Genomic DNA, 51292 nt, shown 5'->3' on the forward strand with positions numbered 1-51292 from the left:
GCCTTCTCGTGGTCCTCGATGGCGCGACGCATGGTCTCCTTCGCGTGCTGGGCGTGGGAGACGATGAGATCGCGTGCCGCGGCACGGTTTCCGCGTTCGAACGCCTTGACGATCTTCAGGTGGTCGTGGGGGACCTGCTCGTCCACCCACTGCGCGGTGCGCAGCACGCGGCGCATCAGCTGGGTGACCTCGAGCCGGTTGTACGCCTCGAGCAGCACCGGGTTGCCGCAGCAGCGGAACAGGAATTCGTGGAACGCCGCGTTGGTGTCGGTGAACGCGGCGGCGTCCGTGAACCGGTCGCGTTCGATCGACGCGGTCGATGCCTCGGCCAGGAAGCGGAACTCGGCGAGCTGGGCGTCGGTGAGCCGGCCGATCGTCAGTTCGAGCGCGCCGAGTTCGAGTGCCATGCGGGCGTCGAACTGGGCATCGGACTCCGCGACGGGCGGGTGCTCCTCGCCGATCTCGTAGTTGTCCGCCACGGTGGGGTTCGCGGCTCCGAGCGAGACGGGCAGACCGGTTTCGGCGGAGGCCTTCTCGGCCGCGGCACGCTCGGCGTCGGTGGGCTCGGTGACCTGCACGGCACCTTGGTCGGAACCGGCCGCGGAATTGTTGAACTTCTCGAAGTAGAAGTTGGCGGGGGTGACGCCCTCGTTCCCGAAGTGGGTGCGCACCGCCTCGACCATCGGCGGCGGGCCGCACAGGTACACGTCGACGTCGCCGTCGTTGAGATGCTTCGGCTCGAACAGCGAGGTGACGTACCCCTTGTTCGGTGCTGCCGAGTCGGGATCCGCGACGCAGTAGTCGAAGCTGAAGTTCGGCAGCGACTTCGTGTACCCCTCGAGGGTGTCGAGTTCGACGATGTCGCGGTCGAAGGTGCCACCGTAGATCAGGTGCACGGGCAGGTCGCTGCCCTGTTCCTGCATCGTCGCCAGGATCGCGAGGATCGGGGCCAGACCGGTGCCGCCGGCGAGCAGCAGCGCGGGGCGCTTGCGTTCGCGCAGGAAGAAGCTGCCGAGCGGTCCGGTGAACTCGAGGGTGTCGCCGACCTGCGCGCGATCGCGCAGGTATTCCGACATCAGTCCGCCTTCGGTGATCTTGACCAGGAACGACAGGTGCTCGTCGTTCGGGCCGGTGCTGAACGAGTACGAGCGGCTCTGGTCGGTGCCGGGCACCGTGATGTTCACGTACTGGCCGGGCAGGAACACCAAATCGTCGCGGTTCGGGATCTCGACACTGAAACCGATCGTGCTGTCCGAGAACCGGCGGATGTCGGTGATCGTCGCCGAGTACGTCGTGGCGGCGGTCTTCGCGACGTCGGAGGTCGTCGCGATCTGCAGCACCAGGTCGGATTCCGGTGTCATCTGGCAGGGCAGGCAGTAGCCCTGCTCGGCCTCGTCGTCGGTCAGCGCTTCCTCGATGTAGTCGCCGCCGTCGTAGCTACCGGACTCGCACAGCGCCTTGCAGGTGCCGCACGCGCCGTCCCGGCAGTCGAGGGGAATGTTGATGCGCGCCTTGTACGACGCGTCCGCGACCGTCTCGTTCGGGCCGCACTTGACGAAGCGGGTGACCCCGTCCTCGAAGCTCAGTGCCACTTGAAAGCTCATGGCATGTGCCTTCTTTCGTGAATCGGGGTGATCAGACGACGTAGACGTCCACGATGTGGTGGATGTAGTCGTTCTTCAGGACGATCTTCTTCTTCCGGATCACCGGCTCGGGTCCGGACACGTCGAGGGTGACGAAGCTCGTGCCGAAGTACGTGTCGGTCGTGTTGTAGCGGTAGTACAGCGAGAACCAGTTGTGGCGCAGGTCGATCTCGGTGCCGCGGCGCTCGAGGATCTCGACGTTGGTGATGTTGTGGCCCGTTCGGGGCTCGGGCAGCGACGTCGCCGACGAGCGGTCGGTGCGGATGCGGAACACCCGGTCCTCGAGCCCGCCGCGGTTCGGGTAGTACACGAGCGAGATCTCGCGCTGCGGGTCCTCGGTGAGTTCACCGTTGTCGTCCCACGCGGGCATCCAGTACTCGGCCTGCGGGTGGTAGCACTCGAGCCACTTCTCGAACTCGCGGTCGTCGAGCAACCGTGCTTCCTTGTAGAGGAACTGCTCGATCGCGGTCTGCGTCAATTCTGTTGCAATGGTCATTGTTTCGTTTCCCTCAGCGCTCGTTCGCGGCGGTGGACCGGGCTTCGGCCTCGGCGGCCTTGCGCATCGTCTCGAGCCAGTACCTGTGCTGGATCGGGTAGAGGCCCTCGTCCTCGGTCTTCACGCCGCTCGACAGCACGTTGGTCATGCCCAGGTCCTTCGCGACCTGATCCGGGCCGTTGAGCACATGCGTGGCGCCGCGGCTCATGTCGTTCCACGGTGCTGCGGTCGCGAGGTAGGTCTTCTGGCAGGACCGGAACTCCTCGAGATCGTCCGGGGTCGCCATGCCCGTCGCGTTGAAGAAGTCCTCGTACTGGCGGATCCGGTTGGCGCGGGACTCGGCGGACTCACCCTTGGGGGCGATGCAGTAGATCGTCACCTCGGTCTTGTCCACCGCGATCGGCCGGAAGTGGCGGATCTGCGACGAGAACTGGTCCATCAGATACACGTTCGGGTACAGGCACAGGTTGCGTGACGCGCCGACCATGAATTCGGCCTTCTTCTCCCCGAACTCGGCGGCGAGCTCGTCCTTGCGCGGGTAGAGGGGGCGGTCCTGCGGGTTGCCCCACCACATCCACAGCAGCAGGTGGCCGTTCTCGAACGAGTGGTAGCCGCCGCCCTGCTTACCCCACGTGCCGGCGTCCATCGCCCGGGTCTCGTTGGCCGATTCCCCGGCCGTGCGACGGGCGGTGGTGGCCGCGTAGTTCCAGTGCGTCGCGGACACGTGGTAGCCGTCGGCGCCGTTCTCCGCCTGCAGTTTCCAGTTGCCGTCGTAGGTGTAGGTGGACGCGCCGCGCAGCACCTCGAGTCCCTCGGGGGACTGGTCCACGACCATGTCGATGATCTTGGTGGTGTCGCCGAGGTGGTCCTCGAGGGAGTCGACGTCGGGGTTGAGGCTGCCGAACAGGAATCCGCGGTAGTTGCCGAAGCGGGCGACACGGGTCAGGTCGTGGCTGCCGTCGGTGTTGAACTGTTCCGGGTAGCCGGCGTCGCGGGGGTCCTTGACCTTGAGCAGCTTGCCGTTGTTGCGGAACGTCCAGCCGTGGAACGGGCACGTGAACGTGGTCCGGTTGTCGGTCTTGCGCCGGCACAGCATCGCGCCGCGGTGGCTGCACGCATTGATGAGGCAGTGCAGCTCGCCGTCCTTGTCGCGGGTGATCACGACGGGCTGGCGGCCGATGTAGGTGGTGAAGTAGTCCCCGGCGTTGGGCACCTGGCTCTCGTGCGCGAGGTACACCCAGTTGCCCTCGAAGATGTGCTTCATCTCCATCTCGAAGATCTCTTCGTCGGTGAAGATGTCGCGCCGCACCTGGTAGCGGCCGCTCGCCGCGTCCTCGACGAGGGCGTCGTCGAGGTGGGAACGCACGTGGTCGATGGTGTCGGTCATAGGAACTCCAATGTGGCGTCGTGCCGGGGAGGCGATGCGAAGTCCGGCTCGGTGCCGGTCGGGGCGGACTGTGCCGTGATGCCTCCACGATGCCACCCTGTGTCTCCGGTCACACCGGGTAAATGCCTAGGGGTGCCTAGGACCTGTGGATCGGGGGCCCAAGGACTCTCGCGGCACCGCGGTGTATGTGTGCACCGGAAGACCCGCACCCAGGGCCGGAAGGGTCGACCCTGCCTGCCCCGCGCTCGTGCGGAGGTCCGAAGCCCGCGCGCAGCTGCATCGAGTGTGCAAGAGTGCTGAGAAGTATCACTGATAATGATTGGTGTGGATTTGGGGATGGTTGCGACGACGGCGGCGAGACCCTCGGTCCGCCCCGAGTGGATCATGGTGGCGATCTTCTCGGTCTTCACGGTGAGCAATGCTCCCGCTCCGCTCTATGTCTTGTGGCAACGCGAGATGGGATTCTCCCAGACCACCGTGTCGCTGATCTTCATCAGTTACATCGTCGGGGCGATCGTCTCCTTGCTGCTCGGGGGGCGGGTCGCCGACCGGGTGGGGCATCGATCGGTGCTTCTGCCCGCGCTCGTGCTCGCCGTGGTGGCGTGCGCGTTGTTCGCCCTCGCCCGCACACCGCTCTGGCTGGAATCGGGGCGTTTTCTCATCGGAGTCGCGTCCGGCGCGTTCGGTGCGGCAGGTGGCGCGGCCATCGCGGATCTCTGCGGCCCGGAGGGGCAGACGCGTGCGGCGCTGTACGCGAGCGTCGCGCCCGTGGCCGGGTCTGCGGTGGGTCCGCTGCTCGCGGGTGCGCTCGCCGACTCCGTCTCGGCGCCCACGAGCCTGGTGTTCGTCCTCCTGGCGGTTCCGCTGGTCGTCGTGGCGGTACCGGTTTCGCGAACGAGTGGGCGTCCGGACCTCCCACCCGGAGGTCGGCTGATGGAATGGCCGAAGCTTCCCGCCGGAACCGGATCCGTCGTGGTCATGGCGATGGCAGTGGCAGGCAGCCCCTTCGCGCTCGCGGGGTTGTTCATTTCGCTGGGGCCGGCCATGATCTCCGATCTCCTCGGCAACGACACCCGACTCCTGGCCGGTGCCGTCTCGTTCATGGTCTTCGGGGCGGGGGCGGGGAGTCAGATCCTCGCGAGGCGAATGAGTACCTACCGGGTCGCGCGTGTGGGTTTGGTGATCTCCCTCCTCGCGGCGGTGCTCATCGCCGTCGCCGTCGGCGTGGAGTCGGTTCCCGTGATCGTCGCGGCCGCGCTGGCGGCAGGCCTCGGGCAGAGCCTCGCGCAACTCGCGGGACTGCAACTTGCCCGGGCATGCGCTCCGGCGGGCCGCGGAGCGGAGGTCACGGCACTCGTGTGGCTCGCGGGCTACGGGACGGTTGGTGTGGGGATTCTCGGCATGGGTGTGCTTGCCGACGAGTTCGGCCTTCTTGCAGCGAGTTACGTCTTCTGCACGTTCTTCTTCCTGTGCGTCCTCGCCGCCCTGGTGCTCGTCGTCCGACGTCGGCGAACGGTCGACCGGCTGACGTCCTCGATGTCGTTGACATCACATAATAGATGAATATGATTATGAGCGACATTGCCGGTGGGAAACAGAGGAGCCCGCGATGACCTACATCGTTACCGAGCCCTGCGTCGATATCCTGGACAAGGCCTGCATCGAGGAGTGCCCGGTCGACTGCATCTACGAGGGCGGACGGATGATGTACATCAATCCGGACGAATGCGTGGACTGCGGCGCGTGTGAACCGGTGTGCCCGGTCGAGGCGATCTTCTTCGAAGAAGATGTACCCGAGGAGCATTCGGGCTACATCGCGGCGAACTACGAGTTCTTCGCCGAGATCGGATCACCGGGCGGAGCGTCGAAGATCGGGCGCACCGAATTCGATCCGCCACTGGTGAAAACGCGTCCCGTGCGAGCGTGACCGTGCCTTCCGGGCGGTCGGGGGCGCGATCCGCCGGGGCCCTGGGTGGCGTCGTTGCGCTCACGTTCGCGCTGACCGTGGTCGGTTCCAACATTCCCGGACCGCTGCTGCCGCTGTACGAGGAGCGGCTCGGAATGTCCCCGTTCGCGCTCGCGGCGCTGTTCGTGACCTACTTCGGGGCCTTGATCTCGATGTTCCTCGTGATGAACCGGACGACGCTCGGCCGCCACGTGCAGATCGTCCTGCCGGCGGCCGTGCTCGTCGGCATCCTGGGCGACGTCGCGCTGTGGCTCGGAAGCGACTCGCCTCCGCTGCTGTTTCTGGGCCGGGCGTTCACGGGCATCTGCGTGGGAGCGGCCACGGGTTCCGCGGCGACCCTCGCCGTGACGGCTCGCGGGGACGCCGGCCGGACGCTCGCGGCCACCGGGGCGATCGGCGGCTCCCTGATCGGCCTCATCGCGGCGGCGGTCGTCGCCGAGTTCTTCCGGGATCCCACCGTGCTGGTCTATCGAGTCCACGCTGTTGCCCTCGCTGTGTGCGAGATCCTGCTCCTGGGGGTGCTGTGGTGGAATCGCACTCGAATACGCGACGCCGCAAGCCTCGTGGAATCCGCGGAGCGGAGCCCGGACGAGGATCCCGGGGAAACGGTCTCTCCGCGCGGCAGACTCGCGGCGTACGGCCTCGGTGCGGCAGGGTGGACCGTCGGCGGCATCGCCGTGGGAGTCCTCCCGCCCGCGCTCAGAAGTGGCCTGCAGTCCGATCTGCTTCTCACGGGGGTCCTGGGTGGGATCGTCTTGCTGGTCGTGGCCTGGGTCGCCCCGTACGTCGGACGGGCCGTCGGACGGACACCGTCCGCACCCCAGTCGCTCGTCCTGTTGGGTTCCGGCAGTGTCGTTCTCGCCGCCGGTACCCTCTCCGGACGGTTGCTCCCGGTTCTGGCGGGTTGCCTGCTGTGGGGGATCGGGCAGGGATTCGCGTACGCGAAGGGGCTCACGCTCCTCACGACCGGAGCGACACCGGTCGAGCAGGGCAGGGCTACCTCCTTGTATGCGTGTACGTCCTACGGCTTCGCGGCGTCGGTGATTCTCCTCGCGGGGGCGGTGTCCTCCGGCATCGGATACGCCTGGGGCACCTCGATCGCGGTTCTTCTGTTCGGGGCCTTCTGCGCGGCCGTCTTCGCATTCGGCCGGAAGCATTGGGCCGTCACCCGAACCGACCGTATGCAGGCAACTCTCGTGGCCGAGCGCTGACCGGACCGCGTTCCCGTTTTCTCCTGTGGACATTTCGGATGCGTCACCTTAGTGTGATTCCAATCACGAATAATGATGCACATCATTCGTCCCGAAAGGGGAGTCATGAGTCGAGTCGATCGCGGGTACCGTGTTCGGATCTTTGCCGGAATCGGGGCCGCAGCCCTGGTTCTCGCCGGTTGCGGATCCGGAGCGGGAGGAACGGTTTCGGACGGTGATCTACCGGACCAGGTCAAGGTCGTGTCGGTCACCGACCAGACCGGAACCACCGCATACGTCGGTAGCAGCCAGTTGAAGGGCATCGAGCTCGCCATCGATGAGATCAACGCGCAGGACTACCTCGGAGACACCGAATTCCTCTTGGAGAAGAGGGATTCGGCGAGCGATACCCAAACCGCCGTCAGCCAGACCACGGAGGCGCTGACGGACCGAAGCGTCAGCGCGCTGCTCGGGCCGGTTCTCAGCGCTCACGCGGTCGCGATCGCGCCCCTGGTCGAACGGGCCAAGCTGCCGACCGTCTTCACCCAGTCCGGGAGCGAGGGAGTGGTCATCGGCGACTACACCTACCGGGCGACGGCTCCGATGGAAACCTATTTCGTCAAGGCGCTCGAGCGGTTGCGGGACCAGGGGGTCGGCACGGTGAGTGTGCTGTACAACGCCGGCAACGTCACCCTTGCCGGACTCGGTGAGCACACGATCCCGGACGGGCAGGCCGAGTACGGATACAAGATTCTCTCCAGCACCGCGGTGCAGGCGACCACCCAGGACTTCAGCACCACCGCAACGCGTATCGCCGGCGAGAAACCCGACGCCGTCATCGTCCTGCTGGTCGGTGCGGGCAATTCCACTGCCATGTCCCAGCTCCGGCAGGCCGGGTACACCGGGCCCGTCGTCGGTAATCCGGCCGCAGGCGCCGGAAACCTCGCGCCCGCAGGCGCGGCGGGGGCCGGAATGTACTGGGCCACCGACTTCAGCTTCCACCAGACCGCACCGTCGTCGGCGGCGTTCGTCGAGGCCTACCGGGCGAAGTACAACGGTGAGAACCCGCTCAACTACGCCGCCGAGGGCTACGACGCGACCTGGATGCTGGCGCACGCGGTGAAGAACTCCGGCGGGGCCTCTCGCGAGGACATCCAGCGTGGCCTCGAGCAGGTCGTAGGCGAGGGCTTCGACGGTGCGCTCGGACCGGTGACGTTCGAGGGCAACGACATGCGGGTCGAGGGCGTGCTGGTCGAGTGGACCGGCACCGAGGAAGTTCTGGTCGAGGGTTCCGATGTTGCCGAGTGACGCGGTCGCAACCGTGCGGGTCGAGGGCGTGCACCGAATGCACGCTCATTCCGAGAAAGCCTCAGCGTCAACGAGTTCGAAGGAAACGGCGCCATGTCTCAATTGATGATCGATGCGGCCGTACTCGGGTCCATCTATCTGTTGTTCTGCCTGGGGATGAGCATCTCCTGGGGCACGATCGACATCCTGAACTTCGCCCACGGCGGGATCTTCATGTTCTCCGCGTTCGTGGCGTCACAGATCGTCTCCCATGTCGAACTGGGCCTGGTCGCGATCTGTGTCATCTCTGCGGTGGTCGGCGCGACGGTGTCGGCGGCGATCGATGTTCTGGCCTTCCAGCCCATCCTCCGGAGGGCGAAGAACCAGCGCACAGCCGAACTCCAGATCCTCATCGGCGGTATCGGCATCGGCACGATTCCCGTAGCCATCGTGCAGGTGTACACACTCAGTGAGCCTTTCGGCTTCCTGCACAGCAGTTACGAGACGACGGTGCACACCTTCGGAGGTATGCGGCTGTCGAGTACCGGTCTGGTCGTTCTCGGCTGCGCGCTCGTGCTGACGGTCTCGATCTCGTACTGGCTCAAGAACACCAGTCACGGACTTGCACTTCGTGCAATCGGTGTGGACCCCGAAACCGCCGAGCTCATGGGCGTCAAGCGCCGGCAGCTGTCGTTGCTGACCATGGCGATCTCGGGTGGTCTCGCGGGCCTCGCCGGTGCGCTGCTCACCTTCAACCTCGGCGCGATCACCGCCGAGAGCGGGGAAACGCTGCTGATCAAGGCGTTCGCCATCATCATCCTCGGCGGAGTCGGCAGCACCGGCGGCGCCGCGCTCGGCGCGATGATCCTGGCGTTCTCCGAGGTGCTCGTCCTGCGCTACACCGGTGGCGGGTGGGTCGACGCCGTCGGCTTCGGCCTGATCCTCGCCGTGCTGCTCCTGCGCCCGCAGGGAATCTTCGGAAAGAAGGAGGTGCGACGGGTATGAGCGACTTCTACTTCTCCAACATCGTGCTCATCCAGAGCACGTTCACGGTATTGCTTCTCGCCCTGAGCATTCAGATCCAGTTCCGGATGGGAGTGTTCTCGTTCGCCGGCGCGGCGTTCTACGGAATGGGCTCGTACGGTGTCGCAATCCTCGTGCTGCACTACGATTTCGGAGCACTGTCGGCGCTCGCGGCAATCGTCGTGATCTGTGCCGTCGTCGGCTACCTGCTCTCGCTCGTCGTGCAGCGACTCAGCGGGCTCTACCTGGCCATGGCGACCGTCGCGTTCGTGATGATCGTGACGGTCGTGGCCCACAACGGCGGCACCCTTACCGGCGGTTCCGTCGGATTGTTCGGGGTGCTGACCCCCGTCGAGATCTCCGTCCCGCATCTCGCCGTGGTGTGCGCCGTCGTGGTCGCGGCGATGATCGTCAGCGAACGCGGCGCCATGGGCCGGCGGATCGAAGCGGTCCGCGAAGACCCCGAGCTGGCCTCCGCGATGGGCATCAACGTCGCCCGCTACCGCAAGGTGTCGTTCGTGCTCAGCGGTGTCCTGGGTGCACTCGGCGGGGGACTGAACATCCTCATGATGACCGCAATCGCCCCGGAGAACATCGGGTTCCCGCTGATCGTGCTGGCGCTGACCATCATCATCGTCGGCGGGTCGCGCTCGTGGATCGGTGTCCTCATCGGTGCTCTGATCTTCACCTGGCTGCCCGTCGTGCTCGAACAGGTCGGCACCTACCAGAGCATCGTCTACGGCGTGATCGTCGCGATCGCCGCGATCTTCATGCCCGGCGGCATCACCGGAATCGTCACGGACCTGTACCGCCGCCGGTCGGCCCGCCTGAACGCCGACGCGCTCGAGTCGGAGGAACTGCTCGAGGCCCGCGCCGCGGAGAAGGATGCCGAAGACGCAGCGGAGCTCCAAGCCGAACTGGCGTCCTCCGGCGCACCGACGACCACGTCAGGAGATTCCCGATGACCACGGAACTCACCCGGCCGCAGCCGGACCCGTCGAGCCCCGCCGGGAGCGAGGTGCTGACACTGGACGACCTCGCCGTTCATTTCGGCGGTATCAAAGCGGTCGACGGCATCACCCTCGGTCTCGCGCGCGGAAGGATCTCGGGGATCCTGGGCCCCAACGGATCCGGTAAGAGCACACTGCTCGGCGCGATCACGCGTCTGACCCCGCTCACGCGCGGAACTCTCCGGTTCGAAGGACAGGACTACTCGCGTGTCCGCCCGGAGGCTGTCGCGCGACTCGGAATCGGCCGGACCTTCCAGACCGTCCGGCTGCTCGACGACCTCACGGTCCGTGAGAACGTGCAGCTCGGCCACGATCTGATCGCCGGTTCGCACTCGTGGTGGCGTCGCCCCGACAGCACGGACCGCGACGCGGCCGATTCCGCGGTGGCGACGGCACTCGAGCGGACCGGGCTGGACGGCAAGGAGAATCTCCTTCCGGGACAGTTGTCCTACGGTCTCCAGCGCCGCGTCGAGATCGCCCGGGCGATCGTGATGTCCCCGAAGCTGCTGCTGCTCGACGAACCCACTGCGGGAATGAACCGCTTCGAACGGGAGGAGATCGGCAAGTTGATGGCCGATCTGCGGTCGGAGGGGCTCACCCAGCTCATCGTCGAGCACGACGTGCAGATGATGGTGGACGTCTGCGATCACCTCTTCGCCATGAACTCCGGACGCCTGATCGCGTCGGGCACACCGTCGGATGTCGTTCGTGATCCGGCGGTGCGCGAGGCCTATCTCGGAAAGCAGGACAACGATGATCGAGATTCGTGATCTCCACGTCGACTACGGCAAGGTCAGTGCGGTCCGCGGTGTGTCGGTGACCGCGCACCCGGGTCGCGTCACCCTGGTGCTCGGCGCGAACGGCGCCGGCAAGACCACGACCTTGCGCACGGTCGCCGGATTGAACGCACCCACCTCTGGGGAGATCCTGGTCGACGGTGAGTCCGTCGTGGGGTGGCCGGCGCACCGGATCCTCGCTCGCGGTGTGTCTCTGGTACCGGAGGGCCGCAGGGTCTTCTCGTCGCTGACCGTGGCCGAGAACCTGAAGGTCGGGGGCCTGATCGCGTCGAAGAAGGACCGCGAGGAATCGATGCGACGGGCATTCGGGATGTTTCCCATTCTCGAGGAGCGGCAGGACGGCCCGGCCGGTCTGCTCAGCGGCGGTGAGCAGCAGATGCTCGCGTTCGGTCGCAGCCTCATGTCCCAGCCCTCCTACATCCTGATGGACGAACCGTCCATGGGGCTCGCTCCGGCCGTGGTCGACCGCGTCATGGACAGCGTCCGTGCGATCGCAGATCAAGGCATCGGCGTGCTCATGGTCGAGCAGAACGCCGAGGCCGGGATGAAGATCGCCGACGACGTGGTCGTGGTCAACCGGGGTGAGTCGGTCTATTCGGGGCCTGTGCAGGAGGCCCGCAGGCATTCCTCGGTCGTGTCGGCATTCCTCGGCGAGGCGGCGCTGACCGGGTCCGACAGTGGAATCGAGAGCTGAAAGATCATGAAGAGACGATTGTCGGTCGCAGTGCTCGCGATCGCCGGCCTGTTCGGCACCACCGCGTGCGGTTCCGGCGGCGGTCCGGTTGCGAACGGTGAGATGCCCACCGAGATCAAGATCGTATCCGTCACGGACAAAACGGGATTGACGGCCTTCGGCGGTCAGCCGCAGTTCCGCGGGATCGAGCTGGCGGTCGATCAGATCAACGAACAGAACTACCTCGGTGGGTCGCGGTTCGCGTTGCGAAGCCGCGACGCCGCGAGCGATACGCAGACTGCGGTGAGCCAGGCCGTCGAAGCGACGGCCGACCGTTCCGTCAGCGCCATGATCGGGGGCATCTCGAGTGCGCAGGCGATCGCGATCTCACCGCTCGCGGAGCGGTCGGGGCTGCCGACGATCTACACCCAGTCGGCGAGCAACGGTGTGCTGATCGGCGACTACACGTTCCGGGCGACCCCGCCGCAGACCACCCACGTGGCGACGTCGATGGCACACCTCCAGCAACTCGGCGTCAAGCGGCTGAGCGTGCTGTACAACGCGGGTAATCCGGCTCTCGCCCAGATGGCGGAGAAGAACCTCGTCGAGGGGCAGGCGAAGTACGGCTTCGAGATCGTGTCGGCGACGTCGGTGCAGAACTCCACGCAGGACTTCGCGACGTCCGCGTCGAAAATCGCAGCGGAGCAACCCGATGCGGTCGCCTTCCTCCTTGTGGGTGCCCAGAACGCCACCGCGATGCGCCAGTTGAGGCAGGCCGGATACGCCGGACCGGTTCTGGGCCAGACCGGAGCGGGCACCAACAACCTCGTCCCGGCCGGGGCGGACGGGGCCGGCATGTTCTGGACGACGAACTTCACCGTCGACCAGCCGTTCCCGTCGTCGCAGGCATTCGTCGCCGCCTACCGCGCGAAGTACGGCGAGGACCCGGTCAACTATGCCGCCGAAGGATACGACGCGGCGTGGATGCTGGCGCACGCCGTCAAGGCCGCCGGGGGCGCGTCCCGGGAGGACATCCAGCGCGGTCTCGAAATCGTCCTCGAGAACGGTTTCGAGGGTGCCCAGGGCTCGATCGGTTTCGAAGGCCACGACATGCGCACGCCGGGCGTGCTGATCGAGTGGAACGGCACACGCGAGATCGTGTTGATGGAACCAGCGAAGATCTGACTGCCCTCCTACCGAAAAGGGTCCCCCGAGAAGATTCTCGGGGGACCCTTTCGCTTACGGCGGTGCTTCGGATCAGCGTCCCTGCCAGACCGGCTCGCGCTTCTCCTTGAACGCGAGTGCGCCCTCCTTGGCGTCTTGCGACGAACGCACGGGCTCGTAGATCTCGCGCATCCGATCGAATTCCTCGGCGTTCGACCAGTCCCGCGCCTGCGCGATGATCTCCTTGGTCGCACGCAGTGCGAGCGGGCCGTTCTTTGCGATGGTCCGGGCCAGCTGCAGGGCCTCCTCCAAGGCTGTTCCTTCGGGAACGAGCCGGTTGAGCAGTTTCGCGTCGTAGGCGGTGGCGGCGGACACGAACTCGCCGGTGAGGCACCACTCGACGGCCAGCTGGTGGGGGACGCGGCGGGGCAACCGCAACAGACCACCACCGCCGGCGAGCAGGCCACGCTTGACCTCGGGTAGCCCGAATACCGCGGTCTCGGAGGCCACGATGAGATCGCACGCCAGCACGATCTCGAATCCGCCGGCGACCGCGTGCCCTTCCACCGCGGCGATCAGCGGCTTGGCGGGAGACTTCTCGGTGATACCGGCGAATCCCCTGCCCTCCACCGAGGGCCGTTCGCCCGCCAGGAATGCTTTGAGATCCATTCCCGTGCAGAAGGTCTTGCCGGCGCCGGTGATGACACCGGCGACGAGATCGTCACGTTTGTCGAGCTCGTCGAGCGCGGCGGCGATGGCCACGGCAGTCTCGGTGTTGATCGCATTACGGACTTCGGGACGGTTGATCGTGATGATCTGGACGCCGTCGGACTGTTCGACGTGAACCGGTGTGTTCATCTCTGCTCCTAACGCGGCTGCATGCGGATGGCACCGTCGATCCGGATCGTCTCGCCGTTGATCATGGCGTTGTCGACGATCGACAGTGCGAGCTTGGCGTACTCGTCCGGCTGCCCGAGACGCGACGGATGCGGGGTCTGGGCGGCGAGACCGTCACGGATCTCCTGCGAGAACCGGGACAGGATGGGTGTATCGAAGGTGCCCGGTGCGATGCTGTTGACCCGCACCAGCTTTCGGGCGAGGTCCCGAGCGGCGACGAGGGTCATGCCGACCACGCCGGCCTTGGCGGACGCGTAGGGGATCTGCCCGATCTGGCCTTCCCAGGCCGCCACCGACGCCGTCAGGATCACGACGCCGCGTTCGCCGTCCACGGGCTCGTTGCGCACCATCCGGGCGGCGGCCAGGCGCAGGACGTTGAACGAACCGATCAGATTGATCCGGATCAGATTCTCGTAGAGGTCGAGCGAACCGGGTGCGCCGTCCTTCTCGACGACGCGAACGGTGCCGCCGCGGCCGGCGCAGTGAACGACCGCCCGGATCGGCGCGAGTGCCTCGGCGGCGTCGAGTGCGCGGTCGACCGCATCCGGGTCCGTGACGTCGGCCGGCGCGAACACCGCGAGATCGCCCAGTGACTTCGCGACCACCTCGCCGTCCGAAGTCGGCAGGTCGACGATCACCGTCGGTGTGCCCTGTGCGACGAACCGCTCGACCGTGGCCAGGCCGAGGCCCGAGGCCCCTCCCGTGACGACGGCGGATCCGTGTGTCATGTCCATGTTGGCTCCTGTTCGTTCGGTTATCGGATTCGTTCGAGGACCGTGGCGTTGGCCATTCCGCCCGCCTCGCACATGGTCTGGAGTCCGTAGCGCCCGTCGATCCGCTCCAGATGCGCGAGCAGGGACGTCATCAGACGCGCCCCGGATGCGCCGAGCGGGTGACCGAGGGCGATGGCGCCGCCGACGGGATTGAGCACTTCGTCCGCGACACCCATCTCGCGCTGCCAGGCCAGGGGAACCGACGCGAAGGCCTCGTTGACCTCGAATGCATCGATATCCCGCACCGACAGCCCGGCCCGGTGCAGCACCTTCTCGGTGGCGGGAATGGGACCGGTGAGCATCAGAGTCGGGTCGTCGCCGACCACCGCGGAGGCACGTATCACCGCCCGCGGACGAAGGCCGAGTGCACGGGCCCGCTCCTCCGACATGATCAGCAGGGCGGACGCTCCGTCGGAGATCTGCGAGGAGTTGCCCGCCGTGACCTTCCAGTCGAGATCGGGGAACCGGGTGCGCCACTCGTCGGACGCGAACGCCGGGCGCAGTCCCGCCAGGGCGTCCGCGGTGGTGCCCTCACGGATCGTCTCGTCCGCCGACACGGTCCCGTTCGGGGTCACGATGGGCACGATCTCGGAATCGAACCAGCCCTCGCGCTGCGCGCGGGCGGCGCGCTCGTGCGAGCGCGCGGCGTAGTCGTCCAGTTCGGTGCGGCTCAGCGCCCACTTCCGGGCGACGAGTTCGGCCGCGATCCCTTGCGGCACCAGCCCGGGAAAGCGGTCGCGCACGCCGCTGCCGTGCGGGTCCTTGCCCATCGCGGCGGAGCCCATGGGCACCCGGCTCATGGATTCGACGCCGGCGGCGACGGCGATCTCGTATGCGCCGGAGACGATGCCCTGGACCGCGAAGTCCACGGCCTGCTGACCGGAACCGCACTTGCGCTCGACGGTCACCGAGGGCACGTGTTCGGGGAAGCCGGCTGCCAGCAGTGCCTGACGGCCGGGCGTCGCGGACTGTTCGCCCGACTGGTTGACGCAGCCGACGATCACGTCGTCGATCGATCCGGGATCGAGGTCGTTGCGGGAAACCAGGCCGGAGAGCACGGCGGCGAGCAGGTCGTTGGGGTGCGTCCCGGCGAGGGTACCGGTGGGTCTGCCCTTGCCCACGGGGGAGCGGACGGCATCAACGATCACGGCACGGGTCATGGGTGAGCCTCCCGAATGGAGAATTAATAATGATGGTTAGTATAGATCACATCATGCGCTGGATATGGCATGTGTCACAACACCTGGGTGATCGGCGGTGCCTACAGGAAATCTCCGATGCGCGGAGGCGTCCCAGGCCAGCGGATGCGCTCGGTCGCGCAGACGCCGTCGTTCATGTCGTCGATGGGTACGGCATACAGGAAGCGCAGGTCGCGGCGGGCGAAGAGCCAGCCCTCCTCGCTGCGGACGTACTCGTCGGCGTACCGGTAGGACGCCAGTACGAGCGTGCCGTCGAGCGCGAGTTCCGCGCGGCCGGTGAGTATTCCGCGGGCGCGATCGCCGTCGAGGCTGATCTGGTCGCTCAGCGGTTGGTGCAGCGTGAGCGCGTAGCGGTTCATGGCCTCGCTGTAGAAGCTGCGGATCGCGTCCCTGCCCCGGGAGGCCGAGCCGGCGCGAACGAATTCGGCGTCCTCGGTGAACATCGAGACCACGGTCTCGAGGTCCCGGTCGTCGACCGCGATGGCGTACGCCGCGATCAGATCCTGGATCCGGGCGCGATCCTCGAGTCGTTCTATCCGGCGGGTGAGCGCGCCGAGTTGTTCGGGGTCGAAGTCGTTCGGCATGGGGTCCTCCGAGGTGAGCGCTGGGTCCGGAGGGGTTTCGGCGCGGACGGCACGACGTGTCGGAACTCCAGCGATTGCGTCTTAATCATTATCATGGTTAGTATCCACTCGTCGGCGTGAGTGACCTTGACCACATCGACCTCAATCTCTAGGTTAATGATGAACAGGAAAGGTGGCCCCATGTGGAATCCAGGGGTGGAGGACGAACTCCGCGAGATCCGTGCAGCCGCCGCGAAGGTTGCCCGCGAGCGTTACGCGCCGAAGGCGGCTCAATGGGACCTCGACCGCACCGCGTTTCCGCACGAAGAGCGCCGTTTCCTCGGTGAGCTGGGCTATCTGGGAATCTCGTTGCCGGAGGAGTACGGCGGGGCGGGAGCGCCGCTGTCGCACGCCCTCGCGGTGATCGAGGAGTTCGCCAAGGTCTGCCGTCCTGCCGCATTCCAGATCTTCGAATCCAACACCGGTCCCGCCCAGGTAATCGCCCTCATGGGCACCGAGCAGCAGAAGAAAGCGTTCCTGCCCGGGATCGTCGCCGGCGAGATCACGATGGCCGTCGCCATCTCCGAACCCGACGCGGGTTCCGCCGCCACCGACATGACCACCAAGGCGGTCCGCACCGACGACGGGGTGGTGGTGAACGGGATGAAGCGCTGGATCTCCAACGGCAGCGAGGCCGACGTCTACCTCACCTACTGCAAGCTGAGCGACGCGCCCGGCTCGAAGGGTATCGGCGCAGTACTCGTGGAGGCCGACCGGCCCGGAATGTCCTTCGGGGCCCGAGAGAAGCTCATGGGTTTCCGTGGCATCCCTTCCGCCGACATCTTCTACGACGACGTCCTCGTGCCCGAGGAGAACGTGGTCGCCGAGGCCGGCGGCTTCAAGAAGCTGTTCGGTGCCTTCACCATCGAGCGTCTCGGCAACACCACCATGAGCCTGGCGATCGGCCAGGAAGCGCTCGACCGCACCGTCGCCTACGTGCAGGAGCGCTACCAGTTCGGTAAGCCGCTGGTCGAGTTCCAGTCCGTCCAGATGACTTTGGCGGACATGGTCCTGCAGGTCGAGGCCGCGCGACTGCTCCGCGACCGGGCAGTGGCCAACATGGGGGACGGGCTCCCCGACCCGCTGGAGGTCTCCCTCGCCAAGTGCACCGCCAACGAGATGGCGAAGCGCGTGACGGACATGGCGATCCAGCTGCACGGCGGAAACGGGTACACCGAAGAATTCGGAATCGAACGCCTGCACCGGGATTCACACGGGTGGGCGCTCGCAGGGGGAACGCCCACGATGCAGCGCACCCGAATCGTATCCGAATTGCTGGGCCGCACCTTCAATCAGCGGTCCTGAAGACGACAAGCAACCACAAGCTTCTGTGAAGGACGAGGTGAACGACATGTTGGGTCGATACGAAGGGCGCATCGCCGCCATCGTCGGTGGTGGCTCGGGAATGGGCCGCGCGATCAGCCATCGGATCGCGAAGGAGGGCGGTCACGTCTACGTCGCCGACCTGTCCGAAGACGGCGCGATCACCGTCGCCGACGAGATCCGGGCCGACGGAGGCCAGGCCACCCCCATCCGGGTCGATGCCACGAACAAGGACGACCTCCGCGCCCTGTTCGGAAAGATCGATGCCGAGCACGGCGTGCTCCACGCGCTGCACGCCCAGGTGGGAATGCCCGGCCCCGGCGGCATCGACATCGACGATGCGGACTGGGAGAAGAACATCGCGGTCAACGTGAAGAGCGCCTACTACTCCACGACGCTCGGCTTCGATCTGCTGAAGAAGGCCCAGGGCAAGGGTTCGATCACGCTGACGTCGTCGACGTCCGCGCTGATCGGCTCCCCCTTCAGCCCGATCTATTCGATGACGAAGGGCTCCCTCGTCCCGTTCGCTCGCTCGCTCGCGCTGGTCGGTGCGAAGGACGGGATCCGCGTGAACGTGATCTGCCCGGGCCAGGTGGTCACGCCGATGCTGTCGCAGTTCTTCGGGCGCGAGGCCGGGGCGGACGTCTCGGCGCTCACCAAGGACTTCGTCGCGACCATTCCGCTCGGGCGCGGTGCGCAACCCGAGGAGATCGCTTCGGTGATCGCATTCCTCAACAGCGACGACGCAAGCTACATCACCGGCACGACCATCCCGGTCGACGGCGGACTCACCGCACAGTAACGCTGGGCTAACGGGAGGAGCGGCACAATGGTTCAGGTCGGATTACTGCTCAGCGATGTACCGAAATCGGTCAGTCCTGCCCAGCAGTTCAAGGATGTCCTGCGCATCGTCGACGCGGCACAGGAGAACGGGTTCACCTATATCGCCATCGGACAGCATTTCCTGTACGGGGACCTGCGATGGTTGCAGCCGGTACCGCTGCTGGCGCGACTGGCCGCGCACGTCGAGCCGAACGTCAAGCTCGTCACGCAGATCATGATTGCGCCGCTGTACCACCCGGTGATGCTCGCGGAGGAGATCGCGACCCTCGACGTGGTCACGGAAGGTCGCCTGATCTTCGGTGCGGGCCTCGGATACCGTCCCGAGGAGTTCGACTACCTCGGAATCCCTTTCAAGGAACGGGCGGGGCGCTTCGACGAGTCGCTCCAGGTCATGAAGAAGCTGTGGACGGAAGACGAAGTCTCCTTCCAGGGCAAGTACTTCCAGCTCGAGGGTGTCAAGCCGCATCTGCGTCCGGTGCAGGACCCGCACCCGCCGATCTGGATCGGAGCGCACGCCATGGCCGGCGTGCGTCGTGCAGGAAAGTACGGCGACGCCTACGCGACTCCGCCGGAGACCCCGAAAGAGGAAGTCCTCGAGCGATTCCGCGTCGTCCGCGACCTGTTCGCCGAGCGCGGCAAGGAGTTCGCCCCGCAGCCGCTGCGCCGCAATGTGCTCGTCGCCGATACCCGTGAGCAGGCGATGCAGGAGTACGCGCGGGTGGCGCAGGGCCGCTACCTCACCTACATGAACAAGGGACTCGACGTCATGAAGGGGACGGATCTCGAGAACGAGTTCGCGAAGGCGGTGTCGGGCCACGCCGTCGTCGGCGATCCCGAACAGGTCGTCGCGCAGCTCACCGATCTCGTGACCACACTTCCTGTCGATCCGCTGCTGATGCGACCGCAGTGGCCGACGATGGACGCGGACGAGACGATCGCCGCCATCGCTCGACTCGGCAAGGAAGTGGTCCCCTCGATCACTGCGATTCCCCCGAACCGAGAGTTGACATGATGCAGACCTACACCGATCTCCAGCCCACGTTCCCGGATCCCGAGACCTGGACTCTCGATCACGTGCTGAGGACATACGCTGCATCCCAGCCGGATTCGGAGTTCTTGGTGACCCCGGACGAGAATTGCCGGTTCACCTACGCGCAAATGCTCAGGTCGGCCGAGACGATCGCGAGCCAGTGGTACCGGGACGGCGCCGACGCGGGCGACCGCGTCGTGATCATGGCGCAGAACTCGTCGCGACTGGTGCGGACCTGGTTCGCGGCCGCGGTCGGCAACCTGGTCGAGGTGCCCATCAACACCAACTACGAGGGCGAGTTCCTGCGCCATCAGGTCGTCACCGTCGAGCCTCGGTGGGCCGTGATCGACGCCGCCTATGCGCAGCGGTTCGTCGCGATCGCCGAACACGCGCGGGGTATCGAGAAGTTCTGGGTCATCGACGATGCGAGCGGAAATCGCAGTGCAGCAATCGAACTCCTGAGGTCGCACGGCTGGGAAGCCGACGAGTGGGAGACGCTCGAAACCGGTGAGATCGCGGACCTGCCGCAGGCGGCGCCCGAGGAACTCGGCGCGATCTTCTTCACGTCGGGCACCACCGGCCCGTCCAAGGGCGTGGCCATGCCCCATTCCCAGCTCTACTTCTTCGCCCAGGAGGTCGTCTGCTTCACCCGGCTGACGAAGGACGACACGTACCTCACTACGACGCCGCTGTTCCACGGCAACGCCCAGTTCATGGCCGTGTACCCGGCGCTGATCGCCGGCGCGCGGGCGGTGGTGCGCCCGAAGTTCAGCGCGAGCCGATGGATCGACCACGTGCGCGACGACGGCGTCACCGTCACCAACTTCGTCGGTGTGATGATGGACTTCGCCTGGAAGCAGCCGCCGCGTGACAACGACCTCGACAACCAGCTTCGGTGCGTCTACGCTGCGCCGACGGCGAGCTCCATCGTCGAGGACTTCAAGAAGCGCTACGGCATCGAAGCGTTCGTCGACGCGTTCGGGCTGACCGAGACGTGCGCGCCGATCATCGCCCCCTACGGTGTGCCGCGTCCGCCGGGCGCTGCGGGGCTTGCCGCGTCACAATGGTTCGACATCCGCTTGGTCGATCCGGAAACCGACCGAGAGGTCGAGATCGGAGAGGTCGGTGAACTCGTGGTCCGCCCGGTCCAGCCCTGGACCTGCAGCATGGGCTACTACAATATGCCCGAGAAGACACTCGAAGTGTGGCGCAACCTGTGGTTCCACACCGGCGATGCACTGAAGAAGGACGAGCACGGCTGGTTCTACTTCGTGGACCGCTACAAGGACGCGCTGCGCCGCCGGGGCGAGAACATCAGTTCGTACGAGATCGAGCAGGCGGTGCTGGGCCACCCGGCGGTCGTCGAATGCGCGGTGATCGGTGTGCCGGCGGACGTCGAGGGCGGTGAGGACGAAGTGCTCGCCACCGTCGTGTGCAACGGCAACGGGACTCCCGATCCCCAGGAGATTCTCTCGTGGTGCGACGGCCGGGTGCCGGCCTTCGCGATCCCCCGCTACCTGCGCTTCGTGAACGAACTGCCCAAGACGCCGTCCGAGAAGGTGCGCAAGGCCGCCCTGCGCGAAGAGGGCGTCACCCCCGATACGTACGACCGCACCGCGGTTCGTGACACCGACCGCGCCACGGTGCAGGCGGTCTGACAGCCGAGGAAGGCTTTTCGAGATGGACTTCACCCCCAACGAGACCCACGAAGAGATCAGAAAGGGAATTCGCGAGCTGTGCAAGCGATTCCCCGACGAGTACTGGGCCGAACACGACGAATCCCACGAGTTCCCGTGGGAGTTCTACAACGCGATGGCCGACGGCGGCTGGATGGGCCTCACGGTGCCGGAGGAATACGGCGGCGGAGGCCTCGGCGTCACCGAGGCCGCGATCGTCGAACGTGAGATCGCCGCTTCGGGTGCGGGCATGGGCGGATGCAGCGCGGTCCACATCGGCATCTTCGGATTCGAGCCGATCATCCACCACGGTTCCGAGGAGATGAAGCGCAAGTACCTGCCGCGCGTCGTCACCGGTGAGCTGCACACGTCGTTCGCCGTCACCGAACCCGACGCCGGCACCGACACGACCAACATCCGCACCTTCGCGAAGAAGGTCGACGGAGGGTGGCTCGTGTCCGGCAAGAAGGTGTGGATCACGAAGGCACAGGAGGCCGAGCGCATGCTCCTGCTGTGCCGCACGAGCCCGCGCGACGAGAACGCCAAGCGCACCGCCGGCATGACGCTGATGTTCGCCGAGATGGACCGGGACAAGGTGCAGATCCGGCCGATCCCGAAGATGGGCCGCAATGCGGTCGACACCAACGAACTGTTCATCGACGAGCTGTTCGTCGCCGACGAGGACGTCGTCGGCGAGGTCGGCCACGGTTTCCGCACGATCCTCGGTGGTCTCAACGCCGAACGCGTGATCGCCTCGAACGCCGCACTCGGCATCGGTGAGGCCGCGCTGCGCCGGGGCGTCGACTACGCCAAGCAGCGTGAGGTCTTCGGTCGCCCGATCGGACAGAACCAGGGCATCGCCTTCCAGCTCGCGGAGGCCCGGATCCGCCTGGACGCGGCCCAGGCGGTGCTGGACAAGGCCACGTGGATGGTCGACCAGGGGCTGCCGTGCGGTCGCGAGGCGAACGCCGCGAAGTTCCTGTGCGCGGAGGCCGGCTTCTACGCCGCCGACGTCGCACTGCAGACGCACGGTGGTTTCGGCTACGGCAAGGAGTTCCACGTCGAGCGGTACTTCCGCGAAGCGCGGCTCATGCGGATCGCGCCGATCAGTCAGGAAATGGTTCTCAACTACACCGCCGAACACGTGCTCGGCCTGCCCCGCAGCTACTAGGAGGACGTCGTGCAGCCGTATCGTTCGATCCTGTTCGTCCCGGGGCACCGGCCGCAGTGGGTGGACAAGGCCATCGCGGCCGGAGCCGACTGCGTGGTCCTCGACCTCGAGGACTCGGTGCCGGCCGCGGAAAAGGAAGCGGCGCGTGCCACCGTCGCCGAGTCCATTGCGCGCGTGCGTGAAACGAACACCGAGGTCGGGTTGTTCGTGCGGGTGAACCCGCTCGCCACACGCCTGACCGGCGCCGATCTCGAAGCGGTCGTCGTGCCGGGACTGACGGGGATCTTCGCCCCGAAGATCGAGCAGGCCACCGACGTCCTGCAGTACGACGCGCTGCTCGACCACTTCGAGATGCGCAACGGCGTCGACGATCTCGAATACATCGTGCCGGTCGAAACGGTCAAGGCGATCCAGAACAGCCGTGAGGTCGCGTCGGCGTCACCGCGGGTGGGTGCGATGATCGGGCCGTCCGCCGAACACGCCGACATCGCCCGCGAGGTCGGCTACGAGTGGACACCCGAAGGGCTCGAGACGCTGTACCTGCGCAGCCGGGTGCTGCTGGCGTGCCGCGAAGCGGGTATCCATGCCCTGACCGGGCTGTGGGAGGACCTCGAGAACCTCGACGGTCTACGCGAGTTCGCGGTCCGCGGAAGGCAACTCGGCTTCCGCGGCATGATCGCGATCCATCCCACGCACGTGGCGACCGTCAACGACGTGTTCAGCCCGTCGCAGGAGGACCTCGAGTTCTACCGGGGGATGGCCGAGGCCTACGAGAAGGCCGAAGCCGAGGGCGTCGGTGCGCTCCGTTATCGCGGGCTGCACATCGACAAGGCCCACTACGACAAGGCAATTCAATGGCTCGATCGAGCCGAGGCGATCCTGAGGAAGGGCGAACGCTGATGCGCGGGTTGTACTTCGAAGAGTTCGAGGTGGGGAAGCACTACAAGCACGCGATGACGCGCACCGTCACCGAGATGGACAACGTGATGTTCACCTCGCTGACGATGAACATCCAGCCGTTGCACCTCGACGAGGAGTTCTGCAAGACGACGATCCACAAGCAGCGGGTGGTGAACAGCCTGTTCACCGTCGCGTTGATCGGCGCGTTCCACGTTCCCGAGCTGACCATGGGGACCACCCTCGGGAACCTCGGCTACGACAAGGTCAAGTTCCCCAACCCGGTCTTCCACGGCGACACACTGCGCGCGGAGACCACCATTCTGAAGAAGCGTGAATCCGAGAGCCGCACCGACAGCGGCATCGTGTGGTTCGAGCACAAGGGATTCAACCAGCGCGACGAACTCGTCTGCCTGCTCGAGCGCGTCGGCCTGATGATGAAGCGCCCCACGACCGAGGAAGGTGCCTGAGATGACTGCAGCAGCCGAGACCGAATTCCCCTTGAAGGATTGGGTTCCCGAGACTCGCACCCTGCTCGTCGGCGACCGCGAGGTCGAGCCCGCAGGTGACACCTGGGACGTGTACAACCCGGCGACCGAGCAGGTCATCGCCACGGTCGGCGGGGCCTCCCTCGACCAGGTCGACGCCGCGGTCGCGGCTGCACGCGAGGCCTTCCCCGCGTGGTCGGCACTCAGCGGTGAGGAACGCTCCCGCCACATCCACCGCTTCGCGGACGTGCTCGAGAAGGCCGCCGACCGGCTGCTGCCCTCGATCGTCAACGAGGTCGGCACCCCCGTCTCCCTCGCCGAATACCTCCAGGTCAAGATGGCCGTCGACGAGCACCTGCGGTGGGCGGCGGAAGCCGCGAAGACCGACCGCACCATCCACCTCGGCGAGTACGACAAGCCGGTCCCCACCATGAGCGACGTGGTGTACCAGCCCGTCGGCGTGGTTGCGGCGATCACCGGCTACAACTACCCGCTCAACCTGGCGATCTTCAAGTTCGGTGCCGCACTCGCCGCCGGCTGCACGGTGGTGCTGCTGCCGTCGCCGCGTACCCCGCTGACCACCCTGTTCCTCGGCGACCTCATCCGTGAAGCCGGTCTGCCCCCGGGCGTGATGAACGTGGTCGTCGGAGGCGCCGACGTCGGGCAGCGGCTGTCGTCGCATCCCGGGGTCGACCGGGTCTCGTTCACCGGGTCCGACGGTGTCGGCGCGAAGATCATGGAGCAGGCGGCCGCGAACCTCGCGGGCGTGACCCTCGAGCTCGGCGGGAAGTCGCCCAACATCGTGCTGCCCGGGGTGGACGTGCAGAAGATCGCCGTCGAGATGCACCTGCGCTGGTCCCGTAACGGCGGCCAGGGCTGCGCGGCGCTGGCACGACTGCTCGTCCACGAGGCCGTCTACGACGAATTCCTCGAAGCCGGCGCATCCGCGTTCGATCAGATGGTGGTGGGAGATCCGTGGGATCGCGCCACCAACATCGGGCCGATGATCCGCCCCGATCACCAGGCACGGGTCCGGGGCTACATCGACGGTTCGGTCGCCGAGGGCGGCAAGAAGCTGCTCGAGGTCACCAAGCCGCTGCCCGAGCGTGGTTGGTTCGTCAATCCTGTTCTACTGGGCAATCTTCCGCACGACGCCCGCGCCGTCCAGGAGGAGATCTTCGGACCCGTCGCGGTGATCCTGCCGTTCAAGGACACCGAGGAAGCCATCCGCCTCGCCAACGACACCCCGTACGGTCTCGCCGCGAACGTGTGGTGCGACGACCCCGTCGAGGCGCGCCGCGTCGCCGAGCAGATCCGTGCCGGTACGGTGTGGATCAACGGTGGCGGCGCGATGCGGCCGGATGCCCCGTTCGGTGGCTACGGCAAGTCCGGTGTGGGCCGCGAACTCGGTGAGTGGGGTATGCGCGAATACCTCGAGGTCAAGCACATCCAGTGGCGGATCTGAACCGCCCGAACATTGTTCGACGCTGAGACGACAGTCGACGAGAAACGCCGCGACGGCGGTCGACGAGAAGGCTGGGAGACGACGATGAACGCATCCGGTGTGGGCCCGCTCGCGGGCATCAAGGTGCTCGAACTGGGGACGATGTACGCGGCACCCACCGCGGGGCGCATGCTGCGCGACTTCGGTGCGGAGGTCGTCAAGGTCGAAGATCCGACGACCGGTGACTTCGCCCGCCAATGGGTTCCGCAGAAGGAAGGTTTGTCGCTGGGCTTCTCGCGGCTCAACGCAGGCAAGAAGTCGCTCGGCATCGACCTGCGTTCGGAGCAGGGCCGCGAACTGGTGCGCAAGCTCGCGGCGGAGGTCGACGTCGTCGTCGAGTCGTTCCGTCCCGGCCGGCTCGAGGAATGGGGTCTGGGGTACGAGGCACTCAGCGCCGAGAACCCCGGCCTCGTCCTCGCCCGCGTGTCCGGCTTCGGCCAGACGGGGCCGAACCGGACACTGCCCGGGTTCGGGACCGTCGCGGAAACGGCCAGCGGATTCGCGCACGTCAACGGCTGGCCCGATTCGCCGCCGACGTCGCCGCCGTTCGGGTTCGCCGACTCGATCGCCGGCCTGTCGGCCGCGATGGGTGTGTCCATGGCCCTGTACAAGCGGGAACGCACCGGACAGGGTGACGTCGTCGACGTCGCGCTGTACGAGCCGCTGATGTTCATCATCGGGGACATGTTCCTGCGCTACACCGCTCTCGGGGAGATCCAGCAGCGCATCGGCAACGCCACCGGAGCGGCCTCGCCACGAGGAATCTACGAGGCGCAGGACGGACGATTCCTGTCGATCGCCGCGTCGAACCAGGGCATCGCCAAGCGGCTGTTCGCCGCGATGGGCAAGCCCGAGATCATCGACGACCCGCGGTTCGCGACCAACGCGGCTCGGCTCGAGAACAACGACGAGGTGCAGGCCCTCGTCAAGGAATGGGTGGGCTCGATGCCGCGCGCAAGCGTGCTGGAGACCCTCGAGAAGTTCGAGGTCGTGTCGGCACCGGTCAACGACGCCGCGGATGTGGTGGCAGATCCTCACTTCCAGGAACGCACCCTTGTCGAGATCACCGGCAACGAGATCATGAAGGGCGTGCTCACGCCCGGTCCGGTTCTGCACCTGGGGAGCTACTCCGGACCCACCTACGACGGTGTGCCCACGATCGGTGAGCACACCCACGAGGTGCTCGCCGCCCGTCTCGGCCTCACCGCGGACGACCTCGCCGCGCTCGCCGCGGCCGAGGTGATCAGCGCACCGTAGATCCCCACATCCCGAGGACCGGGTCGAGTTCACCGCGAACTCGACCCGGACTCGAATATGCCCCGATGCAGCAGACGACGCACCAGGAGGGGACAGGACCATGCGCCTGAACATCGGATCGGGCTCGGCCTACGCCAACGACCGGCTCGACACCGCTGCCGCGATGGCGGACAGCGGACGCGTCACCTACATGGGTTTCGACTGCCTCGCCGAGCGCACCATGGCGCTCGCACAGATCCGCCGGATGGGCGATCCGGGTGCCGGTCAGGACGAGCGGATCGGCGCGCTCGTCCCGATCCTGAAGAATTTCCTCGAAGCCGGCGGCAGAGTGGTCGGGAACTTCGGTGCCGCAAATCCGGACGCGGCCGCCTCGGATTTCGCTTCCGGTCTCGCCCGGCTCGGTATCACCGGCACCCGTATCGGCATCATCCGCGGTGACGATGTCCGCGACACCGTGCTCACGCACGACCTCGAGCTACCCGAACTGGGGACCACCACCCGCGCGCTCGGCGACCGGATCGTCTCCGCCAACGCCTACATCGGCGCCGACCCGGTCGTGGAATGCCTGCAGCAGGACGCGCAGATCGTTCTCGGGGGGCGAGTGGCCGATCCGTCGTTGTTCGTGGGCCCCATCTGCCACGAACTCGGATGGTCGCTCGACGACTGGGACCGGGTCGCCACCGCCACGCTGGCCGGGCATCTCCTGGAATGCGGAGTGCACAGCACCGGCGGCAATTTCGAGGATCCGCCGTACCGGGTGGTGCCGGATCCGCACAACCTGAGCTTCCCGCTCGCCGAGATCGACGACGACGAACTGGTCGTCACCAAACTCGACGGCACCGGCGGTGCGGTGGACGTGCGCACCACCCGCACGCAGCTCTACTACGAGATCCACGATCCGGCACAGTATCTCACACCGGACGTGACCGCCGACTTCAGCGGCGTGCACCTCGAGGAGGCCGGCGCGGACAGGGTGCGTCTGTCCGGCGCGCGCGGTGCGGCGCGGCCCGACACGTTGAAGGTGCTCGTCGGTGTCGATCTCGGCTACAAAGCTGTCGCCGAAATCTCCTACGGCGGACCGGGATGCGTCGATCGGGCGCGCCGCGCCGAGGAGATCGTGCGGAAGAGGCTCGAGCCGATCCGCGATCGCATCGAGGAACTGCGCATCGAACTGCACGGTGTGAACACCCTTTTCGGTGATCGGATGCGCGGTGGGGAGCCGGCCGAGGTGCGATTGCGGCTCGCCGCCCGCGCCCTCTACGCCGATGTCGCCAAGGCGGCAGCCTACGAAATCGAATACCTGTACTTCGGGCCGGCCGGTGGCGGTGGCGTGGTCACCTCGGTCGTGCCCGCGATCGTCGTGACACCGGCGCTGCTGCCGCGCAGCGACGTGCCGCTGTCCGTGGAGGTGATCTCGGCATGAAACTGCGCGAGGTGGCGTACAGCCGCTCGGGTGACAAGGGCGATGTCAGCAACATCTGCGTGTTCCCCCACGACGACGGTGACTACGAGTGGCTGCGGGAGGTGCTCACCGCCGAACTCGTCGCGAAGACGTTCGGGGATCTCGTTGCGGGCACCGTGACGCGCTACGAGATCCCGGTCAACTGCTGCCTGAACTTCGTCCTCACCGAAGCCCTGGCCGGAGGCGTGTCCAAGTCGCTGCGAGTGGACCCGCACGGAAAGTCCTACCAGTCACTGATTCTCGACATCGACCTTCCCGAAAGGCAGGTGCGGTCGTGAACGGCGCATCGGTGTACATCGACGGACGGTGGGACATCGGCCGGGGCGAGCCCGTCGACTCGATCGACCCCGCCACCGAGAAGGTGATCGCCCGGTGGCGTCAGGCCGACGCCGAGCAGGTCACCGCGGCGGTGAGGGCCGCACGTCGCAGCTTCGACGCGGGGACGTGGCGTACCGCCGAACCCGACCGGCGCGCCAAGGTGCTGCGCCGGATCGCCGACCTGATCGACGATCGCGCCGACGAGCTCGTCGACCTCGTGGTGCGGGAGGTCGGCTCACCGATCACCCTCACCCGTGCCCTGCAGGTGGGGCAGCCCGCCGTGAACTTCCGCTGGTTCGCCGATGCCGCCGAGCGCGGCCCGCGTGGCGGCTACCGGGAGCAATTGCCGGGGATCCGCGGACCGGTCGCGTCGGACAGCGTGCTGGTGCGCGAACCGATCGGTGTGGTCTCGGCGATCGTGCCGTACAACTACCCACTCAACATGATCTCGTGGAAGGTCGCGCCCGCACTCGCCGCAGGATGCAGCGTCGTGCTGTTGCCGTCTCCGCGCGGGGCTCTGACCGCGCTGGCGTTCATGCGGCTCGCCGACGAAGCAGGAGTTCCGCCGGGGGTGCTCAACCTCGTCCTCGGAGGCCCGGAGGCAGGCACCGTCCTCAGCTCGCACCCCGACGTGGACATGGTGAGCTTCACCGGTTCGTCTGCGGTCGGCTCCGCCGTGATGGCGCAGGCAGCGGCGACCCACAAGAAGGTGGTGCTCGAACTGGGTGGCAAGTCACCGAACATTCTGCTTCCGTCCGCGGACCTCGATGCCGTGGTCGGGCCGTCGGTCCTGCGTTTCTGCCGCAACGCCGGCCAGGGTTGCGGCGCCACCACCCGGATCCTCGTGCCGGAGGACCGGGTCGACGAATTCCTCGGCCGGGCAGCAGCGTTCATCGAGGAATCGGTGCCTACGGGTGATCCGTTCGACGAACGCACCGAGGTCGGGCCGCTCGTCTCGGCCGAGCATCTCGCGCGGGTTCGCGGCTACCTCGAGCGGGCCGTCGCGGGCGGGGGCCGCGTCGCCGTCGCCGGGGATCGTCCCGCGGGACCCGGCTGGTTCCTGCCCCCGACCCTGGTCACCGGCGTCTCCAACGACGACGAGATCTGCCGCGACGAGCTGTTCGCACCGGTCGCGGTGGTGCTGCCGTACCGCACTGTCGAGGAGGCCGTCGCCGTCGCCAACGACTCCCCGTACGGACTCAACGCCGGCGTGTTCGGTGACCTCGACGAGGCCCTCGCCGTGGCCGAACGCCTCGACACCGGCACCGTCGCGATCAACGGCGGTGGGCCGATGCGCCCCGACGTCCCGTGGGGTGGTTCCAAACGCAGCGGCACCGGGGTCGAGATGGGGGAGGACGGGTTCGCGGAGTTCTTCCGGATCAAGCACCTCAATTGGCAGGTGCCGTCGTGAACCCCGCCGTCGCTCCCGCGTATCCGCTTGCCGCCGGTCATGTTCCGGGCGACGAGATTCGCGCGCCGTTCGGTGATCGCACCGTGCCGTGGCTTCTGGCCCGGTACCGCAACGCCGTCCCGGACAAGGTGTTCCTGACGTGGGAGCCCCACACTGGTGCCGCCGCGCAGTCGTGGACGTACGAGGAGTTCGGCATCGCCGTGGACCGGCTCGCCGCGGGACTGCAGGCTCGCGGCGTCGCACCCGGCGATCGCGTCGTGCTCCTGATGGACAACTGCCCCGACTTCCTCGCCGGATGGTCGGCGATCGTGTCGATCGGCGCGGTCGCGGTGTGCCTGAACACGCGCAGCAGCGCCGACGAACTCGCCTACTTCGACGAGCATGCCGCGCCGCGCGCCGCGCTCGTCGGCACCCGCTTCGCGGACACGGTCGCCGCGGCGATGCCGGGCCTGTCGTGGACCGTGACGACCACCGGAACCGACGCGTTCGGTGACGCTACGGACGGCCCGCTCGCCGAGCTCACCGGCATCGCGGACGTCCCCACCCCGGTGCGCATCGATCCGATGGCAGCGGCCACCGTCCAGTACACGTCGGGTACCACCGCCCGGCCCAAGGCGGTGGTCTGGACACACACGAACTGTCTGTGGGCGGCACGGACCAATGCGGCCCACGCGGGACTGCGCCCCGACGACACCGGGCTGATCACGCTGCCCCTGTTCCACACCAACGCGCTGGGCTATTCGTTTCTCGGGTTGCTGTGGGTGGGGGCGAGCATCGTCCTCACCCCCGGGTTCTCGGCGTCCCGATTCTGGGACGTGTCGGTGCGGCAGCGCTGCACGTGGGTGTCGGTGGTGTCGTTCATGCTGCGTGCACTTGCCGCCCGACCGGTCCCCGACGATCACCGGTACCGGCACTGGTCGGGCAGCACCAGCGTGCTGTGGGGACCCACCGGTATTCGCACGACCGGCTGGTTCGGGATGACCGAGACGGTGTCGCACCCGGTGGTGAGCGAGCTCGACCACCCCGACCCGGACGGGACGATGGGGCTGCCGGCACCCGAATACGCGGTGGCGGTGGTCGACGAGGACGGGCTCGCCGTCGAGCCGGGCGTCGTGGGGGAGCTCTGGGTGCGCGGTGTGGTGGGCGTGTCGTTGTTCGCGGGGTACTACCGGAACGACGAGGCCACCCGCGACGCGTTCACCGAGTCCGGGTGGTTCCGCACCGGCGACCGGGTGAGCCGCGATCGGACGGGTCGGCTCCGATATGTGGAGCGGGCCAAGGACATGCTCAAGGTCGGCGGCGAGAACGTGGCCGCGGCCGAGGTCGAGCGGGTGGTGGCGGCGGTGCCGGGTGTGCGGGAGGTCGCGGTGGTCGCCGCACCCGACCACATGCTCGGCGATGTGCCGGTCGCGTTCGTCATCGCCACCGAGCGGGCGGCGGACGGTCTCGTGTCCGACATCGAGGCGGCGTGTGAGCGCATGCTGTCGGACTTCAAACGGCCGCGGCAGATCCGGCTCGTCGACGAGTTGCCGCGTTCGACCTTGGACAAGGTCGCCAAGGCGCGGCTGCGGGCGTTGCTGGCGAACGAGGTGGAGGCACCTGCGGGATAGGAGAGCGGTATGGAACTCGGTGTGATCCTCGGCGACGTGCACACCACACTGTCGCCGCGCGAGCATCTCGACGGTCTGTTGAGGCAGGTCGAGGCCGCGCAGCGCAACGGGGTGCGCTACATCGTGATGGGCCACCACTATCTGTACGGCAATTTGCGCTGGCTGCAACCGATTCCGACACTCGCCCGGATCGCGGCCGAACTGGATCTCGGGGTGCGGATCGGCACCATGGTGGTGCAGGTCCCGCTGTTCCATCCGGTCGCGCTCGCCGAGGAACTGGCGACCCTCGACATCCTCACCCGGGGACAACTCGTCGTCGGCGCCGGTGCCGGATACCGCCGCGAGGAGTTCACCGCGTTCGGCGTGGACTTCGATCAGCGGTTCGCGATGATGGACGAGGCGCTGCAGATCGTGCGCATGTTGTGGACGCAGGACGAAGTGACCTTCCACGGCCGGTTCTGGACCCTCGACGGAGTTCGGACCCACATCCGGCCGTGGCAGGATCCCCATCCGCCGATCTGGATCGGCGCGCTGCGCGATTCGGGTGTGCGGCGCTCGGCGAGGCTCGGCGACGCATGGCCGGTGACGCCGGAAACCAGGACCTCGGACATGCGCCGCATGTTCGACGTGTATGCGCAGGCGCGGCGGAAGCACGGCCGGCCACTGGTGGCGAGGCATCCGTTGCGACGGGAAATCGTGCCGGGACGCACGACCGAGGCGGCATTCGCCCGGTTCGAATCGATGGCCCGGGACCGCCTGCTGGCGTACGCGCAGCGGGAACTGGTGACCCGGGACGCCGACGCCCTGCGGGAACAGTTCAGGCAGGTCGCGGAGAAGGAAGCGATCGTCGGCACCCCCGGCGAATGCCTGGCGCAGTTGCGGGATCTCGCCGCGCAGGTGCCGGTGGATCCGGTGATCGTGCGCGCCCAGTGGCCCGACATGAGCTCGGACGAGGTCGTGGCCTACCTCGACGACCTGGGACGCGACATCGTGCCCGGCCTGAGCGAGATCACCGCGATCGACGCGCATGCACTGGAGAGCCGGCCGGACGGCCGGTTTCCGACCACGACAGGAGCGGTGTGATGTCCCTCGATGACCGAATCATCGAACCGGTCTGTCCCGAAGCAGATTTCGATCACAACTCGCCTGAACACGCCGCCGACCCGGTGGCGTCCTATCGACGACTGCGTGAACTCGGTCCGGTGGTTCGTTCGCCGAGACACGACGGCTTCTGGGTGTTCACGGACTACGAGAGCGTGTTCGAAGCCGCACGTGACGATCAGGTGTTCTCGTCGGCGCGGTGCCCGTACGGGGGCGACGGCCTGGCGACGGTGATCCCCAAAACTCCGGTCAACCATCATATTCCGGTGGAGCTCGATCCACCGGAGCACCGCAAGTACCGGAAACTGATCAATCCGTTGACGGCACCGGCCGCTGTCGAACATCTGCGCCCCACGATCGAGAAGTACACGACGTGGTTCATCGACCGGGTGATCGAGGACGGCCGTTGCGACTTCGCGACGATCATCGGGGTGCCCGCGGTGGTGACGATCGCCTGGCTCGGACTGCCGCCCGAGGACTGGGAGCGATATGCACACGCGCATCACGCCGCGTTGTCCGAGCTTCCGGGCACTGCGGAGTTCGCGCACGCGATCGACGTCGAATTTCCTTGGATGGAAAGGCAGTTGAGATCGGCGATCGCGCAGCGTCGCATCGAGCCGCGCGATGATGTGCTGACCCATCTGGTCACTTCGCAGGTCGACGATCGTCCGTTGACGGACGACGAGGTGTTCGCGATGGCGGAACTGCTGATCTCGGGTGGTGTGGGCACCACCGCGTCGCTCGTGGGCCAGACGTTGATGTACCTCGACGACGATCGCGAGTTGCGCCGCACTCTGATCGAACACCCGGAGAAGCTCCCCCGGGCAGTCGAGGAGTTCCTCCGTGTCTTCTCGCCCACGCAGGCATTGGCGCGCACCGTCACCTGCGACGTCGAGTTCGGTGGCCGTCCCTTCCGGACGGGCGATCGGGTGCTTCTGAGCTGGGCCTCGGCGAACCGGGATGTCACCGCTTTCGAGAACCCGGACACCGTCGATATCGATCGATGGCCGAACCGGCACACGTCGTTCGGGATGGGTGTTCATCGCTGTGCCGGTTCGCATATCGCCCGTGCCCTGGCGGTCGAAATGCTCGGCCAGATTCTCGGCAGGATGCCGGACTACGAGATCGTGCACGACGGAGTCCTGCCGTTCGCCCATCAAGCGGTCAACCCTGGCTGGAAGAAGATGCCGGCCCGGTTCACTCCGGGGGCGCGTCGCGGTTCCGGAGACGGGGTGCGTTCGGGGTCGCAGTGAGCTGTTGCACCCCAGCAGTTTTCGAATCCCGACAACGGAAGAACCCGTTGACGGGCATCGAACGATGTGAGCATAATCATATTCATCGATTGAAGGGTGGTTGTTCGATGGGATTCGACGGCAAGGTCGCATTCGTCACCGGGGCGGCGCGCGGGCAGGGACGCAATCACGCTGTGCGCCTGGCTCGTCAGGGAGCCGACATCATCGCGCTCGATCTGTGTGCCCCCGTAGGAGGTGCACCCTACGACATGGCCACTCCGGCGGACCTCGACGAGACCGTACGACTCGTCGAAGCCGAAGGGCGGCGAATCCAGGCGACCGTCGCGGATGTTCGCGACCCCGCCGCGGTGACAAAGGTTCTCGCGCGCGGCGTCGAAACGTTCGGTCGCCTGGACGTCGTCGTGGCCAACGCCGGGATCGCCGGTAGTTATGCGGTCGAGGACCTCACCGACGAGGTGTGGCGCGACATGATCGACATCAACCTCACCGGCGTGTGGAACACCGTCAAGTCCTCGATTCCGCACCTGCGTGCCGGTGGGAGCGGCGGCAGCATCATCCTCATCAGCTCGATCGCAGGCCTCAAGGGCCTACCCAACAACGCGCACTACGCCGCGGCCAAGCACGGTGTGCTCGGCATCATGCGCAGTCTCTCGAACGAGCTGGGACCGGAAGGTATTCGGGTCAACGCGGTGCTGCCCACCAACGTCGATACACGCATGCTGCTCAACGACGCCATCTACAAGCTGTTCCTGCCCGACGCCGACAAACCCACTCGCGACGACGTGGAGCCCCTTCTCCACGGCATGCATGCCCTCGACGTTCCCTTCGTGCATCCCGACGACGTGAGCAACGCAGTGCTCTTCCTCGCCGGCGAACAGTCCCGTTACGTCACCGGCATCGCCATGCCGATCGACGCCGGCGCGCTGGTGAAATAGTGACCGGCCACGGAGAACGGAGCGGGCGGGCCGACGACGTCGTCGCGATCGGCGGGCTCACCGCACGCTATGCGCTCGTCGTCGACGATCACGACATGGAAGGTCTCGCCGACCTGTACGCGCCCGACGCAATGCTCGTCGGTCTGTCCGGCACCCTGCACGGACGGGACGCCATCGTCGCGTATGTCCGCAGGACCCTCGAGACCTACGACGGGGCCAGTGTCCACACCCCGCATCCCGGCGTCGTGGACTTCACCGGCGAGAACACGGCCCAGGGTGTGGTCCCGAGTCACGTCGAATACGCGCAAGGGGGAGTGCAGTACGTGCTGGCGTTGCGGTACCACGACCGCTACGTGCGCAGCGACGACCGCTGGCGCTTCGCCGAACGGCGACTCGAGGTCCGGTATGCGGCGCCGGTCCACCACTACGGCACGGTTCTCACGAATCTCACATCGATCGAGGTATAGCAATGCAGGACAACGATATTCCCGAAACCTACGACGTTGTCGTTCTCGGTAGTGGCGCAGCCGGGCTGTGCGCCGCGCTGTCCGCAGCCCGCGCAGGCGCCACCGTCGCGGTGTTCGAGAAGGGTGAGCTGCTCGGCGGGACGACGTGCCTGTCCAGTGCGGTGGCATGGCTGCCGAACAATCGGTACGCCGCCGAAGCGGGCATCGAGGATTCCCGCGAGCACGCCCTCGCCTACCTCGAATCGCTCTCGAACGGCATGATCCTGCCCGAGCTGGCACAGGCTTTCGTCGACACCGTCCCCGAACTCCTCGACTGGCTCGGCACCACGCCGCTGAAGATGCAGCTGGTGCCCGGATATCCCGACTATCACCCCGAGCGTCCCGGTGGTATGCCCGGAGGCGGGCGGTCGCTCGAGCCGGGCCTGTTCAGCTTCATCGACCTCGGTCGCTGGCAGGACAAACTCGTCGGCGTGCCGCGACGGATGACCGTGGGCGAAACCCCGATCGGTGGTGGTACCGGGCATCTGCCGCCCGAGGTGCTCGCCGGAAGGGAACGCGAGGACGTCGAGGGGCTCGGCCGCGGCATGATCGCCGCGCTGCTCCAAGGCTGCCTGGACGACGGCGTCGCCGTGTACACCGCCGAGCGTGGCGTGCGCCTGCTCCGTGGCGAGCAGGGCCGGATCTCCGGGGTGACCTTCGAGGGGCCGGACGGCACCCATGATGTTCACGCGCGACGCGGCGTCGTGCTCGCCACCGGCGGATTCGAATGGGACGAGGACCTTTGCCGCGACTTCCTGCGCGGACCCCTCCGGCACCCTGCCACGGTGCCCACGTCCACCGGTGACGGGCTCCGCATGGCGATGCGCGTGGGCGCACAGCTCGGGAACATGCGCGAAGCGTGGTGGGCGCCCGTGGCCGTGCTGCCGGGACAGCAGGCGAACGGTGTACAGGCCGTGCAACTCGTGCACCGCGAACGCACCGCGCCGCATTCGATCATGGTCAACCGCCTCGGGCGCAGGTTCACCAACGAGGCGACCAACTACAACGCGCTCGGCGGTGCATTCCATCAGCTCGACGCTCACGAATTCGACTACCTCAACCAGCCGTGCTGGCTGATCTTCGACGCGGACCACCTCGACAAATACGGCGCGTTCGGCGCGGCTCCGGGCACCGAGGCGCCGGAGTGGGTGATCCGGGCGGACACACCGGCCGAGCTGGCCCGGCTGATCGACGTGCCGGCCGGGGCACTCGAGGCGACGCTCGCGCGGTGGAACGAGGACGTCGCCCGCGGCCGCGACACCGAGTTCCGCCGGGGCGAGAGCATCTACGACGGATTCGTCGGCGACAAGAGCGAGTACCCCGGTGTCGGATCGACGCTCGGTCCCGTCGCGCGAGCGCCCTTCTACGCCGTGCAGATCCACAGCAGCACACTCGGCACCAAGGGCGGTCCGCGCACCGATGCGGACGGTGCCGTTCTCGACGTCGACAACTGCGTGATCCCGGGCCTGTTCGCGGCAGGGAACGTGATGGCCGCCCCGACGGGCATGGTCTACGGCGGTGCGGGCGGGACACTCGGGCCCGCGCTGGTGTTCGGGTACCGCGCGGGGCGCGCGGCGGCGCGCGGGGCGGATCATCCGCTCGGATCGTCGTCCGATTCGGCCGATGGCGCGATGGAGCCGGCCTCGGCGTGACGATTCATCGGAGGGCCCGGTACGCGTCGGCAACGATGTCCGGCGCGGACGGGATCGCCTCCGGACTGTGCGGATACGGAAGCCGGACGTAACGTCCGGCTGCGTCGGATATCCGGACAGCCCACGTCCAGCCCGAAGGTGACCACGCCCCACCGACCTTGCCGAGGTCCCCTTTGGGTGGATGCTGCCCGGTATCCGAGGCCTGCGCTTGGACGTCACCGAGGTCTAGGCTCCGCAACGACCACGTTGTTCCGCAATCGGGACCTTCGGATCTAGCTCCACAAGTAGCTAATAATGATGATAAACATTAAAGTGTTGTTCATCACATACGCTGGGAAGTCGGAAGGAGAGCACACATGGGGCGAGTAACCGACAAGGTCGCGCTGGTCACCGGCGCTGCGCGGGGTCAGGGCCGCTCGAACGCGGTTCGTCTCGCGGAGGAAGGTGCCGACGTCATCGTGCTCGATGCGTGCAAGGACATCGACACCGTCGCCTACCCGCTCGCCACTCCTGACGATCTCGCCGAGACTCATCGCCTGGTCGAGGCCGCGGGCCGCCGGTGTCTGTCGCGGGTCGTCGACGTCCGCGACCGGGCGGCGCTGGACCTCCTCGTCTCCGACGCGGTCGAGGAGTTCGACCACATAGACATCGTCAACGCGAATGCCGGCATCGTCAGTTTCACCCCCACCTGGCACCTGAGCGACGAGGAATGGCAGAACGTCATCGACGTCAACCTCACCGGTGTCTTCCACACCGTGCGTGCGGCCGTGCCCCGGATGATCGAGCAGGGTACCGGCGGGGCGATCGTCCTCACCAGTTCGGTCGCCGCGATCAGGGCGAGCCGCAATCTCGGGCACTACGCAGCCAGCAAGGGTGGTGTCGTGAGCCTCATGCGCACGCTTTCCAACGAACTCGGCGAGCACGGCATCCGGGTGAACACGCTGAATCCCGGCACCGTGCGGACCGATATGATCGAGAACGATGCGATGTACCGCATCTACCGACCCGATCTCGAGTCGCCGACACAGGACGACATCGTCGACCACTGCCGTCGGCGCAACGAACTCGACGTCCCGTGGGTCGAAGCTGTGGACATCAGCAATGCGCTGGTCTGGCTCGCCTCCGACGAGGCCCGCTATGTCACCGGTGTCGTCCTACCCATCGACGCCGGCCTCCTCGCAAAGTCCTAGAACCGTTTCGCTCGAAGATTCACCTCGGAAGGAATGCACGATGGAAAGCCCTGCCCGCTGCCCCGTGATCCACTTCGATCACAACTCGCCGGAACACTCGGCAGATCCTGCCGGCTCGTATCGGAGAATCCGCGAATCGGTGAAGGTGGGATGGACCGAAGCCCACGGCGGGTACTGGGTGTTGTCCGACTACGCCTCCGTCTTCGACGCCGCACGCGACGACGAAGTATTCTCCTCTCGCCGAACGAAATACGGAGGAGAGGGGCTCTCCGTCGTCATTCCCAAGACGCCTCACCACGATCACATTCCGATCGAACTCGACCCGCCCGAGTTCCGTAAGTACCGCAAGATCGTCAATCCCATCTCGGCGCCGGCTGCCGTCGAGAAGATGAAGACAATGGTCGATCGCCACGTCGCCGGATTCATCGACAGTGTCATCGAGGCCGGCAAGTGCGACCTCACATCGGTGATCGGCGTGCCGTCCATCGTGACCATCGAATGGCTGGGCCTCGATGTCTCGGAATGGCGGCGTTATTCCGGGGCTCACTTCCAGGTGCTTGCCGGCATTCCCGGTACGCCCGAGCACACGCAGGCCGTCGAGGTCGACTTCCCGTATCTCGCGGATCGGATCCGGCAGCGGATCACCGAGCGTCGCGCAGAACCCCAGGACGACATCATCAGTTATCTGGTGCAGCAGGAGGTCGACGGCGAGCCCCTGAACGACCACGATACGTTCGCGATTGTCGACCTCCTGATCTCGGGTGGCGTGGGCACCACGGCATCTCTGGTGAGCAACTCGCTCGTCTGGCTTGCCCGAAATCCCGAGGTGCGGCAGCGCCTCATCGACGACCCGAGCCTGATGGACCACGCCGTCGAGGAGTTCCTGCGGTACTTCTCACCGACCCAGGCCCTCGCCCGTACCGTCGTGCAGGACATCGATTTTCACGGCTGTCCCATGAAGAAGGGGGATCGCGTTCTGCTGTCGTGGTCCTCGGCGAATCGCGACGCGGAGCTGTTCGAGAACCCCGACGAGGTCGATATCGATCGTTGGCCCAACCGCCACACCGCATTCGGTATCGGCGTGCATCGTTGTGCGGGTTCCCACCTCGGCCGTTACATGTCGCACGCGCTCATCAGCGAGGTGCTGCGGCGTATGCCCGACTACGAAGTGGACGTCGACGCTCTCGAGACCTACCCCCGTCAGGGTGTGAACTCCGGATACCAGCGGATCCCGACGACGTTCACGCCGGGTGAGCGGATCCTGACCGACTACACCCTCATGTGAGATCGGGGTCGGTCCGCGCGACAGAAGTCCGCGGACCGACCGCGTCCTTGACGGTGGCGACGGTTCCGAGGCTTCCGCCCTCATCTCCGTGCGCTGGGCCCGGGTTCGAATTCGACATGCAACTCGGGGATGCTCCGGGTGTAGAGGCCTTCCTCGCGCGGAGTGAAGCCGTCTCGGTACCGGATGGACTCCATCGTGTCGAGGATCAGATTCAAGGCGATCGTCATCTCGGTCTTGGCCAATAGCGATCCGACGCAGAAATGGCGTCCGAGGATGAACTGAACATGGTTTGCGGCCCCACTGAAGGCCCGGTCGACCTGGAGATCCTCGCGGAAGATGTCGAACCGGTCCGGATCCGAGAAGTGCCGCTCATCGCGGTTCGCGGCGGCGAGCATCATGATACATGTTGCCCCCGAAGGAATCACGGTGTCGTCGATCTGCACCTCGTCCTCGGTCTGGCGCATGATCATGTGCACCGGTCCCGAGTGCCGCAGCGTCTCCGCGATGACCCGGTCGGTCAGGCTGCGATCCTCCCGGACGGCCTGCAGCTGGTCGGGATGGTCGATCAGGTTGCGGATCATGCTGGTGATCGCCTTGTCGGTCGTTTCACCGCCCGCGACGAGCAGCAGGCTGACGAACGCCTTGATCTCTTCGTCGGACATCTTCTCGCCGTCGACTTCTGCCCGGCACAGGCGCGAGAGTAGGTCGTCGCCGTTCCCGAAACGCCGTTCGCGAATGATCGGGAGCATGTAGTCCCGAAGTTCCTCGTGGGTGCGCTGCGCCGCGGCCGTGATGTCGGGATCGCCGGCGAGGTTGTTCAGGTGCGCCATGATCGAGAAGTACCATCCTCGGAACCGCTCGTGGTCGCTCTTGGGAAGGCCGAGCATATCGACCATGACGTTGATCGGGAAGCGGCTCGTGAAGTCGGAAACCAGTTCGGCTTCACCACGTCCGGCGACTTCGCCGAGAAGGTCGTCGGCCGTCGCGGCGACGATGCCCTCGATGAGTTCGGCCGCATTGTGGGTGATGGCCGGCATGAACTTCTCGAGTCCGTTCCCGCGGAAGAACGGGTTGAGCAGTGAACGGTGTTTCGAGTGTTCGGTGCCCTCCATCTGCAGAATGGTGCGCCCGTGGATCGGTTCGAGCTGCCATTCGTAGTTGCGGCTCGAGAATTTCGGGCTGCGGAACGCCCCGGCGCAGTCATGGTACCGGCTGATCAGGTAGCTGTCCGTGCCCTCGTGATGCAGGGCGGGGAAATGGTCCCGAAGCACCCGGTAGTAGGGGTACGGATCGCCGAGGAATTCGGCGGAGAGAATGTCGGGAGCGGTCGGGCGGGGTTCTACTGCAGTCACGCGATCTCCTCGATATCGAGTGGATGGTGCGGAAAGCGGAGGGGGAAGCTGGTGTGAGACACCGCGCTTCACATACCTTGTGTGGCCTGCGTCACTCAATGGATGGTAACTATAATTAGGAATGAGCGGATGTCAATATCCGTTACGGGGGATAGCGCCCGGTGCTTCCCGGGCACGACGCACAAGGGCGCCGCTCCTGGGAGCGGCGCCCTTGCGACGGACTCGCCGAGAGTAGGTCGACGTGCGAATGAGGATCAGTTGCGTGGCAGGGTATTCAGGAACTGTTTGGTTGCCTCGTCGAGATAGACGTATTCCTGGTAGTGGTCGACCTGATTGCGGGTGTCGGCGTAGAAGAACCGTCCACCTTCGCCGAAACCGCCGTCGACCTCGACGGTGACGCCACGCGCACGATAGTCCGCGAGCGCCCGCTCGTACTCGTCGAGGGTGTCGAAACTGCTGCACATGTGATGGAACCGCAGCGCGAACTCCGAGCGGTCGACCGGCAGGTGCCGGCGGTAGAGATCGACTTCGCCCGAAACCGGTTGGATGATCTCGAACTGCATGTCTCCGACGTACGCGAGCGCGACGTCGATCACGACCTCCCCGCCGCCGACGGTGGACAGCGTGAAACCTTCGAAGACCTCGATGCTCGCGACGCCCTGCTCTTCCTGGAACACCTTCACAGCTCGGTGTACGTCGGTGGTGACCCAGGCCAACTGCATGATGTTCTTGTACACGTGGAGTCTTTCTGTTCGGAGATTCTTCAGGTGAGAACCCGTGTGCGCCGGGTGAGCGGGAACCGTCGTCCGGTTCACGCTCACCCGGCGACTACGTCAGAAGAACCGCTTGACAACTTTCGCCGTCGGCGCGACGTCCATGTCCGAACGGACGTAGAGTGCGTCGGTGACCCGCCTTACCGGCAGGGTGTGCCACGGATCGAGGTCGGATTCCACGCCGAACGAGATCGAGCCCCGACCCGACCACGCTTGCTTCGGGGTCACGTGGCAGGAGTTGAGCACAAGATCTGCGAGTGACGGGTCTCCGCCCTCGGGATTCGGGATGACACGTAGGCCCATCGGTTTCATGTCGTAGGGCTCGAGGTCGACGGGGCGCTCCGGCTTCATCTGTACGGTACAGATCCGGGTTCCTTTGGGGCGCTCCACGATGCCCTGCATGACTTCGCTTTCCTGCTGCCATTCGATGTGACCGAGCTTCTTGGGGTTGCCCAGATCTCACGTCCGGCCGCCAGTGCGGACTCCTGGTTGAGCAGGATGCGGACGGGGTAAATGCAGGGCTCGCCTTCCCATGTGCAGTCGAGGAACTGGTATGCCTCCTCGTATGCACCGAAAGTGGTGAACGGCATCTTGGCGATCACGATCCGGACGGTTGCGGGCAGGGTGAGCTCGAAGCCCGCTGCTTCCGGCAGGATATCGAGCGCAGCGTTCTCGTCGGTCTCGTAGGAAACCGTAATGGTCTCCATATCGCGGTAGTAGACGGGCGGTTTCGGGTACAACGGCTCGTCGACCGGCATCGTGTAGCCGAATTTTTCAGGCGTGAGTCGTCCTTGCTTGGCCATGTTCTGCTCCTTTTCGCGGATGTGGTTGTGGCTGATCAGCGTTCGTAGGCCGGCACGGTGGTGCCGGCGGGGACGATCTTCTTGTCGAACTGGGCCCGCTCGATCAGTGCGGTGTCGCAGAACTCGAGCATCGACGCGATCTTGCCGTCGCGAACGGTGACGATCCAGCAGTACTGGTTCTTGTACGCAACACCGTTGCGGCCCATGCCATCCGAGCGACAGAATACGACGACGCGGTCGTCTTCGAGCGAGAGCACGTCCTCGACCTCGAGAGGCTTGATCCCGTACTCCTGGCTCAAGCCCTGAACCGAGGGGCCTTCTCGCTCCTCGCCGCGGAAGTTCGCGCCGAGGAAGTCGTTCTGGATCGACTCGAGTCCGTGGTAGGTGCCGGAGATCGGGGTCGAGCCGATCAGTGTCCACGTGGCGTCGGGGTGGAAATACCTGGTGAACGCCCCACCGACCTCCTCCGAATCGCCGCGGGTGGCGGCGAGCCAGTCCTGGACGACCTTCTTTTCCTTGGTTCCCATGTTCGTACTCCGTGTTCTCCACAGCGTGGGTCGCCGTGGGGTGGGGGATGGGTCTCCGCGGGACGGCTCTGCAGGTGGAGGATGTGCCCGTCGAGGGGGATCGGATCGGAGTTCGCCGTCCGCGATACTCGGCGACTCTGAAGGTTCCGAGCTTGTGACGTGCATCACCATAGCAGGGATGCCAAGGGAGTCAACGGGAACGGGCGCCGCTCCCGAAGGAACGGCGCCCGTGGGGGGTCCGGACTATGCGAGTGATCTGGGGGGATCGAGGGTGCGCAGTGCCGCGAGGAAACGCTCGGGGATCGGCGCCTTGGTGCCGTCCGGGTTCCGGACGGCGAACGTCATCCTGCCCTGCGCGACCAGTTCCTCGCCGCGCTCGAAGTCGAATGCGAGGGTGTAGGAGGTGTTACCGATGCGGTCGAGTGCGACCGTGCACGTGAGTTCGTCGAACACCCGGCAGTTGCTGATGTAGTGGCATTCGGACTTCAGGCCGACGGTGTAGACGCCGACGGTCTCGAGCAGGGTGTGACTCGCGAGACCGAACGAATGCAGCCACACGCTGTAGGTGCGCTCCATCCACGGATAGTTGATCGCGAAGTACGAGATGCCCACGGCATCGCAATCGCCGTAGGACAGTTGAAACCGCTGCTGGGTGACCGGGGTCGTGGTCAAGGTGATTTCCTCGGTCATCACGGGTGCCCCCCGTCGACGGTGATGATCGAGCCGGTCGTGAAGCTCGAGGCATTGCTCGCGAGGTAGAGCGCGGCGCCGACGATCTCGTCGGGCTGCCCACCACGTTTGGCGGCGAAACCCTGCGCGCGCTTGCCGAATGCCTCCATGTCCCAGGAGTTGCTCACGTCCGTCAGGAATGTGCCGGCCATGATTGCGTTGCTGCGAACCTTCGGCCCGAACGCGTGCGCCATACCGATCGTCACGACGTTCAGACCCGCCTTGGCCGCAGCGTAGGGGAGGATGTCGGGTCTCGGATGGACCGATCCGGCGCTGGAAATATTGATGATGGACCCGCCGTCGCCTTCGGCCATTCGTGTTCCGACGAGTGCGGCGAGTCGGAACGGGCCCTTCAGGTTCACGCCGATCACCTTGTCGAAGAGCGTTTCGGTGACGGTGTCGAGGCTGTCGTACAACGGGGACATCCCCGCGTTGTTGACCAGAACGTCGACCTTCCCGAAGTGGGCGTACACCGCGTCGGCCAGCTCTTCGATGGATTCCCAGCGGCCCACGTGGAACGAGTGCGCCAGGGTCTTGCGCCCGGTCTCGGCGGTGATCTCGTCCGCGGTGACCTGGCAGGACGCGAGATCGCGGCTGGCGATCACCACGTCGCATCCGGCGCGGGCGAGCCCGAATGCGATGGCACGACCCAGGCCCCGGCTACCTCCGGTGACGATCGCGACGCGGTCGGTCAGATCGAACGCGCGCTTCGGGTCGAACTCCGGAACGGACTTTCCGGTTGACGATTCGGCCATCTTCTTCCTCCACAGATTCCGGTTGACGGGTCCTAATTCCTTGTTATTGTGATCATAGATTAGCGGATAGTGATCCAGTTCACGAGTCGATCGGACAACGCGCCTCACCACGTTCCGCTTCGAGCCCGACGGTAGGCCGCTTCGCCAAAAAGGAGTACACAGTGAGCAACGACCAGCAGGATCTTTTCGCCCTGCCGCAGCGATACCTCGATCTGCAGGTTGCGGCACGCGAGCTCGCTGCCGACTGCATCGACATCGCGGCGCGGGCCGACGAGGCCGACAGTTTCGACCCGGACGTACGCAAGCGTCTGGTGGCATCACGGCTCACCGAGGTCGTCGTCCCAGCGGCCTACGGGGGCCGTTTCGACAAGGTCGATTCGCTCGCCGTGACCGTCGTGCGCGAGGCCCTAGCCGCCGAGTCCGCCCACCTGGACTCCATGTTCGCGATGCAGGGCATCGGCAGCTACGGCATCGGCGTCGGCGGATCCGAGGAACTCAAGCAGGAGTGGCTGCCCAAGGTCGCGCGCCTCGACGCCGTCGCCGCACTCGGCCTGACCGAGCCGGACGTGGGATCCGACCTCAAGGCTCTGTCGACGACCATCGTCGAGCGCGACGGCAAGCTGGTCGTGAACGGCCGCAAGTCCTTCATCACCAACGGCGGTGACGCGGACTTCTACAGCATTCTCGGACGTGAGGGCGACGGCTACTCCCTCGTGCTCGTGCCTGCCGAGGCAGCGGGCCTGAGCACCGAACGTCCGCACCAGATCATCGCGCCGCACGTGCTGTCCGATGTCGTCCTCGACAACGTCGAGGTCCCGGTCGGCAACCGCATCGGTGAGCCCGGCAAGGGATTCGCGCTCGTGCTGGCAACGCTCGCCACCTTCCGCGTCTCCGTCGCCGGTGCCGCGGTCGGCCTCGCACAGGCCGCCCTCGACGAGGCGGTGGCTCACGCGAAGACCCGTGAGGGCTTCGGCGTCACGCTCGCCCGGCTCGGTTCGGTGCCGGAGCACCTCGCCAAGTGCTGGACCGACATCGAGATGGCCCGCTCCCTCACCTACCGTGCGGCCGCCGCATCGGCCCGCGACGCGCGTGCGAACCTGCACCTGTCGTCGATGGCGAAGGTCGCGGCGACCGAGGTGGCGGCGAGCGTCGTCGATCGCTCGGTCCAGGTCGCAGGACGCTTCGGGCTCGTGCGCGGCGGAAAGCTCGAACGCCTCTACCGCGAGGCCCGGCCCATGCGCATCTACGAAGGCTCGACCGAGGTGATCTTCGATTCGCTTGCCAAGCAACTCGTGCGGGATGCCGGCTAGGCAACCGATCGGACCGGAGGCAACGAGTATGACGAAAGTCGACAAGACGAAGCTCGAGCGAGTGGTCATCCGCTTCGCCGGCGACTCGGGCGACGGCATGCAGCTGACAGGTGACCGGTTCACCGCGGAAGCCGCGGTGTTCGGCAACGACCTGGCCACCCAGCCGAATTTCCCCGCGGAGATCCGCGCGCCTCAGGGCACCCTGCCGGGAGTGTCGTCGTTCCAGATCCAGATCGCCGATCACGACATTCTCACCGCCGGTGACCGTCCCCACGTGCTCGTGGCGATGAACCCCGCGGCGCTCAAGGCGAATGTCGCGGACCTGCCGCGCGGCGGCACCGTCATCGTGAACACGGACGAGTTCACCAAGCGGAACCTGAGCAAGGTCGGGTACACGTCGAATCCGCTCGAGGACGGCAGCCTGTCGGACCTGGTCGTGCACGCGGCGCCGATGTCGTCGCTGTCCGTCGGCGCGGTCGAGCCGGCAGGGTTGAGCCGCAAGGACGGCGAACGATCGAAGAACATGTTCGCGCTCGGTCTGCTGTCGTGGATGTACAACCGGCCGGTCTCCGGGATCGAGGATTTCCTCCGGACGAAGTTCGCGAAGAAGCCGCAGGTCGCCGAGGGCAATCTGCTGGCCTTCCGGGCCGGATGGAACTACGGCGAGACCACCGAGACATTCGCGACCACCTACGAGATCGAGAAGGCCGATCTCCCGGCCGGAACGTACCGTCAGATCTCCGGCAACACCGCGCTGGCATACGGATTGGTGGCGGCACAGCATCTGTCGGGCCTGGAACTGTTCCTCGGGACGTATCCGATCACGCCGGCCTCCGACATCCTGCACGAGCTGACCAAGCATCGGCGTTTCGGTGTGACCACCTTCCAAGCGGAGGACGAGATCGCCGCCGTCGGTGCCGCGATCGGTGCGTCCCTCAGCGGTGCTCTGGGGGTGACGAGCACGTCCGGTCCCGGGCTTGCCCTCAAGAGCGAGGCCATCGGCTTGGCCGTCATGACCGAGATCCCGCTCGTCGTCGTCGACGTCCAGCGCGGTGGACCGTCCACCGGCCTGCCGACCAAGACCGAGCAGGCAGATCTGCTGCAGGCTCTGCACGGCCGCAACGGCGAATCGCCGGTCGCGGTGATCGCTCCCTCGTCGCCGGCCGACTGCTTCGACGCCGCGGTGGAGGCCGCGCGCATCGCGGTGACCTATCGGACTCCGGTGCTCCTGCTCTCGGACGGCGCCATCGCGAATGGTTCCGAGCCGTGGCGTATTCCGTCCGTCGATGCGATGACGCCCATCGATCCGGGCTTCGAGTCCGCGCCGACGGTCTCCGGGGTGCCGTTCCGGCCGTACGCCCGTGATCGCGAGACACTCGCGCGGCCGATGGCGATTCCGGGTACTCCGGGACTCGAACACCGTCTCGGCGGCATCGAGAAGGCCAACGGCAGTGGCAACATCTCCTACGAGCCGGCCAACCACGATCTCATGGTGCGGCTGCGGCAGGCCAAGATCGACGGCATCGATGTTCCCGACGCCCTGGTCGACGACCCGTCGGGAGAAGCCGAACTGCTGATCGTCGGTTGGGGCAGCTCGTACGGGCCGATCGGTGAGGCATGCCGACGAGCGCGCCGCCGGGGAACGAAGGTCGCGCATCTGCAGATCCGGCACCTGAACCCGCTTCCGAAGAATCTCGGCGACGTGCTGAGGAGCTACCGGACGGTGATCGCGCCCGAGATGAACCTCGGCCAGCTGTCGTCCGTGCTCCGCGCGCGCTTCCTCGTCGACATCCAGCCCGTCACCAAGGTTCAGGGCCTGGCGTTCCTGGCGGACGAGATCCTCGACGCGATCGATGCGGCGCTGGCCGGCACGTTGCGCGGCTGGGAAGAATCCAAGACCACCACGGCACTCGCCGAGGCAGAATACCGTGCCTCGACCGGCTGTGAGGAGGAAAACGCATGACCGAGTTGATAAGTCGCGTGGGAGTGGACCTCGGTCTCAGTGCCACGGCGTTCGTTCCCCGGGCCGACGCGCCGCAGAAGGCCAAGGACTTCACGAGCGACCAGGAGGTCCGCTGGTGTCCCGGCTGCGGCGACTACGTGATCCTGGCGGCCATCCGCAACTTCCTTCCCGAACTGGGATTGCGCAGGGAGAATATGATGTTCGTCTCGGGAATCGGCTGCTCGAGCCGATTCCCGTACTACCTCGAGACCTACGGTCTGCATTCGATCCACGGTCGCGCGCCGTCCATCGCGACCGGACTGGCCGTCATGCGCCCGGACCTGTCGGTCTGGGTGGTCACGGGTGACGGCGACGCGCTGTCGATCGGCGGCAACCACCTCATCCACGCTCTGCGCCGCAATGTGAACATGAACATCCTGCTGTTCAACAACAGGATCTACGGCCTCACCAAGGGGCAGTACTCGCCGACCTCCGAGGTCGGGAAGGTCACCAAGTCGACACCGATGGGGTCGGTGGACCATCCGTTCAACACGATGTCGCTCGCGCTGGGCGCGGAGGCGACGTTCGTCGCCCGGGCGCTCGACTCCGACCGCAAGGGGTTGACGGAGGTGCTGCGGCAGGCTGCCGAGCATCGCGGTACCTCGTTCGTGGAGATCTACCAGGACTGCCCGATCTTCAACGACGGCTCGTTCGACGTGCTGCGCAAGGACGACGCCGAACAGCGAGTCGTGCCCGTGCGCCACGGAGAGCCGATCGTCTTCGGCGCCGATGGCAGGAAGTGTGTCGTGCGGGACGGTTTCGGTCTGCGAGTCGCCGACACCGATACCGTCTCGCCCGAGGACATCGTGGTCCACGACGCGCACTCGGATGATCCCGAGTATGCGTTCGCGTTGTCGCGGTTGTCGGATCAGGACCTCGAACACACGATCTTCGGTGTGTTCCGGGCGGTCCGCCGGCCTTCCTACGACGATCTGGTGCGCGAGCAGAACGATTCGGCTCGCACCGGTCGTGCCGGTGACGGAAAGGCGTTGCAGGAGTTGCTGACCGGTGCGGACACCTGGACGGTTTCGGGCTGAGCCGGACGCCTCGGGCAGTGTTCCGGGCCGTCGCACTCCGGGTCTAGACAATGCGCATGATTAGTATAGAGTGATGGCTGTCACATCTCATCACTTCTTGATTCTTCGTCGGTAGGAGCAGTAGCAATGTCGCTCAGGAACGAGATCGAAAACGCCCTCGCCCGATACGCTCTCGCGTACGATGACGGTGATATGGACGGCGTCGAAACAACTTTCGGCGAGCAGGCGGTCTTCACCATGCGCATCGGCGACGGCGAGCTCGTCGGCCCGCTCGAGGGCCGTGACGAGATCATGGGTCTGTTCCGCGGCGCACACGAGTCCCAGTCCGATCAGCGTCGCCACATCACCACGAACCTGATGGTCGACGAAATCGACGAGAAGAACGTGCGCACCGTGTCGTACCTGCTGATCACGTCCGCGGCGGACGGGGCGCTGACCGTCCTGACCACGGGCAAGTACGAGGACGAATGGACCAAGTCGGGCGGCGAATGGGTGCTGGCGAAGCGTCACATCGCTCTCGACCTTCCTTACTGATCTCAACTGGGAGACGTTGTCGATGACGATGAATCAGGGTCTTATCCCGGCCAAATGGGCTGCACTCACCCCGAACAAGATGGCGGTCTACGACGTACCGAACAACCGGCGGATCAGTTTCGCCGAGCTCGACGAGAGGGTGCGCCGGCTCGCGAACGGTTTGCGGGCGCTCGGTCTCGAGAAGGGTGACCGCGTCGCGGTGCTCACCAAGAACAGCATCGAGTTCCAGGAGCTCTTCTTCGCCGTCGGTCGGGCAGGGCTCATCCTGCAGCCGCTCAACTGGCGACTCGCCGACACCGCCCTGCTCGAACTGCTCGCCGATGCCTCGCCGCGAGTTCTCATCACCTCCAGCGAATTCCGTGCCACTGCCGAAGAACTCACCCGGGTCGCGAACGTCGACCATTGGCTCGAATTCGGGCCCGGCGGCGCAGGCACGTACGAAGACATGCTCGCCGCTGCGAGCGCCGACGAACCGATCTGGACGCCGACCGTCGGCAACGACGATCCCTTCTTCATCCTCTACACCGGCGGCACGACCGGACAATCCAAGGGCGCGTTGCACTCCCACACCAGCGCGGCCGCCGGCATGCTCAATCAGACCGTGGCCGAACGGGTCGTCCCGTCGGATGTGTACATGCTCACCGGGCAGATGTATCACATCCCGGTGGTGCTCTCGATGAACTACATGAAGCACGGTTGTCCTGTCGTTCTGGTCAACTTCCAGGCCGAGCAGGCCCTCGGGATCATCGAGCAGGAAAAGGTGTCGGCGTTCCTCGGCATCACCACCATGCTCAACTGGATGATGGCCGTCGAGGGCTTCGATCGATACGACCTCTCCAGCCTGCGGAATATCCAGTACGGCGGCGGTCCGATGCCGTCCGCGATCGTCCGGCAGGCACTGGAGGCGTTCCCCTGCACCCTCATTCAGGGCTACGGCCAGACCGAGGGCACGACGATGTCGTTCCTGTCGCAGGAGGACCACCTCGATGCGGTCAAGGGCATCAACGAACATCGCCTCAAGTCCTGCGGCCGCGAAGGTTTCGGCACCACGATCCGCGTCGTCGACTTCGACGGCACGGAGGTGCCACGGGACGGCAAGACCCCCGGCGAGATCGTCGTCCGCTCCGAGGCCAACATGCTCGGCTACTGGAACAAGCCCGACCTGACCGCACAGACGCTGCGGGACGGCTGGATGTGGACCGGCGACGTCGGGGTCTGGGACGAGGAGCGCTACATCTACATCGTGGACCGCGCGAAGGACATGATCATCTCGGGCGGGGAGAACATCTACAGCATCCAGGTCGAGGAAGCGATCGGCGCACACCCCGCGGTGCTCGAATGCGCCGTGATCGGCATTCCCGACGACGAGTGGGGCGAAGTCGTCAAGGCCGTCGTGGTACTCAAGCCCGGCCACACCGCCACCGAGCAGGAGATCATCGACACCGCCAAACGCAATCTGGCCTCGTACCAGAAGCCACGGTCGGTGGACTTCGTCGATGCCCTGCCCAAGGCTCCTACCGGCAAGATCATGAAACGCGATCTGCGGGAACCCTACCTCGACGCGGCGGCCGCCCGATGACGGTCGGCACGGAGCGTAGGACACCGAGCGAATCGGAGCTGGGCGCTCTGATCGGTACCCCCTTTCCCGGCGGGGAAGCCACGCTGGAACCGTGGTGGGTGCACCTCGTGCTCGACAGCATGCTCGCCGACCCCGCCGACGGCGGCGCGCATCCCGTGCTGGTGTTCCTCGTCGCGACCGGGTCCATGGGCTGGAGCTGGGACGAACTGTTCGCGTTGTTCGGGGCCTCCGACGCCGACGGTCCGATGGCGGGGGAGACCGACACCGTGGTGTACAGCCCGCTCCGGGTGGGTGGCACCTACCGGGTGTCGGGTGAGATCGTCTCCGCCGTCCGCAAGGTCGGCCGCCGTACCGGCGTGTTCGACATCGTCGGCTACCGGCTCGACCTGCACGACAGCGAGGGCGCGCACTGCGCGTCGACCACGAACTCGATCGTCTTCCCTCGTCGAGGGGAGCAATTGTGAGACCGACCGTTGGACAAAAGATTCCGGTGAGGATCATCGACTCGGTGGATCCCGCCCGCATGAAGACGCTCTCGGCGCTCATGCGCGACCCGAATCCCATCCACTTCGATCGATCCGTGGCGAGCGCACTCGGTCTCGGTGATCGCACCGTCAACCAGGGGCCGAGCAACATCGCCTACGTGATGAGCATGCTCGGAAACTGGGCGGGGGGAACCGACCGCATCACCCGATACCGGTTCCGATTCCTCGGCAACGTCTTCGCAGGCGACCGGCTGCAGGCCTCCGGGACGGTCACCGCAGTCGACGAGACACCCGAGGGCCTGCTCGTGCAGTGCGAGCTCGCGCTCGACGTCGTCGACGGCGCCCGCGTCCTGGAAGGGACGGGCA

48 protein-coding genes and 1 pseudogene are annotated in these 51292 nt (G+C 66.2%); 36 read left to right on the forward strand and 13 right to left on the reverse strand.

The annotated features are described in order from the left end of the window. The 3 genes from benC to benA all read right to left on the reverse strand — a co-directional run. On the reverse strand, positions 1-1604 hold a 1604-nt coding region (gene benC, locus I0Q12_RS10455), incomplete at its 3' end, for a benzoate 1,2-dioxygenase electron transfer component BenC (protein ID WP_231610415.1). A gap of 31 nt (positions 1605-1635) precedes the next feature. After that, positions 1636-2139, reverse strand: a complete 504-nt coding sequence (benB, locus tag I0Q12_RS10460; RefSeq protein WP_197251856.1) for a benzoate 1,2-dioxygenase small subunit — start codon at positions 2137-2139, stop codon at positions 1636-1638. 13 nt (positions 2140-2152) lie between these two features. Then, the gene (benA, locus tag I0Q12_RS10465; protein WP_197251857.1) at positions 2153-3526 is read right to left on the reverse strand and encodes a benzoate 1,2-dioxygenase large subunit; all 1374 of its coding nucleotides are present in this window, start codon (positions 3524-3526) and stop codon (positions 2153-2155) included. Positions 3527-3862: 336 nt separating this feature from the next. On the opposite strand from benA, the gene I0Q12_RS10470 reads away from it, so the two are divergent. The 9 genes from I0Q12_RS10470 (at position 3863) to I0Q12_RS10510 (ending at position 12657) form a co-directional block, all read left to right on the forward strand. Beyond that, positions 3863-5089, forward strand: a complete 1227-nt coding sequence (locus I0Q12_RS10470; RefSeq protein WP_197251858.1) for an MFS transporter — start codon at positions 3863-3865, stop codon at positions 5087-5089. A gap of 46 nt (positions 5090-5135) precedes the next feature. Beyond that, a complete protein-coding gene (gene fdxA, locus I0Q12_RS10475; protein ID WP_197251859.1) occupies positions 5136-5453 on the forward strand; it encodes a ferredoxin in 318 nt (105 codons plus the stop codon). After that, complete coding sequence (locus tag I0Q12_RS10480) at positions 5450-6703, forward strand: MFS transporter (RefSeq protein WP_197251860.1); 1254 nt, start codon at positions 5450-5452, stop codon at positions 6701-6703. The genes fdxA and I0Q12_RS10480 overlap by 4 nt, the downstream gene beginning before the upstream one ends. A gap of 105 nt (positions 6704-6808) precedes the next feature. Beyond that, entirely contained in the window at positions 6809-7990 is a 1182-nt protein-coding gene (locus tag I0Q12_RS10485) for an ABC transporter substrate-binding protein (RefSeq protein WP_197251861.1), read from the forward strand. Positions 7991-8083: 93 nt separating this feature from the next. Continuing rightward, entirely contained in the window at positions 8084-8974 is an 891-nt protein-coding gene (locus I0Q12_RS10490) for a branched-chain amino acid ABC transporter permease (protein WP_197251862.1), read from the forward strand. Beyond that, positions 8971-9957, forward strand: a complete 987-nt coding sequence (locus tag I0Q12_RS10495) for a branched-chain amino acid ABC transporter permease (protein ID WP_197251863.1) — start codon at positions 8971-8973, stop codon at positions 9955-9957. The genes I0Q12_RS10490 and I0Q12_RS10495 overlap by 4 nt, the downstream gene beginning before the upstream one ends. Next, positions 9954-10772, forward strand: a complete 819-nt coding sequence (locus tag I0Q12_RS10500) for an ABC transporter ATP-binding protein (protein WP_197251864.1) — start codon at positions 9954-9956, stop codon at positions 10770-10772. Before I0Q12_RS10495 ends, I0Q12_RS10500 begins: the two co-directional genes overlap by 4 nt. After that, positions 10756-11493: an ABC transporter ATP-binding protein gene (locus tag I0Q12_RS10505; protein ID WP_197251865.1), complete on the forward strand. Its 738-nt coding sequence runs from the start codon at positions 10756-10758 to the stop codon at positions 11491-11493. Before I0Q12_RS10500 ends, I0Q12_RS10505 begins: the two co-directional genes overlap by 17 nt. Before the next feature lie 6 nt (positions 11494-11499). Continuing rightward, positions 11500-12657 carry an ABC transporter substrate-binding protein gene (locus I0Q12_RS10510; protein ID WP_231610416.1) on the forward strand — a complete coding sequence of 386 codons (1158 nt, stop codon included), beginning with the start codon at positions 11500-11502 and terminating at the stop codon, positions 12655-12657. 72 nt (positions 12658-12729) lie between these two features. On the opposite strand, the gene I0Q12_RS10515 is transcribed toward I0Q12_RS10510, so the two are convergent. From I0Q12_RS10515 to I0Q12_RS10530, 4 genes are all read right to left on the reverse strand, one after another. Next, positions 12730-13494: a crotonase/enoyl-CoA hydratase family protein gene (locus tag I0Q12_RS10515; protein ID WP_197251866.1), complete on the reverse strand. Its 765-nt coding sequence runs from the start codon at positions 13492-13494 to the stop codon at positions 12730-12732. Between the two features lie 8 nt (positions 13495-13502). After that, on the reverse strand, positions 13503-14267 hold the full coding sequence (locus I0Q12_RS10520; protein ID WP_197251867.1) for an SDR family NAD(P)-dependent oxidoreductase: 765 nt from the start codon (positions 14265-14267) through the stop codon (positions 13503-13505). A 20-nt stretch (positions 14268-14287) separates the two neighbouring features. Next, positions 14288-15466, reverse strand: coding sequence for a thiolase family protein (locus I0Q12_RS10525; RefSeq protein WP_197251868.1), 1179 nt, complete (start codon positions 15464-15466; stop codon positions 14288-14290). Between the two features lie 101 nt (positions 15467-15567). Continuing rightward, positions 15568-16089 (reverse strand): nuclear transport factor 2 family protein, encoded by a 522-nt coding sequence (locus I0Q12_RS10530; protein ID WP_197251869.1) that lies wholly within the window; start codon positions 16087-16089, stop codon positions 15568-15570. A 180-nt stretch (positions 16090-16269) separates the two neighbouring features. Between I0Q12_RS10530 and I0Q12_RS10535 the strand changes: the two genes are divergently transcribed. From I0Q12_RS10535 to I0Q12_RS10630, 20 genes are all read left to right on the forward strand, one after another. After that, the gene (locus I0Q12_RS10535) at positions 16270-17433 is read left to right on the forward strand and encodes an acyl-CoA dehydrogenase family protein (protein ID WP_197251870.1); all 1164 of its coding nucleotides are present in this window, start codon (positions 16270-16272) and stop codon (positions 17431-17433) included. 46 nt (positions 17434-17479) lie between these two features. Next, complete coding sequence (locus tag I0Q12_RS10540; RefSeq protein ID WP_197251871.1) at positions 17480-18253, forward strand: SDR family NAD(P)-dependent oxidoreductase; 774 nt, start codon at positions 17480-17482, stop codon at positions 18251-18253. A 27-nt stretch (positions 18254-18280) separates the two neighbouring features. Beyond that, on the forward strand, positions 18281-19306 hold the full coding sequence (locus I0Q12_RS10545) for an LLM class flavin-dependent oxidoreductase (protein WP_197251872.1): 1026 nt from the start codon (positions 18281-18283) through the stop codon (positions 19304-19306). Further along, positions 19306-20982 carry an AMP-binding protein gene (locus tag I0Q12_RS10550; RefSeq protein ID WP_197251951.1) on the forward strand — a complete coding sequence of 559 codons (1677 nt, stop codon included), beginning with the start codon at positions 19306-19308 and terminating at the stop codon, positions 20980-20982. The genes I0Q12_RS10545 and I0Q12_RS10550 overlap by 1 nt, the downstream gene beginning before the upstream one ends. A gap of 22 nt (positions 20983-21004) precedes the next feature. Continuing rightward, a complete protein-coding gene (locus tag I0Q12_RS10555; RefSeq protein WP_197251873.1) occupies positions 21005-22171 on the forward strand; it encodes an acyl-CoA dehydrogenase family protein in 1167 nt (388 codons plus the stop codon). Between the two features lie 9 nt (positions 22172-22180). Beyond that, positions 22181-23071 carry a CoA ester lyase gene (locus I0Q12_RS10560; protein WP_197251874.1) on the forward strand — a complete coding sequence of 297 codons (891 nt, stop codon included), beginning with the start codon at positions 22181-22183 and terminating at the stop codon, positions 23069-23071. Further along, complete coding sequence (locus I0Q12_RS10565; RefSeq protein WP_016691775.1) at positions 23071-23538, forward strand: MaoC family dehydratase; 468 nt, start codon at positions 23071-23073, stop codon at positions 23536-23538. The genes I0Q12_RS10560 and I0Q12_RS10565 overlap by 1 nt, the downstream gene beginning before the upstream one ends. A gap of 1 nt (position 23539) precedes the next feature. Beyond that, positions 23540-25021: an aldehyde dehydrogenase family protein gene (locus I0Q12_RS10570; protein WP_197251875.1), complete on the forward strand. Its 1482-nt coding sequence runs from the start codon at positions 23540-23542 to the stop codon at positions 25019-25021. Positions 25022-25105: 84 nt separating this feature from the next. After that, positions 25106-26317, forward strand: coding sequence for a CaiB/BaiF CoA-transferase family protein (locus I0Q12_RS10575; RefSeq protein ID WP_197251876.1), 1212 nt, complete (start codon positions 25106-25108; stop codon positions 26315-26317). A 100-nt stretch (positions 26318-26417) separates the two neighbouring features. After that, the gene (locus I0Q12_RS10580) at positions 26418-27740 is read left to right on the forward strand and encodes an acyclic terpene utilization AtuA family protein (protein WP_197251877.1); all 1323 of its coding nucleotides are present in this window, start codon (positions 26418-26420) and stop codon (positions 27738-27740) included. After that, positions 27737-28057: a hypothetical protein gene (locus tag I0Q12_RS10585; protein ID WP_197251878.1), complete on the forward strand. Its 321-nt coding sequence runs from the start codon at positions 27737-27739 to the stop codon at positions 28055-28057. Before I0Q12_RS10580 ends, I0Q12_RS10585 begins: the two co-directional genes overlap by 4 nt. Continuing rightward, complete coding sequence (locus I0Q12_RS10590) at positions 28054-29508, forward strand: aldehyde dehydrogenase family protein (RefSeq protein WP_197251879.1); 1455 nt, start codon at positions 28054-28056, stop codon at positions 29506-29508. The genes I0Q12_RS10585 and I0Q12_RS10590 overlap by 4 nt, the downstream gene beginning before the upstream one ends. Next, positions 29505-31118 (forward strand): AMP-binding protein, encoded by a 1614-nt coding sequence (locus I0Q12_RS10595; RefSeq protein ID WP_197251880.1) that lies wholly within the window; start codon positions 29505-29507, stop codon positions 31116-31118. The genes I0Q12_RS10590 and I0Q12_RS10595 overlap by 4 nt, the downstream gene beginning before the upstream one ends. Positions 31119-31127: 9 nt before the next feature. Beyond that, the gene (locus I0Q12_RS10600; RefSeq protein ID WP_197251881.1) at positions 31128-32201 is read left to right on the forward strand and encodes an LLM class flavin-dependent oxidoreductase; all 1074 of its coding nucleotides are present in this window, start codon (positions 31128-31130) and stop codon (positions 32199-32201) included. Further along, positions 32201-33472, forward strand: a complete 1272-nt coding sequence (locus I0Q12_RS10605) for a cytochrome P450 (protein WP_197251882.1) — start codon at positions 32201-32203, stop codon at positions 33470-33472. Before I0Q12_RS10600 ends, I0Q12_RS10605 begins: the two co-directional genes overlap by 1 nt. A gap of 107 nt (positions 33473-33579) precedes the next feature. Continuing rightward, the gene (locus tag I0Q12_RS10610) at positions 33580-34407 is read left to right on the forward strand and encodes a mycofactocin-coupled SDR family oxidoreductase (RefSeq protein WP_197251883.1); all 828 of its coding nucleotides are present in this window, start codon (positions 33580-33582) and stop codon (positions 34405-34407) included. Continuing rightward, the gene (locus I0Q12_RS10615; protein WP_197251884.1) at positions 34407-34874 is read left to right on the forward strand and encodes a nuclear transport factor 2 family protein; all 468 of its coding nucleotides are present in this window, start codon (positions 34407-34409) and stop codon (positions 34872-34874) included. Before I0Q12_RS10610 ends, I0Q12_RS10615 begins: the two co-directional genes overlap by 1 nt. A gap of 2 nt (positions 34875-34876) precedes the next feature. Continuing rightward, positions 34877-36565 carry an FAD-dependent oxidoreductase gene (locus I0Q12_RS10620; protein WP_197251885.1) on the forward strand — a complete coding sequence of 563 codons (1689 nt, stop codon included), beginning with the start codon at positions 34877-34879 and terminating at the stop codon, positions 36563-36565. Between the two features lie 356 nt (positions 36566-36921). Next, complete coding sequence (locus I0Q12_RS10625; RefSeq protein WP_197251886.1) at positions 36922-37755, forward strand: mycofactocin-coupled SDR family oxidoreductase; 834 nt, start codon at positions 36922-36924, stop codon at positions 37753-37755. Positions 37756-37795: 40 nt separating this feature from the next. Continuing rightward, a complete protein-coding gene (locus tag I0Q12_RS10630; RefSeq protein WP_197251887.1) occupies positions 37796-39040 on the forward strand; it encodes a cytochrome P450 in 1245 nt (414 codons plus the stop codon). Between the two features lie 80 nt (positions 39041-39120). On the opposite strand, the gene I0Q12_RS10635 is transcribed toward I0Q12_RS10630, so the two are convergent. The 6 genes and pseudogenes from I0Q12_RS10635 to I0Q12_RS10665 form a co-directional block, all read right to left on the reverse strand. Next, the gene (locus I0Q12_RS10635) at positions 39121-40392 is read right to left on the reverse strand and encodes a cytochrome P450 (protein WP_197251888.1); all 1272 of its coding nucleotides are present in this window, start codon (positions 40390-40392) and stop codon (positions 39121-39123) included. 254 nt (positions 40393-40646) lie between these two features. Continuing rightward, positions 40647-41129: a VOC family protein gene (locus I0Q12_RS10640; RefSeq protein ID WP_307846164.1), complete on the reverse strand. Its 483-nt coding sequence runs from the start codon at positions 41127-41129 to the stop codon at positions 40647-40649. Between the two features lie 96 nt (positions 41130-41225). Further along, positions 41226-41968 (reverse strand): annotated as a pseudogene (locus I0Q12_RS35090) (acetoacetate decarboxylase family protein). Between the two features lie 35 nt (positions 41969-42003). Then, the gene (locus I0Q12_RS10655) at positions 42004-42495 is read right to left on the reverse strand and encodes a nuclear transport factor 2 family protein (RefSeq protein WP_197251891.1); all 492 of its coding nucleotides are present in this window, start codon (positions 42493-42495) and stop codon (positions 42004-42006) included. Between the two features lie 243 nt (positions 42496-42738). Then, positions 42739-43173 (reverse strand): thioesterase family protein, encoded by a 435-nt coding sequence (locus I0Q12_RS10660; RefSeq protein WP_197251953.1) that lies wholly within the window; start codon positions 43171-43173, stop codon positions 42739-42741. 11 nt (positions 43174-43184) lie between these two features. After that, positions 43185-43979 (reverse strand): SDR family NAD(P)-dependent oxidoreductase, encoded by a 795-nt coding sequence (locus I0Q12_RS10665; RefSeq protein WP_197251892.1) that lies wholly within the window; start codon positions 43977-43979, stop codon positions 43185-43187. A gap of 161 nt (positions 43980-44140) precedes the next feature. Here I0Q12_RS10665 and I0Q12_RS10670 point away from each other — a divergent pair, with 161 nt between their 5' ends. The 7 genes from I0Q12_RS10670 to I0Q12_RS10700 all read left to right on the forward strand — a co-directional run. Then, complete coding sequence (locus tag I0Q12_RS10670; RefSeq protein WP_197251893.1) at positions 44141-45289, forward strand: acyl-CoA dehydrogenase family protein; 1149 nt, start codon at positions 44141-44143, stop codon at positions 45287-45289. Positions 45290-45317: 28 nt separating this feature from the next. Next, on the forward strand, positions 45318-47252 hold the full coding sequence (locus I0Q12_RS10675) for a 2-oxoacid:acceptor oxidoreductase subunit alpha (RefSeq protein WP_197251894.1): 1935 nt from the start codon (positions 45318-45320) through the stop codon (positions 47250-47252). Continuing rightward, a complete protein-coding gene (locus I0Q12_RS10680; RefSeq protein WP_197251895.1) occupies positions 47249-48328 on the forward strand; it encodes a 2-oxoacid:ferredoxin oxidoreductase subunit beta in 1080 nt (359 codons plus the stop codon). Before I0Q12_RS10675 ends, I0Q12_RS10680 begins: the two co-directional genes overlap by 4 nt. Before the next feature lie 126 nt (positions 48329-48454). Continuing rightward, positions 48455-48862 carry a nuclear transport factor 2 family protein gene (locus I0Q12_RS10685; RefSeq protein ID WP_197251896.1) on the forward strand — a complete coding sequence of 136 codons (408 nt, stop codon included), beginning with the start codon at positions 48455-48457 and terminating at the stop codon, positions 48860-48862. A 22-nt stretch (positions 48863-48884) separates the two neighbouring features. Continuing rightward, positions 48885-50441, forward strand: a complete 1557-nt coding sequence (locus I0Q12_RS10690; protein WP_197251897.1) for an AMP-binding protein — start codon at positions 48885-48887, stop codon at positions 50439-50441. Next, complete coding sequence (locus I0Q12_RS10695) at positions 50438-50905, forward strand: hypothetical protein (RefSeq protein ID WP_197251898.1); 468 nt, start codon at positions 50438-50440, stop codon at positions 50903-50905. Before I0Q12_RS10690 ends, I0Q12_RS10695 begins: the two co-directional genes overlap by 4 nt. Beyond that, a partial coding sequence (locus tag I0Q12_RS10700) for a MaoC family dehydratase (RefSeq protein WP_197251899.1) occupies positions 50902-51292 on the forward strand: 391 nt, incomplete at its 3' end. The genes I0Q12_RS10695 and I0Q12_RS10700, both read left to right, overlap by 4 nt.

It is taken from the genome of Rhodococcus sp. CX, assembly GCF_015865005.1.
In the GTDB taxonomy this organism is placed as follows: domain Bacteria; phylum Actinomycetota; class Actinomycetes; order Mycobacteriales; family Mycobacteriaceae; genus Rhodococcus.

Bases quoted from the DNA above. Each gene is read 5' to 3' on its own strand.
- benB (WP_197251856.1), bottom strand. From the start codon at position 2,139: ATGACCATTGCAACAGAATTGACGCAGACCGCGATCGAGCAGTTCCTC.
- benA (WP_197251857.1), bottom strand. From the start codon at position 3,526: ATGACCGACACCATCGACCACGTGCGTTCCCACCTCGACGACGCCCTC.
- I0Q12_RS10470 (WP_197251858.1), top strand. From the start codon at position 3,863: ATGGTTGCGACGACGGCGGCGAGACCCTCGGTCCGCCCCGAGTGGATC.
- fdxA (WP_197251859.1), top strand. From the start codon at position 5,136: ATGACCTACATCGTTACCGAGCCCTGCGTCGATATCCTGGACAAGGCC.
- I0Q12_RS10485 (WP_197251861.1), top strand. From the start codon at position 6,809: ATGAGTCGAGTCGATCGCGGGTACCGTGTTCGGATCTTTGCCGGAATC.
- I0Q12_RS10490 (WP_197251862.1), top strand. From the start codon at position 8,084: ATGTCTCAATTGATGATCGATGCGGCCGTACTCGGGTCCATCTATCTG.
- I0Q12_RS10495 (WP_197251863.1), top strand. From the start codon at position 8,971: ATGAGCGACTTCTACTTCTCCAACATCGTGCTCATCCAGAGCACGTTC.
- I0Q12_RS10500 (WP_197251864.1), top strand. From the start codon at position 9,954: ATGACCACGGAACTCACCCGGCCGCAGCCGGACCCGTCGAGCCCCGCC.
- I0Q12_RS10505 (WP_197251865.1), top strand. From the start codon at position 10,756: ATGATCGAGATTCGTGATCTCCACGTCGACTACGGCAAGGTCAGTGCG.
- I0Q12_RS10510 (WP_231610416.1), top strand. From the start codon at position 11,500: ATGAAGAGACGATTGTCGGTCGCAGTGCTCGCGATCGCCGGCCTGTTC.
- I0Q12_RS10515 (WP_197251866.1), bottom strand. From the start codon at position 13,494: ATGAACACACCGGTTCACGTCGAACAGTCCGACGGCGTCCAGATCATC.
- I0Q12_RS10520 (WP_197251867.1), bottom strand. From the start codon at position 14,267: ATGGACATGACACACGGATCCGCCGTCGTCACGGGAGGGGCCTCGGGC.
- I0Q12_RS10525 (WP_197251868.1), bottom strand. From the start codon at position 15,466: ATGACCCGTGCCGTGATCGTTGATGCCGTCCGCTCCCCCGTGGGCAAG.
- I0Q12_RS10530 (WP_197251869.1), bottom strand. From the start codon at position 16,089: ATGCCGAACGACTTCGACCCCGAACAACTCGGCGCGCTCACCCGCCGG.
- I0Q12_RS10535 (WP_197251870.1), top strand. From the start codon at position 16,270: ATGTGGAATCCAGGGGTGGAGGACGAACTCCGCGAGATCCGTGCAGCC.
- I0Q12_RS10540 (WP_197251871.1), top strand. From the start codon at position 17,480: ATGTTGGGTCGATACGAAGGGCGCATCGCCGCCATCGTCGGTGGTGGC.
- I0Q12_RS10545 (WP_197251872.1), top strand. From the start codon at position 18,281: ATGGTTCAGGTCGGATTACTGCTCAGCGATGTACCGAAATCGGTCAGT.
- I0Q12_RS10550 (WP_197251951.1), top strand. From the start codon at position 19,306: ATGCAGACCTACACCGATCTCCAGCCCACGTTCCCGGATCCCGAGACC.
- I0Q12_RS10555 (WP_197251873.1), top strand. From the start codon at position 21,005: ATGGACTTCACCCCCAACGAGACCCACGAAGAGATCAGAAAGGGAATT.
- I0Q12_RS10565 (WP_016691775.1), top strand. From the start codon at position 23,071: ATGCGCGGGTTGTACTTCGAAGAGTTCGAGGTGGGGAAGCACTACAAG.
- I0Q12_RS10570 (WP_197251875.1), top strand. From the start codon at position 23,540: ATGACTGCAGCAGCCGAGACCGAATTCCCCTTGAAGGATTGGGTTCCC.
- I0Q12_RS10575 (WP_197251876.1), top strand. From the start codon at position 25,106: ATGAACGCATCCGGTGTGGGCCCGCTCGCGGGCATCAAGGTGCTCGAA.
- I0Q12_RS10580 (WP_197251877.1), top strand. From the start codon at position 26,418: ATGCGCCTGAACATCGGATCGGGCTCGGCCTACGCCAACGACCGGCTC.
- I0Q12_RS10585 (WP_197251878.1), top strand. From the start codon at position 27,737: ATGAAACTGCGCGAGGTGGCGTACAGCCGCTCGGGTGACAAGGGCGAT.
- I0Q12_RS10600 (WP_197251881.1), top strand. From the start codon at position 31,128: ATGGAACTCGGTGTGATCCTCGGCGACGTGCACACCACACTGTCGCCG.
- I0Q12_RS10605 (WP_197251882.1), top strand. From the start codon at position 32,201: ATGTCCCTCGATGACCGAATCATCGAACCGGTCTGTCCCGAAGCAGAT.
- I0Q12_RS10610 (WP_197251883.1), top strand. From the start codon at position 33,580: ATGGGATTCGACGGCAAGGTCGCATTCGTCACCGGGGCGGCGCGCGGG.
- I0Q12_RS10620 (WP_197251885.1), top strand. From the start codon at position 34,877: ATGCAGGACAACGATATTCCCGAAACCTACGACGTTGTCGTTCTCGGT.
- I0Q12_RS10625 (WP_197251886.1), top strand. From the start codon at position 36,922: ATGGGGCGAGTAACCGACAAGGTCGCGCTGGTCACCGGCGCTGCGCGG.
- I0Q12_RS10630 (WP_197251887.1), top strand. From the start codon at position 37,796: ATGGAAAGCCCTGCCCGCTGCCCCGTGATCCACTTCGATCACAACTCG.
- I0Q12_RS10655 (WP_197251891.1), bottom strand. From the start codon at position 42,495: ATGGGAACCAAGGAAAAGAAGGTCGTCCAGGACTGGCTCGCCGCCACC.
- I0Q12_RS10665 (WP_197251892.1), bottom strand. From the start codon at position 43,979: ATGGCCGAATCGTCAACCGGAAAGTCCGTTCCGGAGTTCGACCCGAAG.
- I0Q12_RS10675 (WP_197251894.1), top strand. From the start codon at position 45,318: ATGACGAAAGTCGACAAGACGAAGCTCGAGCGAGTGGTCATCCGCTTC.
- I0Q12_RS10680 (WP_197251895.1), top strand. From the start codon at position 47,249: ATGACCGAGTTGATAAGTCGCGTGGGAGTGGACCTCGGTCTCAGTGCC.
- I0Q12_RS10685 (WP_197251896.1), top strand. From the start codon at position 48,455: ATGTCGCTCAGGAACGAGATCGAAAACGCCCTCGCCCGATACGCTCTC.
- I0Q12_RS10690 (WP_197251897.1), top strand. From the start codon at position 48,885: ATGACGATGAATCAGGGTCTTATCCCGGCCAAATGGGCTGCACTCACC.
- I0Q12_RS10695 (WP_197251898.1), top strand. From the start codon at position 50,438: ATGACGGTCGGCACGGAGCGTAGGACACCGAGCGAATCGGAGCTGGGC.